Below are 45541 nucleotides of genomic sequence, written 5' to 3' on the forward strand. Positions count from 1 at the left end.
AGAGCTGCAGCAGTCGACCGGACGACTGGCCCCACGATCGCTGGCCGTTCGCAGCCCCGTCGCCCGAGCACGGTCAGACCACCGTCTAACCCCAGCCCCCGGGGCGCGTCTGCCAGGCGCGCCCCACCCCAGCCCAGGAAGGAGCCCGACGTGACCGACACCCAGCTGCCGCTCTGGCCCGACGGGTGGGAGGACGAAGCCGACCGGAAGGCCCGCCGTGGCCGCTACGCCCCACGGACTCGGCCGCCCTTCGCTCCCGAGCGGATGACCGTCGCGGGACGGCGGCGGACCGTCGTCGACGTCGTCAGGAGCCTGTGATGAACGGACTCTCCTCGCACCAGCTCGCAATCCTCCGCCTGATAGCCGATGGCTACACCTGCGCCGAGATCGCCACCCGGCTGGTCATCACCCCCAAAGGCGCCACCTCTGCCATAAGGCGATTGCGCGCCAAGCTCGGTGCCCGCTCTGCCGCACATGCCGTGCTGATCGCCTGCCAGGCCGGGATCCTCGACGGCCGGCCGCGACGGCACGGCGACCACGCCGGCTACGAAGCCCACCGGCGCCGCGGCGAGGCCATCTGCGACCTCTGCCGCGAGGGCGAGCGAGCCCACCGGAGAGCCGTAGCGGCATCCGTCCAGCGGAACCAGGAGGCAGCGTGAACCCCAACACGGCCCCGCCAGAGGCTCTGAGCGCCCGCGAGAGCGCCCCGGAAGCAGCGAAGACATGTGGAGTGGTCGGCGGCGAGACGGAGCCTCAGGCGGGCACACAGGGCGTCGGTGAGGTCGAGATCCACTACTGGGACGCCGAGAAGACCGCCGAAGTCGCCCGCCTCCTCGCCCAGCACCCGCCCCAACCCGCCCAGTTCAGCACCAGCACCGTCGGCCAGCCCACCGCCTGACAGTCCCGCCCGCACCGCCGCAAGGAGACCGCCGTGACCGACACCCCCGCCTGCGTCATCTGCAACAGCGACCTCTGGAACGACGAACAGGAACGCACGATCTGCCGACCCTGCGAACAGCGCATCGACAGCAACCTGCGCGCCATTCCCGGCCCCCGCGGTCTCTACGCCCGCCTCTGCCTCCGCACCACCCCCGGCAAAGGCAACAGCGGCCCCAACGTCTCCGGCACCCGCAGCTCCAGCATGCCGCCCAACGAGCACGTCCTGAACCTCACCGTAAACGGCGGGATCGTCTCCGACCTCGAGGAATGGGTAGCCGACTGGGCCAGTCACGGCCTCGCCCAGACCAGCACCGGCGGCCGACTCCAGTACCGCGTTGACCAAGCCGTCAAAACGCTCCGGCTCAACCTCCCCCAGGCCGCGCTTCGACACCCGGCCCTCGAGGACTTCAACCGCGAGATCCACAAGGTCATCCGAACCTGCAAGCGCATCATCGACAACGAGAAGCCGCTCATACAGCTCCACGCCCAATGCCCCTGCGGCGCCATCATCCCCTTCACCCTCGCCACCCCCGGCGAGACCTGCCGCGGATGCGAGACCGCCTACAGCCATGGCGACATCCTCCGCCTGGACCTCGCCAACAGGCAGACTGCGGCATGACCATCCCCATCATCGGAATGATCGTCGCCGTCGTGGCCCTCGGCTACGTCCTCTGGAGCGGCCGCCGCGCCCGCGCCATGCTGCGAGAAGCCCAGGCCCTCCGAGCGCAGGCCCAAGACCTCTACAGCCAGGGCCAGCAGTACCAGCGACGCCCCAGGCCTACCCGCCGCTAGGCAGCCGCCGGGCCAGGTCCGCCGCGAGATGGCCGGCCGCAGCGCCCCTGGACGACAAATCCAACCGCTCCAACAGTTTCAGGAAGCCCACCGTCTGCCGGGCCTCCAAAGCCGTGATTAACGGCAGACACGGCTCATCGGGGCAGTCATCGGTTACAGGCTTGAAAGAATCCATGACAAGAAAACCCCGGCGGAAGCCGACAGGACACGGTGAAGCCCGTAGCCCTTTCGGGTGACGGGCGGTCTGCCGCACCGGCTCGACCAGTCCCGCGGCACGTAGTCCGGGATCTCCTCCGGCCAGATCCACGCGCCCCGAATGGACGACCCTTCGCGGCGCCTCCCGCCGTAGTCGCCCCACCGGCGCTACCCCAGACCCATGACCGACCTCACCCAAGCCCTCGAAGCCCGTTTCGGCCCCACCACCAACTGGCCCATCAAGATCCAAGTCGCGCGCGCCCAGCTCGACACCATGCGACAGTTCATGGGCGACGACTACCCGCACTTCCTCAGCCTCGCCCGCAAAGCTATCGAAGAGCACCAAAAGGCGACGAATCGCATCGTCCATGTCACCTTCGACCGCCGCCGGCACCTCGGCCTCCTCCTCTACCCGGCAGGCTCCCTCAGTCAAACCGACACCCTCAAAATCGGCTGGGCCCTCAACTACTCACTCGAGATCCTACTCAACGACACGGAATACGAAGCCCTCATCAAAGCCGCCACCGAAGCCGCCAAACCCGATGCCAGCACCCAGTGAGACGACGAAGCCCGCCACCCCTGTCGGAGTGGCGGGCTCGCTCGTCGTTTACTCGGTCCGCTTGGGGTGCTTGGTCGCGGCGTGCAAGAGCCACACAGTCTTGCGCTCCTCCTCGACCACGTACCAGATGCGACCACCGCTCGTGACCTCGATCTGCCACCGATCGCGGTCCTTGCCGTTGAAGAACGCCGTCGCCAAATCGAACTTCAGCTGGTGATGACGCGCGGTCTGCACCGCAGGTGCCGGATCGGTCCGCATCATGAACCAGGCCTCGGCGGTGTTGCCGGGGGCTTCGGCGCAGAGGGCCTGCCACCCCACTCCGGCATCCCTGGCCCCAAAGCGGATCTTGTACTCGCCCGGCTTGGGCGGCGGGACGACGAAGTCCCCCCTCTTATTGCTCAATCTGTAGGTACCTCCGGAGGCTCGACTTCCCCGAAGTCGCCCGCCTCTGGACTGGTCAGCTTGTTGTAAAGCCCCTGGTCCGCGTACACCTCGGCGGTCGACTTCCATGCCGCGATAAGCGGCACGATCGGCCCAACGCTACCGAGATCCGAAGCGGCCCGTGCCGTCTCCATGAACTCCACGAGGAACTGCTGCACAGCCTTCTGCGGGAGGAAGCGGACCCACGGGAACGCCTCAGGGAACACGGCAGTCAGCATGGTCACCGCCTCCGGGCTGCTCTTCATGAGTGCCACGAAGAGTCGGGTGGTCGAGTCGACGACCTCTGTGACCTGCTCGGCGCGCGCGGCGGTCGTCAGGTAGAGGTCTTCGCCGTCGCGACGGTGCAGCGTCAGTCCCTTGCGGGTGGTGCCCTGCAGTCGCGCGACGGTGTCCTTGGGCTTCTGGATGAGCTCGGAGAAGTTCGCTTCTGCTGGCATCGCGGTCATGACTTCAAAAGTAGTTCAAAAGTCGATGCGTGTCCACACGTCTCAGTGAGTATCAACGAGTTTCACCAGGTCACAAAGGGTGACATTGATGCTGGCGTGGACACTGTGTCCACAGAAGCACAAAGGATCAAGCCGCTGTAGCCCCATCGGCAGGCACGCCGAAGCCCGCCACCCTGAAGGTGGCGGGCTTGTTCGCGAGCCCGGCTAGACCGAGGCCTCCTCGACCACCAGCCCGGCCGGCAGCGGCGCCGGCGGCACCCCCAGCACCCGGCCCAGCAGAAGGCGAGCGACTGCGTCACGCTCAGCGGCGGGCCGGCCCTGCGGCAGATGCAGACTCACCCCTGCCGACGACACGTGCACCGCACCGAAGAAATCCTCGTCGGCAATCGAAGACTCCACCAGCTGGACTCTTGCCGCGGCGAGCAGGCCGTCCAGCGGCAGAGAGAACAAGTCCTCAGAACTGATCACACAAGGCTCGGCTACGCTCAACACGGAGCCTCCATTCTGGCGAGTAGGGGTTACCGGGGCAGCGAGCAGCAACTCGCAGTCGAGACGACCGGGCGGCAGCAACCGCCCGGTCGTTCGCGTTTCACGACCATAGAGGTGGGTTGGAACCGGCCATCGAAAACCGGCGCCCGGCCGGGCGACACTGGATTTACCCACCCCCACGGCGTGGGTAAATTAGTGAATAGCTTCCAGGTCAGTGACCTGCGCGACCTCCCATCGGCAGCCGTAGCCGTCGGTGGGATGGAGGGAAAAGGTCCAGGCCAGAGGCGACCGAAAAGAAGCGCCCTTCGCGCCGCTCCTTGACCGCAGGATGACCCTAGGGCGATCGGTGAACCAGCCGCGCCAACGCCGTCGAGATCCGGCACCGCCCCTCCCCGTCGTCTTCCGAACGAAGAAACGGCGCCCTCGAACCAGCCGCAGATCGCTGGCCAGCACGCCCTCACCGACCAGCCCGGGGGAGAGGGCGAGACGGCCCCGGTCGGGGACGACCGGAAAACGGTGGTCACACATGGGGTCTCCCTCCTCAGAGCAGTGCACGAGTAGCCGGCCCGAGCTCTTTGGTCGACGACGACCAGCCTCCCGCCGTGCTGCGGCGAACACCAGGACCAGCTTTTTCCTGTAGAGCGGCTTCCGGTATATCGAGCGGGTATCCGGCGGCGATGAGCCAACTCTGCACCCACCACCGCACCCCGCCCTCCGAATCCAGAACAAGCCTCAACAGGCCCTCCACCAGCGCAGATCGCTAAATTGACCGACCCGGTAGGATCTGTCGCGCGAAGACGTAGGGGAGCGCAACCGACCCCAGGCCAAAGGTCAGGACGGCCAGAAGACGCCCCTAGGCCGACATGAACAGCCTGCCCCGTTAGGTCGTCACTTTTCTACGCCCAGTTTTTAGTAATAAAACGAGTGTCAATAAAAGCCGCCGACGACGATGGACCCCACGGCGAACGAGCCCGCCACCCGATCGGGTGGCGGGCTCGTTCGCCGTTCACCACAGCCCCGGCCCCATGCCAGGATCGCCGCACATCCACCAGCAAGGGGGGCGCCATGCGCTTGACCGCGGCAGTACGCCAGCAGCTGCTCGACCAGAACGAAGGCTTCAAGAAGACCATCCCCACCAGGCAGAAGAACTTCACGCAGGACACGACGTACCGGATCGCCGGAGGGCAACTGTTCATCAGCTCCAGCGGCAAGACCTCATGGGCGGACAGTCGCTTCTCCAACCCTGAGGCCCTCGCCACCGACGAGCAGACGCACCGGTTCCTGTACGCGTACAAGCACCTGCTCAACACCGACGGACTGTAGGCACCCACAGGCCGACACACGACGAAGCCCGCCACCAGGAGGCGGCGGGCTCGGGGGTGGGTGGATTTAGGCGGCGCGGCGGCTGTGGTTGACCCGCTCCAGCCGGTCCTGGAGCTCCCGGAGTGCAGCGCACTGGGCTTCCAGCTGGTCGACGAAGGCGGCCAGCCCTTCAGCGTCCAGCTCGACGACCTCGTTCGGCGCCAGTTCGACGTTCACGTGGGGCTGTCTGGCCGCTGGGTCAAGCGAGTACGGGTGCATCTGCAGGTGTGCTCCCAGCACGGTCCTGGGCCATCGCCTGTTCCTCCTTCGGCGCTCGACGACCTCCACCGGGATGCCCTCGACAGTGATTGCCTGCAGCTCGGTAGCCACGTCGCGCTCAGTGGGCCGCTCCGCACTCGGCGCAAGCTGGCGGGGCGGCGCTTCGCCGGGCCGCGAGCGGTAGTACCTGCCGCCTTTGCCTCTCTGATGCACCAAGCCGCGATCGGCAAGAATCTGCAGCACCGCACCACACGTTGCGACCGACAAGCCGAACCGGCGGTGAAGGTCCTTCGTGGTGGGCATGGGGTTGCCAGGCTGGACAGCCCCTGCTTCAAGTTCGGCGCTCAGGATTCGAGCCGCCTGTTGGGAGTACGGCTCGACAAGGATCCTGGACCAGTCGAGCTCAGGCGAGATCGCCGTTCGCTTCGAGCCCCAACTGCCTGGTGCCTTGTCTTTGTTGTGCAAGGGCGCTTCGCTCAGGATGGCTGCCGTCTCAGCCTTGTCTGCAGCTTCGCGGGTGGGGTACCACTCGATAGCCTTGCGTGCCACCTCGGGCCACCAGGTAGACGACGTTGCCGAATACCTGTGGCCCGTCCAGCGCTGCTCTAGGTTCTTGGTGATCCCGATGTAGAGCAGGCGGTCATGAGCGTCGAAGAGCCGGTAGAGCGCGGTCGGTTCGGTCATGCGATCTACTCCTCGTTGGCCAGCATCTCGTCGAGGTACTCCTGCACCGGGCCGAACAGCCCCCACGGCACGTAGTCGGGGATCTCATCCAGCCGGATCCACGCGACCTCGGCCAGCTCCTCCTCGTCCGCGACCCGGGCCTCGCCACCGACGACCTCGCACGCGACGTAGGACATGTGCCGGCCGGTCTGCGGGTGGACGCGCTCGCCGAGGGAACGGACCGCCTTCACCTCCAGATCGACCTCCTCCGCCGTCTCCCGGACCGCGGCCTGCTCGGGCGACTCGCCGGCCTCGATGCCGCCGCCCGGGAACGCCCACAGGAGCTTCCCTTCCCGCTCCCGCCGCCTGATCATCAAGACACGGTCCCCGCTCGTGATGATCGCGGTGGAAATGCCCTGCTCAGTCGTTGTCTCGGTCACGCCAGTGCCTCCAAGATCGGCGGGTAGATCTGCTGTTCAGGGATGAAGCGGGTCAGGTCGCGGCGAGGAATCCAGGCGACCTCGATGTTCTCCTCGACGTCCAAGTTCTCGGCGTCGCCCATCAGATAGTCGGCCAAGTGGTACTCGATCAGCACCCCGGTTTTGGGGTGCACACGCTCGCCGAGGCGCTGGCGCACGGCGCACCGGACGCCGGTCTCGGCGCGCGTCTCCTCGACCGCCACCACAGCGCCGGTGCGACCCGGCTTCACGGTGCCGGCCGGGAACTGCCACGACAGACTGTCGTCGCCCCGCCTGCAGACGAGCAGGACATCGGAATCGCGGGTGACTACCGCGACCGCCACACGGAACGCCTGCGCCCGGTGAACATCGGCCCCGCCGCGAGCCAGCAGATGGAACCGCTGGCGAGCGTCGGGGCTTGCCTTCTTGTACGCGGCGTCCAACAACTTCTGAACGTCCGTCCGCGGGCGGCCATCCCGGCTGCTGTGCCACTTGCCTACTGTGCGAACTGAGACCTCCACGAACTCGGCGAAGTCCTCCTGGGTCATGCGGAGCGCCTCTTGCAAGAGGCATGCTCGCCGCCCGTCCCATGCATCGATCACGTCCACTGTCCGGCCTCGGGTAGGTCGTTGGCGGGGATGTGCTGACAACGTGCAGACCCATTGCCGACTACGTGCCGACCTGGGCGTATGTGCGCTAGAGACTGCGGGTGCTGTTCATGGTTCGGTAAGCCGCTGGCGGCTGTACTCGAAGGCATGAACGCCTACCCCTTGGGATCCTCGCCGCCGGCAGCCCGTTCTGCTGCCACCCGATCCGCGATCTTGCGGGCCCATTCCCGGCTGTACGGGCTGTGCTCTGCGATCGAGGTCAGAGGGACGCCCGCCGCCCGAGCATCAGTCACCAGATCATCCAGCGTCTTGCGAGCCCGCTCGTATGCGGCCGTCGCTCGGTCCAGTTGGCGCAACCAGGGCTGCCGATCCTTCTCGTCGAGTCTCACGGGCGTAGCAGTCATGTCCGGAATCGTCTCACGACGGACTGCCAACTGAATAGCCGCGCCACGGAAATCAGATCCGCCAAGTTTGTTGCACTCGGGGCTCGCGCCGTGCATCATGGAGGTGCCAAGAAAGTTGGCAGCCCCGCCCGGTGCGACAACACCAAACGGGGCCTAGGCCGGACCCCCTTCACTACAAGGGAGTACAACCGTGAGCACCACTGTACCCACTCGCACCTGCGAGAACAGCCCCCCCACCCCCCTCACCGTCGACCGCCTGCTCTCGGCCCCGCTGCCGGAGCTGCTGGCGGAGTCCGGTGCCGAGATCATCGACTCGTCGATCCGTGACGCTGGCTTCTTCGGCGCGGCGGTCCAGAACCGCGACGGTCGGATCAGCCTCCACCTGCCGGCCGGTCGTAGCGACCGCGAGCGGGACACGATGGCCCGCGCCCTCGTCGGCCGGCTCTTCGGCACCGACCTGAAGCCGCTTCCCGCCTCGCTCGAGGTCCGCACCTACGGCGGCGAGAAGTGAGCGCCCCCGTAGTCGAGGCCGCCACGGTCGTCCCGCAGCGTCGCCTGATCGCTGCCGGTAAGAAGTTCGGCGCCGGCCGTATCGCCTGGTCGTACCCGATGTCGCAGGCCGACATCGACGCCCACGCCGCGGCTTCCTTCGTCAGCCCGTCCGCGCTGACGGACGAGGAGCGTAAGGAGCTCTCGGACAAGGTCCGCGAGGTCAACAAGCGCTCCGGCCGCAAGTAGCCGTCGAGCGTCACCCCTCTACTGCCGGGGCCGGCAGTCCAACCCCCTGCTGTCGGCCCCGGCGCCCAGCCTCCCCTTTCCCGCACCTCTGCCACGAGGAGATTCGCCATGTCCAAGCTCGCCCTGATCCCGTCCGATGGCCCGTCCGAGCAGCAGCTCGCCGAGATCGAGGCCGGTGTCCGCGCCGGTGTCGTCACCGACTTCCTGACCGCCCAGAGCAAGGGCGACAGCCTCGGTCAGCTGGCCGCCGAGTACCTGGCCGAGCAGATCGACGCGTCCACCCCGGACGGGCCGCGGCTCGCCGACGAGCTCGACGCCCTCCGCTACTCCGCCGCCGCCTGATGGTCACCCGCGACCAAGCCCTCGCCGCCGCCCAGCGGATCCTCGCCGCGACCGTCGCCGACAAGGCGGACGCCGACCGGCAGGGCGGGGACCCGGTCCGCGACGACGCCTACGACGCGGCCGTCGACCTGGAACGCCTCGTCCGCGACACCCCCGACCACCGCTAGGAGCTCGCTGTGCGTCTCGTCCGCCTCGCCATCTCCGTCTTCACCGTCCTCGGCCTGTCCCTGATCGGTCTGCACTTGGCCCCGGTACTCGCTCAGGCCGCCGACATCACCGACCTCCAGGCCGGGCTCATCGCCGGCGTCGTCATCACCTGGGCCACGTTCCGGGTCGTCGCGATGCTCCCCGACACCCAGCTCGCCCCCACCCAGCAGGACTGACCATCCCGAAAGGAGCCCCAACCATGGGCTGGAGCATCTCGCACGGTGGCACCCGCCACGGCTACTCGTACAACGACGTGGCCGAACTGCTCGACCTCATCAAGAAGCAGGCGAACTGGCGTCAGCGCCTCAAGCTCAGGCTCATCATCGACCGCCGGTCGGGTGACCCGTTCAGCGTCCCTCCGGTCGAGGCCAAGGCCGTCGGCGACATCTTCCTCAAGGCCGCCGAACACCTTCCTGCCGAGCGGCGCGACATGGCCCTCCAGATCGGCCACTCCGCCCTTCGCGCCGCCAGCAGCGGCAACGAGCCCTGGGTGTGGTCCTGATGGGCAGCGTGTGGCGTGACGCCCGCAGCATCGCCGACCTTGGCCGGAGCATGGCTGGCTGGTTGCAGGGTCAGGTCCCGTCCTGGCCCGGGTACCTGGCCGACGAGTTCGGCGTGGAGGAGACGGATGGCGCCCGGCACCTGGTGCCGACCCTGACCGCCCTGAACAAGGCCGGGTTCGTCACCGCCTGCTCCCAGCCCGGATCCGACGAGGTCGTCGATGGCGTCCGCTGGAACCAGCGCGCCTGGGTCGAGGGTGTCGTCCACGACCGCAGCCCGCTCCTCGGCCAGCTCCTCAAGCTGCAGGACCAGGGGTTCACGGTGGTCCGCGGCTGGCCGAAGCGGCAGATCGTCCTCACCGAGGTCGACGGCAGCCTGTTCACGGCGATCGGCGGCTGGAAGATGCGCCGCGACGACATCCACTCCACCTGGCGGGGCGTCGGTCGGCAGGCCCTCCGCGAAGTACGGCAGCACGGCGCCGTCCTCCACATCATCGACCCCGCCTGGGGACGCGACGACCGTCTCTGGCCCGCGCTGGACGGCATCACCGCCTCCACCGCCCGGTAACCCGAACCCGCATCCGGTCCCGCCGAACCCTGGACCGTCCCGAAGGAGAACTCTCATGCTGCGCCGCCCCGCCGTCCTCTGGGCCTCCCTCCTCGTCGTCTTCCTCATCGCCGTTGGCATGTGGCCCGCCGCCCTCGCGCCCGTCACCCTCGCCGCCTCCGGCCTCGCCGCGGTCCTCAGCGTCATTCCCGGCCCCGTCTACCTCCTCGCCGGCGTCATCGCCTGGCTCAAGTACCGGCCCCAGCCCAAGCCCGTCACCGCCTGACCCTCTGACACCTGGAAGGAGCTGAACACCATGAGCAGCTGGTCCGAAGAGCGCCGCCAGAACAACGCGGCCGACCGTGCTGAAGCCCGTAAGGACGCAGACGCGGCCCTCGACCGGCGACTGAAGGCCGAAGAGGCCGCCCGGAAGCAGCGCCGCGAAGCCAGCGCAGCCGCCGAGGCTGACAAGCGGCGCAAGAAGCGGGAACGCAAGGCTGCGTGGCAGCAGCGAGCCGAATGGATCGCGGCCAACACCGACCTGGCTGCCGCGCTCGCCGTCATGGTCGCGGGCATGATTCCCGCCTTCTACTTCCAGCTCGACGCCCTCACGGGCGCCGGAGTCTTCGCCGGCCTCGCCGCTCTGCTGGCGTTCATGCTGGAGGCCGGCGCCTGGGCCGCCACATCTGGTGAAGTCAAGGCACTCAAGACCGGCCGAGCCGTCTGGCCCTACCGCACCGCGGTCTGGACGTTCACGGCAGCCGCAGCATCGATCAACTTCGCCCACGGTCTGGAGACGGCCTGGTGGCTCGGCCTCATCCTGGCCGCCTCGTCGATTGTGCCTGTCACCCTCTTCCACATGGTCATGGCCGGCCGCCACAAGGCCAAGCCGAAGGACCCGAAGGCGAAGGCCCGTGCCCGCCACGAGAAGCAGCGGGCCAAGGAGTTCAAGGACGTGTCGAAGCGGCAGAAGCGGATCCTCCTCGCAGCCCCGTTCGACAGCCTCAAGCCCGAACAAGCGTGGGTGCAGGCGTGGTGGGACACCAAGGGCGCGCCCGTCGGTGTCACCGCTGACGTGATCGCCGACCGGCTCGACGCCGAGGCGGATGTGGCCTTCGTCCTCGACCAGGCCGAGCAGACCCCAGAGCGTCTGGCCGTCGAGCATCTGCTCGCCGACATCTTCGGCTACGGCGGCGACGGCGGGCTGGGAGGAGCCTCTGCCAGCACCCCCGAAGGCGGCCCGCGCGGGGGCGCCCCCAAGGCCCGTACAACCCTTGGGGGTAAAGGGAAGGGGCCTGTTTCAGGAACGGCCGCTGGGGCCCCCGTTAAGCCTCTCAACGAGGACGACCTGAAGGCCGTCCGGAAGCTTGCTGAAGCCCTTGGCGGAACGGGCCGGCTTTCGGCCCGGAACGTTCGCGAGGCCATCGGTTGCCGCAACGAGTACGCCGTCCGACTCCGCGACGCGGTCCGCTCCGAGGGAGGCACCAAGTGACGATCGAGACCCTGCCCGGCAGCACTCCCGACCCCGACTGGGACCGGCTGATCGCCAACTACGCGGCCACCTACAAGGAGCCCGCCCCGGCCGACCCGATGGCGGACCTCCCGCTCGTCCCCGACTGGACGCGCAGCAGCAGCGGCTGGAAGCACCGCGGCAGCGCCGCCCGCCTGAACTCCACCCGCGCGTTCCGCCGCTGGATCCGCCGGCAGACCACCGAACACGGTCACGCCTCCCAGATCAACCGGGGCCTGCGCCGCACATTTACCTGGATCCAGGGCGTCGAGGGAACCCAGGTCGCGGTCGCCAAGCACGAAGCCAACCGCGTCCACCAGGCCTACAAGGCCGCCAAGTGGGCCCACGGTAAGCGCCTCATCCCCGGCAAGGAGAAGGACAAGCGCCAGGCCGACATGGACAAGACCTCGACCGCAGCCGTCTCGGCGATGGCCGGCTACAAGAAGGCCCGCAAGGAGGCCCGCACCAAGAGGGCCCTCCGCGGAGCTGTCGCCCTCGCCCCGATCGCGGCAGCCGAAACTGCCGGGCTGTACCTGATGGGCTCGCCCGGCGGGATCCTCGCCACCGGCTCCGCCCTCGTCGCCTTCGCCCTCATGGGCCGTCGTACCGACGATGGGCAGGTCTACAACGACCGCACCGCCAAGATCGGCGACGGCGACCGCATGACCGACGACATGATCGACCGGGCCTTCCGCGACGCCGGGATCATCAAGGCCGACCAGGCCGTCATTTTCCGCAGCCCCGTCATCCAGGACGGCAAGGCCTGGCTCGTCCACATCGAAGTCACTGGCAGCGTCACCGTCGACGACGTCCGCAAGAAGACCAAGCAGCTCGCCTCCGCGCTCGGCATCCCCCGCCACCAGATGGACATCCGCGACGAAGGCCGCGAGGACCACCTCAGCCTGTGGGTCAGCATGAGCGACCCCTTCGGCCGGGCCGTCCCTAACCCGCTCATCGGCACCAGCGACAAGGTCAACGCCTGGCGCGACGGCCTGCCGCTCGGCTTCGACAAGCGCGGCTCGATCATCCTCGCCACCATCTCCGACTACAGCCTGCTCGTCGCCGGCACCACCCGCTCCGGCAAGGGCATGGCCATCGCCAACATCCTCGTCGGCGCCATGCTCGACCCCCGCATCCGCGTCCGCCTCTTCGACGGCAAGGGCACCGGCGAGTACGTCGGCATCGCCCAGTCCCTCGACACATTCGTCCGCCGCAACCCCGAACGGCTCCTGCAGTTCCTCAAGGTCCTCGCCGCCGAACTGGAGCGCCGCACCGAGATCCTCGTCGACCTCGGCGTCTCCAAGGCCACCGAGGAGCTCCTGGAGGAGCTTGGCGGGATCGAGCTCGTCATCGTCGACGAACTCGCCACCTACACCGTCAAGGGCGGCCTCAACGGCCAGTACGCCGAAGAGATCGTCGAACTCCTCGCGCAGATCGCCGCCGTTGGTGCCGCGGTCGGTATCGTCCTCGTCCTCGCCACCCAGACGCCGAAGGTCGACGTCGTACCGTCCCGGCTCCGCGGCAACTGCGCCGGCCGCTGGGCCATGCGCGTCGAGTCCGCCGCCGCCTCCAACACCATCCTCGGCGACGGTGCGGCAGGCGACGGGTACGACTCCAGCGAGATCCAGAACAGCAAGTCCACCCGAGGACGCGGCTGGCTCACCACTCCCGACACCGGCTACATCGAAGCCCGCAGCCTGTTCGTCGACGTCGAGAACGGCGACCTCCGCAAGGCCGCCAAGGCCGGCCTCGAACTGAGGCAGGCCGTCAGCAGGACCCCCGGCCACTGCGCCGACCCGATCGAGGACCAGCTGGCCAAGGAGACCGGCATCTCCATGGCCGCCGGCGGACCCACCGGCAAGGGCACCGCTGTCCAGGCCGAGAGCGAGCCCGACCTGCTCGACCACCTGATCAAGGCCGCGACCGCCACCGGCGAAGGCGACCTGTCCCGCGCCGAAGCGTTCGCCTACCTCGCAGGCGTGGACCCCGAGTTCGTCAGGGGTGACGAGGAGGGGGACACCGCTTACGCCACCCGGGCCGGAACGCTCGTCAAGACCCGCCTCGATGCGCTCGGTGTGGAGGTGCCCGTGGCGAACGTGCAGCGCGGCACCAAGCGGGGCCGTGGATGGCGCCTCAGCGACCTGAACACCGCTCGCGCCGACGCCCAGTAGATCCCGGTATGACGGGTGCGCAGAGGGTGCGCACGCCTGTGTATCCGCAGGTCACAGGCTGCGCACCGGGTGCGCGTCACCTTCGGAGGCTGCGCAGCCCCGCGCAGCCTCCACGCCCAGTACGCACCCGGCGAGCACCTATCAATCCAGGACAAAGCACCCCAAGGAGCAGGCCACGGACACCCTCCAGACCGCCTATCAAGCCACCCCCCGCGACCTCGCCACCCTCACCCAAAGCATCCAGACCGGCGACACCCTCTACACCCAGACCGGCCCCGACACCCGCCGCTGGACCGTCACCGAACACCTCAGCGCCACCAGTAAGGCCCCCATGGTCACCCCCGCTGACACCGACGGCCAGGCGCCCCTCATCGCCCTCCACCAGCTCCTCGCCCACTGCGGCGCCATCTTCACCCAGCCACCCACCGAAAGGACCCCGACATGAAGACCGTCTACCGCGCCACCCGAGGCGACAAGAAGGCCCTCCTCCGCGACATCGAGCCCGGCATGAGCCTCTTCGTCATCAACGAGCACGCCCCCATCACCGACGACGAGCACCACCCCGGCATCGACGCCGGCCCCGGACGCACCTACAGCGAGTGGATCGTCACCACCAAGCGCAGCCCCATCGTCGGCAACATCCTCGCCCAGTCCCCGACCCACAACGGCTACCAGAGCGTCGACCAGCTCCTCGCGCAGGAACGGGAGATCCTCACCCGGCGCCCCGACCTCCCGCTCCGCGGTGCCCGCGACGACCACTCCGCCTACACCGAGAAGGCCCAGCGCGCCGAACGCGCCGTCGCCGAGCGCCACGCCAAGGAGGCCGCCGCGGCCATGTCCAGCAAGTGGTCCCTCGCCGGCCGCCACTAACCCCCCGGAAGGAGCCCGTCATGGCCAGCACCGCAACCCTCACCGCCCTCCAGCCCCAGCCCGGTCTGGCCATCGACGCGGCCACCCTCATCGCCGACATCGAGGCCTACCTCGCCCAGCAGGCCCCCCGCACCGCCCACCCGCTCGTCACCAAGACCACCGCCGAACTCGTCGCCGAAGCCCTCCAGGTGCCGGCCGTCGAGCCCGAGCAGCCGACGCCGGAACTCTCAGCCCCCGCGCGCTGGTGGCGCATCCTCCCCGACTGGGCCCTCGCCATCACCCCCGCCCGCCGCCTCCACGGCGCCGGCCGCGACATCACCGTCACCCAGCACCTCGAACTCACCGCCCTCGTCCTCCAGCAGTACGGACACCACCGCGGTGGACTCCGGTCCCGCTCCGGCCGCAGGTGCATCCTCGGCGCCCAGGCCGTCCTCTACCGCCTCGGCTACGGCGACGAGGAGACCGCGAAGGCCGCCGGTGCTTGCCTCCAGAACGTCCTCACCGCCCGCGGCATCGACGAGCCCTACCACCGCTGGAACGACCGCACCGAACGCACCGTCGACGACGCGCTCCACCTCATCCGCAACGCCATCACCCACGCCAAGGAGAACCAGTGAGCACCGAAACCCACGGCGACGACCCAGACGCCGCACTCTGGGACGGCAGAGGAATCATCAACACCCCCGACGGGCCCGTCACGGGAACCGACGACGATTGGTAGGCGAACGCTATGCAATGGCGGTCATCAATAGCTTGACCTGATCGCGGACCGAACATATGCTGTGCTCAATCGGAGCTTTGCGCCCACTGAGGCCGCCCACGCTGGGCGGCCTTTCGCATTCCCCGGAGGTGAACATGGCCTCCCTCGCCCTCGTCGACGAAGAAGCCGCCGCCCACTACACCGGCCGACCCCGCGTCACCATCCGCCGCTGGGCCCACGAAGGCCGCATACAGCGATACGGCAAAGGCCGCGGCCAGGTCCGCTTCAACGTCTTCGAACTCAACCCAGCCCGGCGCAACCCCGATACCGGGGAACTACTGGAGGCTGGCGGACCGCCGCCGCTACCGGTACACGCCCAAGCCGCGTAGGTCACAGCCCGGCCACACCGACCCCCCAGCGCCGCCCAGTCCGGCACGCTGACCCGATGCGCAGACTCGCCACCGCCGCTCTCGCGGCCAGCCTCCTCATCGCCGCCCTTGCCGCATGCGACAGCTCGTCTGACAAACCCAAGGCAGTGCCGAGCCCTGCCGAGTCGACCATGTCGGAGGCCGAGGCCGACGCCCTGCTGGAAGACCTGCAGGAGGCGAACAAAGACGCCGACGAGCTTCTCGACTCCCTCAACGACACGCCGACCGCTACCGAACCAGAAGCTGACCCCGTGCGAACGTCAACCGGACCAGTCGCCTCGTTCACTGCCGGCACGTACCTGGTCGGCGAAGACATCAAAGCCGGCGCGTACAAGACCCCTGGCGCTACTGACGGCGCCTGCTACTGGGCACGCAGCAAGGACGACAGCGGAGAGCTGGACTCAATCATCGCCAACCATCTCGGCGAAGGCCCCGCACGCGTAACGGTACGCAAGGGTGAGGTCTTCGAGACAAGCGGCTGCGAAGAGTGGCACCTGGTCGATTAGGAGGTGGCGCCCGTGGCCGGCAACCCCCGCAACGGGCGCCCCTACCGCCGGCTCACCGCCTACCAGCGCAGCCTCGGTCTGCCGTGCTGGCTCTGCGGATACGAGATCGACTACCGCATCACTGGCGAGGAGGCCAAGCGCTCCAGCTGGGCGTTCACCCTCGACCACGTACAGCCCCTCTCGCAAGGCGGCGACCTCCTTGATCCCGCCAACGCCCGCTCGGCACACCGCGCCTGCAATTCATCTAAAGGGGCGCGCGTAGCCCCCCGCGTCGCCCAGCGTTCCTCGCGACGCTGGTAGCCATCAGCATCCGCCACTGATCACGGCGGACAGAACGGCCCGACACCGCTCCCGTGGTGCCGGGCCGTTCGCATTCCACGGGAGGCCTCATGCAGAGCAAGTACGACCTCGCCCGGATTCGCATCGCCAGAGGAGCCTGGTCCGTTGACCTCAACCGCGGACACGTCATTGGCGAGCGCGGGGAACCCATCGGCTACGTCATGTCGACGGGCTACCTTCACATCGCCATAGCGGACGGTAAGCGCGTGCGACGCGCGTATGCGCACAGAGTCATCTGGGAGCACGCCAACGGACCCATCCCGGAAGGGATGCAGGTCAACCACATCAACGGCGTGAAGAGCGACAACCGCATCACCAACCTGGAGCTGGTCACCCCGGCTGGCAACTCCCAGCATGCGGTTGCCACAGGCCTCAGCAAGCCGATGTGCGGTACGCGCAACGGCAACGCCAAGCTCACCACGGATCAGGTAGTAAGGCTCCGTCAGCGCCACCAGGCAGGCGAACAGCAGAAGGCCCTCGCTGCCGTATACGGGATCAGCAGGTCACAGGTAAACCGCATCATCAGCGGCAAGCGTTGGGCAGCAGCGTGACGCCATGCTCTTCGTAGTCACGGGTCCTCCCGCGGCCGGTAAGTCCAGCTGGATCCGTGCCAACGCCACAGCGCGTGACATCGTCATCGACCTGGACCTGATCGCCACCGCGCTGGCCGGCCCCGGCGCGCCCCAGTGGAGCCACGACCCCACCCTCCTCAAGGTTGCCCATCGCGCCCGCTTCGCCGCCATCGACGAGGCTCTGAGGCACCGCGAGACCGTCGACATCTACCTCATCCATACGATGCCAAGCGCTCGCGCGCTCGCGAAGTACCGTCGCCACCAAGCCCAGATCGTCACGGTCGACCCCGGTCGCGACATCGTCATGCAGCGCATCTCCGACATGCGAGACCCAGCGATGACGGCCGTGGCAACCCGCTGGTACCGCGAGGCAGCCAAGCGGAGCAGTCACCGAACCACTCGGCAGGCCTCTCGCTCTTGGTGACCGACCCCTGAGGGAGGGGGGTGCTTGGGCATCGTGAAAAACCGCAGGTGAGCGACCCAAAAGCCCTTGTCGCCCAGTTTTTTGCGCGGCCATTTTTGAACGCTAATCACCCGGAATCTCAAACCGGGTAAATAGCGACTCTCCGTAACATTACAGAAAGTGACGGGGGTCGATCATGATCGCCGATGCGGTGAGTGCTGAGCTTGATCAACTCGGGGTCAGAGTCGAGGCGCCTGGCCTGGCGGCTCTCGCCCTCAAACTCGCCGCTGCGCTTGACGAGATCCAACCCAGCGATGCCCCGACAGCCCAGGCCGTTCTCGCTGACAAGCTGCACGCCCTCATGGTCCGTCTCCGCGCTCTTGCGCCCGTCCAGGAGCAGGGGGACGCCGTCGATGAGTTCACTCGCGAACGAGAAGCGCGCCGTGCGGAAGTCCGGAAGCTCCACGGCTGAGCGTCCCCTGTACGGCGCCCAGAGGCCTCGCATTGAGACCGCGCCGGAGGGGGCCGCCTCCACTGCGGGCGACGAGGCCATCAAGCTTGCCGCCCGGGCGGGACTCCGCCTCGACCCGTGGCAGCAGCACCTCCTCAAGGTCGCAATGGGTGAGACCGCGGAAGGTGACTGGGTCGCTCCCGAGGTCGCGATCAATCTGCCCCGGCAGAACGGCAAGGGCGCACTGATCGAGGCCCGGGTCCTGTGGGGTCTGTTCATCGGCCGTGAGAAGCAGATCCTTCTCTCTGCTCACGAATTCAAGACCGTCCTGAACGCGCGAGACCGCATCGAAGGACTCATCAAGGGGTGCCCTGACCTGCACAAACGCGTCAAAGCGTATGTCCGCACCGTCGGTCGTGAAGGCGTCATCCTGCACGACGGCCGCGAGTTGCGGTACATCGCCCGCTCCAGCGGCTCGGGACGTGGGTTCACCGCCAACTGCGTCATCTTCGACGAGTGCATGGTCTTGGACGACGCTGCCATGGCGGCCCTGGCGCCCACCACAGACGCGGTCGCCAACAGCCAGCTCTGGTACCTAGGTTCAGCCGGCATCGGCGCTCCCTCGGTTCAGCTTGGCCGGCTGAGGAAGCGGTCCCTGAAAGCGCTGGAGACGGGTTCGCCGGACCCGACCCTTGCATATTTCGAATGGTCCATCGATCCCCACGTCAAGGAGTGCTCGCAGGGCTGCGACCAGCATGACGAGGTCGACAGCGTCGACTCCCTGCTGAAGGCCAATCCGGCTGTCGGCTACCGGCTTGAGGTTGAGAAGTCCCTGAACCGACGCCTGACGTTGGGCGATGCTCTGTACGCCCGAGAGCGGCTCGGTGTCGGCGAGTACCCGTCCGAGGACGGTGACGCCTGGTCGGTCATCGGTAAGGACGTCTGGGACGCGCTCACCGACGGTGACAGTCAGGCCGAGGATCCGCTCACCTTCTCGATCGACACCACCCCGGAACGGTCGCATACCTCGATCTGCATGGCCGGCCGTAACGGCGCCGTCGTGCACGTCGAGGTCATCGAGAACCGGCCCGGCACCCAGTGGGTCATCGACCGGGCTCGTGAGCTGCACGAACGCTGGTCGCCACGCTGCTGGGTCATCGACCCGTCCAGTCCGGCCGGCTCCTTCATCAAGGAGCTGGAGGAGACGCTCGATATCGAGGTCGTCACGCCGAAGGCGCGGGACGTGGCCCAGGCGACCGGCCAGTTCTACGACGCGGTGGTCTCACAGCAGCTGGTGCACATCGGTCAGGCGCCCTTGTCCGTCGCGCTCGCGGGTGCCAGGAAGCGCGACCTGGGCGAGGCCTGGGCGTGGGCCCGGCGCGGTGTCGGGGTCGACATCAGCCCTCTGGTGGGCGTCACGCTCGCCCGCTGGGGCCTGAGCGCGGAGATCGAAGAGAAGCCGGAGGAGGTGGAGCCGTGGATCGCATTCGACTGACTCGTCGGGCGCGGGCGCGTGGCGGCGTCCTGGCCGGCGGTGGCATGGTCGCGCTCGGCGCGGGGCTCGCGCTCGGCCTGGCGGCCGCCCTGGTTGTCGGCGGGGTCCTTCTCTCGGCCTACTGCATGCTCGTGGCGGACGTGGGCGGTGAGGGCTCATGACGAGCCTGTGGAGGTCTCTTCGCCCCGGCGCCGACAGCCGGTCCATCTCGACGATCGACGACTACGCCCAGCTTCTTCAGGAGTCCCTCGGCTACGGTGGCTGGTCCGAACTTGGGATCACGCAGACACAGCCCGGACAGGCTGCGGAGAAGGCGCCGGGGGACCTTCCGGGGTACGCGACGCTGTTTGCGACGAACCCGATCGTCTGGGCGTGCATGGTGGCCCGGCAGTCCGTGTTCTCGTCGTCTCGGTTCACGTGGCAGCGCCTGAACCATGGTCGTCCCAGCGAGATGTTCGGCAACACCGAGCTGTCGATCCTGGAGACGCCGTGGATAGGCGGAACCACCCAGGACTTGCTGGCGAGAGTCGTCCAGGACGCTGACTTGGCGGGCAACAGCTACTGGACGCGTGACGGCCCTGAGATGGTTCGGATGCGCCCGGACTGGGTTCAGATCGTCCTGGAGCGCCGGAACGTCCATGGCGGCCAGCTGGGCTGGCGCCGGTACGGCTACCTGTACCAGGAGCCCGGCTTTGACCCGGTGTTCTTGTGGCCGGACGAGGTCGCGCACTTCGCGCCGGTCCCGGACCCGCTGGCGACGTACCGCGGCATGTCGTGGCTGACCCCGGTTCTCCGGGAGACGCAGAACGACAACCTGATGTCGGCGCACAAGCGGAAGTTCATGGAGAACGCCGCGACGCCGAACCTGGTGGTCAAGCTCGACCGCGAGGTCACCCCGGACGCCTTCGCCGCCTTCAAGGCCAAGATGGACAGCGGGCACCGCGGCATCGAGAACGCTTACAAGACCCTGTACTTGGGCGGTGGCGCCGACGTCAGCGTCGTGGGCAAGGACTTCCAGCAGCTCGACTTCGCCAAGGTCCAGGGCGCCGGTGAGACCCGCATCGCCTCCGCCGCCGGCGTCCCGCCGGTCATCCTCGGCTTCTCTGAGGGCCTGGCGGCCGCCACGTACTCCAACTATGGGCAGGCCCGCCGCCGGTTCGCCGACGGCACCATCCATCCCTTGTGGGGCAACGCCGCCGGGAGCTTCGCGCCGCTGCTCGCCTCCCCGGGGCCGGCGACGCGCCTCTGGTACGACGTCCGCGACGTCCCCTTCCTCCGCGAGGACCGCAAGGACGCCGCCGAGATCCAGGGCATCCAGTCCCGCACGATCCGCGCTCTCGTGGACGCCGGCTACACCCCGGAGTCCGTGCAGCGCGCCGTGCAGGGCGAGGACTGGTCCCTGCTCGAGCACACCGGGCTCTTCTCCGTCCAGCTCCAGGCCCCCGGTACAGCCGGGCCGTCCACCGCGCCCACACCACCCGAGGAGGGGACCTGATGGGCACCCTGCTGCATCCCACGGCGCGCGACCTCACCAGGTCCGCGCCTTTCTCATTCCAGCGCGCCGACGACGAGCCGGACGGTGACGGCCGGACCCTGCGCGGGTACGCCGCCGTGTTCGGCCAGGGCACGGAGATCGACTCGTGGGAGGGCGCTTTCACGGAGACGATCCGCAAGGGCGCGTTCCGCAAGACGATCCGCGAGTCCACCCCGGTCTTGCAGTTCGACCATGGCCGGCACCCGCTGATCGGGTCGATCCCGATCGGCTCGATCGTCGACCTCCGCGAGGACGACGAGGGCCTGTTCGTCGAGGCCCGGATCACGGACAACTGGCTGATGGGCCCCATCCGGGACGCGATCGCCGAAGGGTCCGTGAACGGCATGTCGTTCCGGTTCGAGGTCGTCCGCGAGCAGTGGCGCGACGCCGCCGGCAAGGTGCTCCGCGACGACGAGATCGGGCCCCTGCTGTGGCAGCCGGGCGACCGCGGACCGCTCCAGCGCGAGCTGATCGAGCTGAAGTGCCGCGAGCTCGGCCCGGTCGTCTTCCCCGCCTACGCCGGAACCTCGGTGTCCGTCCGGGCCCGGGACATGGCCGATGGGCTGGCCGCAGATGACCAGCTGACCCGCCAGATCCGTGCCTCACTCGCGCGGGACGCCGCAGCCCCCCAGATTCCCGACGACCCGGAGCTGCGCCGCGAGGTTGCGACCGCGCTCCTCTACCGCACCACCGGCTCGCTCCCCGAGCAGCCAATTCCCGATGCCACACCCTCCGGCGCGCCGCTCGAACGGGAGCACCCGCCGACCCCCAGCCCCGCTGACGCGCCGCCCGCCGATGGGCACCCGTCGCCTTCCCCGCGCACCGCCGAGCTCAGGGCCCAGATCCGCGAGATCACCGGGCTCATGGACGAACGGCTGGCGCTCATCGACAACTCGAAGGAGAAGAGCTGATGGAGCTCTCCCACTCGCAGGCCGTCATCCGGCTCAACGACATCAAGGCTGAGCTCGAGCGGCTCGGCGAGAAGGACGACCTCACCACTGAGGATGAGACGTCGTTCGACGAGCTCACCCGCGAGTTCGCCGAGGTCGACGGCCACCGCCGTCAGCTCGAGCGCAAGTCGGCCCTCGAGCGGGTGCGGTCGGCCACCAAGACCACCGAACGCCGGCCCGCGGCCACGCAGGTCCGCGCGATCGGCGGCAGCTCTGTGGGCGACTACGACACCGACCCGATCCTCAACCCCGACAGCGTCGAGGACTGCCGCTTCCGCAACCCGTGGGACCTGTCCGAGGTCCGCACCTTCGGCCAGAGCAAGGCGCAGGTCGCCCGCGAGCTGTCGGCCCGCGCCAAGTCCGCAGTGGAGAAGATGGGCGGCGCCAACGACGCTGTCCGCGCCACCGCCACGCACATCCTCGAGCAGTGGGACGACGGCGACTCGCGCATCGCGCGGCTCTGCCTGGCCACGTCCAGCCCCGAGTACCTGCGCGCCTGGTCCAAGGTCGCGGCCGGCCGAGGCCACATGATCTCCCCGGACGAGCAGAAGGCCCTCGAGCGCGCCATGTCCCTCACGGACAGCGCGGGCGGCTACCTGGTGCCCTTCCAGCTCGACCCGACGGTCATCATCACCGCCAACGGATCCCGCAACCAGATCCGCCAGGTCGCCCGACAGGTCGTCGCCACCGGCGACGTGTGGAACGGCGTGTCCTCCGGCGCCGTCGCCTGGTCGTGGGACGCGGAGGCCACCGAGGTCTCCGACGACGCCACCACGTTCGCCCAGCCCACCATCCCGGTGTACAAGGCGGCCGGCTTCGTGCCCATCTCCATCGAGGCACTGGAGGACGAGGCCAACGTCACCCAGGAAGTCGCCCGCCTGCTGGCCTTCGGCCGGGACGTGCTGGAGTCGGCCGCGTTCGTCACGGGTACCGGTTCGGGCCAGCCGACCGGCATCGTCACCGCCCTGGCCGGCACCTCCTCGGAGGTCACCACCACCACGGCTGAGACCTTCGCGGCCGCCGACATCTACAAGCTGGACGGTGCGCTGCCCGCCCGGTACCGCTCCAACGCCTCCTGGCTGGCGAACCGCGGCATCTACAACCTGGTCCGCCAGTTCGACACCAACGGCGGCGCCCAGATGTGGGAGCGGATCAGCGCCGACGTGCCGCCCATGCTTCTGGGCCGTCCCGCCCTGGAGTCCGAGGACATGGACGCCAGCTGGAACACCGCCGCGGCGGGCGACAACTACATCGCCGTCTACGGCGACTTCTCCAACTACGTCATCGCCGACCGTGTCGGTATGACGGTGGAGTTCATCCCGCATCTCGTGGGCGCGAACCGCCGTCCGACCGGCCAGCGCGGCTGGTACGCCTACTACCGCGTGGGCGCCGACAGCGTCAACGACGGCGCGTTCCGGATGCTCAACCTCGAGACCACCGTCTGATCCAGCCGTGCGAGGGCCCCGCCCAGCCTTTGGGCGGGGCCCCTGCTGCCAAGGAGGCAAGTCATGCCCGAGAAGGACGAGACCAAGACCCCCGCGAAGACGGCTCCGGAGGCCTCGACCGGGCCCTCCGTCCGCGCCAAGGAGGCGGACGGGCAGCTGAATACCGGTGCTCTCGCCGTCGATGCCGACAATCCGAAGATCGACCCCCGGCTGGACAACCGGACCGGGGACCAGCGGCCGAAGCTGGAGGACTTCCCGGCAAAGCCGCAGCAGATCGACGGCCCCGAGGTCGGCGAGGAGCAGGAGCGGCCCGCCAAGCGTGGACGCGCTTCTGCCGATCACGGCACGCGCAAGGGCGCGAAGAGCCCGGGACCGCACGGTCTGGGCGACACCGCCGACAAGGTCTGAGAGGAGCAGGCATGGCCATCAAGAGGGCCAAGTCGTCATTCGTCGCCTACATCGACGGGGCGCCCCGTCTGGTGAACGCCGGCGACCTGATCGACGACTCCGACCCGGTAGTGACCGGGCGGGAAGCGCTGTTCGGCAGCATCGAGGACCACGTCGCAGGAATGGGCCGGAGTGTCGAGCAGGCCACGGCGGGGCCGGGCGAGAGGCGCTCGGTCGGCCGGCCTCCCGTCAAGAAGGCGGCCGCGAAGAGTCCGGAGACGGGCCAGGACGGACCTGGCCAGTAGCGATCGGAGGTGAGCGGTGCCGTTCGACCTTGGCGCGACTGCGCGCCTGACCGCCGAGTGCCGGGACCCTAGCGGCACCCTCACCACCGCCACGGGGGTCACGGTGACCGTGACCCTGCCGGACGGCACGAGCGCCAACCCGATCGCCTCCGAGTCGGGGACAGGCCAGTACCGGGTCGACTACCCGACGGTGCAAGCCGGACGGCACGTGATCCGCTGGGTATTCACCGGCCCGGCCGATGCGTACACCGACAGCTTCGACGTGCGAGAGGCGGCTCCGCCAGGGATTCTGTCGCTCGCCGACGCCAAGACTCACCTCAGCAAGTCGTCGTCATCCGACGATGACGAGCTGCGGTCCTGGATCGAATCGATCACCGCAGGAATCGAGGGATTGTGCGGCCCGGTCGTCGTCAGGACCGTCACCGAGCGAGTCGATCTCCGTCGCGCGCCCTCGGTTGCCCTCCGCGCGATCCCGGCCATCGAGCTCGTCTCGGTGACCGCGCTGTACACCGGCGGGACTGGGTACGCCACGGCCGATCTCGACCTTGACCCGGGTACCGGGATCGTCCGGCGCCTTGATGGCGGGATGCTCACGGGCCCGATGGTCGTGACGTACACGGCTGGCCGCCGGATCGTTCCAGCCGCGCTCACGTCGGCGGCCCGGATCATCCTCAGGCACCTGTGGCAGACGAAGCAGGGTCCCCAGCGGCCACAGCTCGGCACGGGCGACTTTGACGTCAACGAACCCGTGCAGGGCTTCGGATATGCGGTCCCGAACAGGGCGCTGCAGTTGATGGAGCCGCACCGACTGCCGCCGGGGGTGGGCTGATGGCGACCTCCGCCGTACCTGCGGCGATCGACGCGCTCCTGGAGATTCTGCGGGCCGCACCCGCGCTGTCCGGGGTGCAGATTGTCGACGGGCCGCCGGTCGACGATCAGTCCGATGCCGACCAGCTGTGCATCGGCTACCAGCCGGGTGAGGGTGAGAGCGCTTCGATGCTCCAGGACTTCGCGTACATCGGTGCGCGGCGGCGCGACGAGAACGGAGTCATCCCCTGCTGGATCGACTGCTGGTCCGGAGACTCGGACATCCGGCCGCGGCGGCAGCGGGCCTTTGAGCTTCTGGCCGTCGTCGAGGACGCCCTTCGCGCCAGCGACGCCTTCCCTGAGGCCCCGACCTTGAACGGTGTCGTCCAGTGGTCGCAGGTTGCAGGCGCTTCCCTCCGCCAGAACAACACCGACCAGGGCACCCGCGCAGGCGTCGGTTTCACCGTTACGTACTTCGCCCGCATCTGATCACTCACCCCACCGAAGGAGATAGCGATGGCGCGTGTGCGCTTCATCGGCCCGGAGCCGGTCACCGTGCCGGAGCTCGGCGGCCGTGAGATCCAGCCCGACCAGATTGTCGAGGTTCCTGACGAGCGATTCGAAGGCTACGTCTGCCAGACCACTGCGTGGGAGCCGGTCGAGGAACCGGGTGCCGCGAAGAAGACCGCGGCCAAGTCCGCAGCGAAGGAGGGCTGACCGATGGCTATCGGATCCGGTCTCGGTGCACAGATCGGCATCGCGGCTGAGGTGACTTACGGAACGTTCGTGGCGCCTACCGTTTTCCCGGAGTTCACGAAGCAGTCCATCGTGCTCAAGAAGACCACTGCTCAGAGCGCGGGCATCGCGGCGGGCCGGCTGATGGCACTGTCGTCGCGGCGCGTCGTTACGCAGCGGGAGGTGTCCGGCTCGATCGAGCTGGAGGTCGCCAACAAGGGCATGGGCCTGCTACTCCAAGCGCTCATGGGCACCACGGTGACCCCGGTCCAGCAGGGTGCGACGTCGGCCTATCTGCAGACCCACACCCTGGCGGACACGTGGGGCAAGAGCCTGGCGATCCAGGCCGGCATCCCGCTGACCACAGGCACGGTCACGGACAAGTCGTTCGTGGGCTGCAAGGTCGTCTCGGCAGAGTTCTCCTGTGAGGTCGGCGGCATGCTGACCTCAACGTTCGAGATCGATGGTCGGGACTGCTCTGAGACTCAGACCCTGGCTGTCGCCTCGTACACGCCGGCGGCCCCGTTCCACTTCGGGCAGATGGGCCTGAAGACGGGGTCCTTCGGTGCCGAGACCGCACTCGACGGTGTCCGGAAGGTCAGTGTGAAGATTGAGCGGCCGCAGGCGGTCGACCGCTTCTACGCCAACCAGTCCGCCCTCAAGGCTCAGCCGATCTCGAACGACCTGGTCAAGGTCACCGGCTCGCTGGAGATGGACTACGTCGCGACCACGGTCGACGACCTGCACACCAGCGACGGGGCGACGTCCCTGGTCTGGGAGTTCATCGGCCCGAACATCGCCAGCACCTACGACGAGACGTTCCGGATCAAGCTGCCCGCGATCAAGGTGGACGACGCGCCGCCGACCGTCGACGGCCCTGCGGTCGTGCGCCCCACGTTCAACTTCACTGCGCTCTTCGACGGCACCAATCCGGTCGCCATCGAGTACATCTCGACGGACGTCACGATCTAGGCCTGGCCGTGACCGACAGCGTTCGCATCCTCGGCACGGACCAGCTGCTGGCCTTGCACAGCCGCCTGCGCCGTGCCGACGAGACCCGGATCGCGGCCCTGATGACCCGCCGGATTCGGCGGGCGGCTGAGCCGCTACGGGACGACCTCAAGAACACGATCCGAACCCTCCCTATCCGGTCTGAAGCTCGTAAGCCTGGCAAGCGCGGAGGGCCGACTTCTACTACCCGGCCGCTGCGCGCGACCGTCGCCGAGGCTGTCCGGATCTCCGTCCGCACTACCCGGCCTGTAGGTGCCCGGGTCTGGGTGGACCGCTGGTCGCTGCCGTCTGATCTGCAGAAGATGCCGGCCGTCATGAACAGCGCGAACGGCCGTATCCGGCACCCAGTCTTCGGCAACAAGAAGCGCTGGGCAAATCAGTGGACCACCCCCTTGTGGTGGGACAAGACCGTCCAGCGCCACACCCCCCGCATGCAGGCCGAGGTGGCCCGCGTCCTCGACGACGTCCGCCGCACCATCACCTAGGAGCTCCCTTGATCGTCGTATATGCCCCGGCTGGCGGGGAGGAGCAGCACTTCGACGCTCGCTCGCTGCGGGTGTCGGAGGTGTCGATCGTGGCTCGAACGATCGACCAGAAGTGGCCGCAGATCCTTCAGGGCCTCGGCGATGAGGATCTGGACGCGATGCGCGGGGTGGCCTGGGTCATCGCCAAGCGCGCCAACCCGTCTCTTCGCTTCGGGGACTTCGACCCGGCTGTCACTGAGCTCAGCACGCGAATGGACAGGTCTGAGATCGAGTCCTATGTCGCGGCTGCGGTGCTGGCCGCCTGGGAGCAGAAGGAGGCCACCGAGGACAAGGTCCGCGCGCTCGTCGAGGGCTATGTCCTTCCGGCCGCGCTCGACCAGGAGCATGCCCAGCTCACGATCGACAAGGCTCTCGCCGAGCCCCCAAAAGACGAGCCGGAGGCGCTCAGGTCGTCGAGCAGCGACCCGACGTCGTCGAGCAGCGAGATCAGTACCTCGGCCTCTTCGCCCACCTCCTCCACATCCCGCCGCCGGCGGTCGACGACCTCCTGATCGAGGACTTCGAGCGGCTGGTGGCGTGGATCGATCGGCATCTCGCAGCCCAGACCGCAGGGAGTGACTGATGGCGTCGACCCGGCTCAACTTTGTCCTCGAGGGCCGTGACCAGCTGTCTCGGGTCTTCGACCGGGCCGGGGATTCTGCGACGCGGATGTCACGCCGGGTCCTGACCGCGTCCATCAACAGCGATGCGGCCGTGCGCCGGTTCGCGAACAACTCGGTCCGCTCCCTGTCGGAGCTGGACCGGTCGTCGCACGACAGCGCGAAGGCCATGGCCGCGCTGAAGGGCGCTGCAGTCAGTCTGGCGCCGGCGGCGATCCCTATGGCGGCGGCGTTCGCGCCGATCGCAGCTGGGGCTGGCGCTGCGGGGATTGCGCTCGCCGCGTTCGGCGCGGCACTGGGTGGGCAGCTCGGACCACTCGGCGACGCGGCGGAAGCGGAGAAGAAGTACGCCGAGGCGGTCGAAGAGTCTGGCGCCCGGTCGGAGGAGGCTGTCAAGGCTCAGACCGACTACCTGCGCCAGGTGTCGAAGCTGCCGCCGGCGACTCGGCAGGCGGCGGCTGCGCTGTCGGTGCTGAAGGACGAGTACAAGGGCTGGTCCGACTCGCTGGCCGAGCACACGATGGCGCCCGTCACGAAGGGGTTCGCCGTCCTGGGCGCCCTTCTGCCGCGGCTGACTCCGATAGTGCAGGGGGCGTCGTCGGAGCTGGACCGGCTGATGACGATCGCGGGCGGGGCGGTCTCCTCGCCGGGCTTCGACGCGTTTGCGACCCGTCTCGAGGGGTTCACGACGGGTGCGATCCGGCGCGCGAACGACGCGCTTGTCCATCTGATGCGGACGTCCAATGGCCAGGTGAGTGGCGGGTTTGCCGAGTTCATGGACTTCGCTCGCGCGCAGGGTCCGATCGTCGCCGACACTCTGAAGTCGCTGGCGACGGCGCTTCTCCACGTTCTGCAGGCCGGGTCTGATGTCGGCGTCGGGATGCTGACGGTCGTCAATGCTTTGGCTGGGCTGGTGGCCGCGGTCCCGCCGGGGGCGATCACCGCGCTTTTGCAGCTGGCCATCGCCATCAAAGCGGTCCGTCTCGCTGCCGTCGGCCTGGCGGCAGGCAAGGTGGCCCTGGCCGGGTTCGCTACCACGATCCTCGCGATGCGGACTGCGGCGGCCGGGTCTACTGGCCCGATGGCTGCGCTGACTGCGAGCTTCGGCGCGTTGTCCCGCGGGGCGAAGCTCGCACTGGCGGGCACCGGTATCGGGTTGTTCGTGATCGCGATGTCCGAGCTGACGCAGATAGGCCGGCAGGCGCCGCCGGACGTGGATCAGCTGACGACGTCGCTGAAGCAGCTGTCCGCGACGGGCTCGGCGACTGGCGAGGCGGCCCGCCTCTTCGGCTCTGACCTGGGCGGTCTGTATGACAAGGTCCGCTCGCTGACCGACCCGACGACGACCGACGAGGTCCAGCAGTTCATCGTGACTCTTGGTGGCCTGGGTAACTGGGACTCCACTCCGGTCAAGGAGTCCAAGGAGCACATCGACGCCATCGACCAGGCTCTCGCGGGCCTGGTGTCCGGTGGTCGGGCGGAGCAGGCTGCGGCGGCGCTGGAGCGGCTGTCGGCCGAGTACGGTCAGGGTGGTCGCGACACGGCCGCGTTCACCGGCGCCATGGACGCGTATCAGTCGGCGCTGGCTGACGCGAAGTTCGAGCAGGATCTCGCAGCTCAGAGCATGGGGCTGTTCGGGCAGCAGGCTCAGGCGACGAAGGCGAAGCTCGACGCACAGAAGGTCAGTGCGGACGGGTTGCGGCAGGCCATTCAAGCGCTCAATGACACCAATCGCGCAGGCATTTCGGCGCAGATCGCGTTCGAGCAGGCGGTGGACTCGACGTCGGAAGCGGCAAAGAAGAACGCCGGCGTCTGGGCGGCGAACGGTGGCAGGCTCGACTTGTCCACGGAGAAGGGCCGGACCGCAGCAACCGCGCTGAACGACCTGGCCGCGAAGACGGATGCTGCCGCGTCGGCGGCGCGGGAGTCCGGGGCGTCGTGGTCCACGGTCAACGGGATCTATGACCGTGGACGGCAGCGGCTCATCGCGAACGCCCAGCAGATGGGCTTGAACGAGGGGGCCGCACGGCGTCTGGCGGACCAGATCCTGAAGACGCCGGACAAGACGGCCCGCCTCAAGGGCAACTTGGAGGACTTGCAGGCAAAGCTGGCTGACGCGAAACGCCGCCTGGCATCGGTCCCGGACAGTAAGAAGGCCGCGATCCGGGCGGAGATTTCGCAGCTTCAGGCACAGGTCGCGCGGGCCAAAGGATCGATCGCCAGCGTCCAGGGCAAGACCGTGTCGATCATGGTGCAGTACCGGGCCTCGCACTCGTCGGCCAGCGACTTCACCAAGTCCATCGGCGGTTACGCCGGCGGCGGTACCCCGCGCGCGGGCGAGTGGGCGTGGGTTGGTGAAGAGGGCCCTGAACTGGTGCAGTTCAAGGGCTCCGGCGCCAGGGTCTACGACCACCGCACTTCGATGGGCATGGCTGGGCAGGTTGGCGCCGGTCAGGATGTGGGCGCCGGTCTGATGGCCGGCATGTCGCAGTCCCGAGCCGGGGTCGAGCAGGCCGCCCGCGGCATGGCGGCCGGCGTGGAGGCCGGTGTCCGGGCCGAGCTGCAGATCGCGTCACCGTCGAAGAAGATGCAGGCCCTGATGGCCGACGTGAAGGCGGGCATCGTCCGCGGCCTGACCGGGTCGAAGGCCGCGATCAGGGCGACGGCGATGGACCTGGTCAAGGACATCTGGAAGGCGTGGGAGGGCCAGAAGACCAACAAGGATTCCGGTCTGGTCACGATGGTCAACCGCGAGCACGCCAAGCTCCAGACGCTCGCGACGAAGCGGGACGCCCTCACGGCCCGCATCGTGAGCGCGCAGAACCTCCTGAAGTCGCGCATCGAGGAGCAGGCGAACTACCGGGCCGGCGTCAAGTCAACGGCCCAGGGAGCCGCGTCGCTGTCGAGCCTCGGCCTCGAACAGGCGCAGGTCACCCCAGGCTCGATCCGCGCGGGCCTCCAGCAGAAGCTGGCGAAGCTCCGGCAGTTCACTCGCTACATCACCGCCCTGACCAAGCGCGGGCTGAGCAAAAACTTGCTCCGCCAGCTCCTCGCCATGGGGCCGGAGGAAGGCTTCGCCTATGCGGCGGCGCTCGCCGGGATGACGAACGCCGACTTCAAGCAGGTCAACTCGATTCAGGCGCAGCTCGACACGGAGGCCGACAGCCTCGCCAGGCACGGCGCGAGCACCCTGTACGACGCCGGGGTCAACTCGGCCAAGGGGTTGGTCGACGGGCTCAAGTCCCAGCAGAAGGCCATCGAGCAGCAGATGATCGCGATCGCCCTGGGCATGCAGGCCGCGATCAAGAAGGCCCTCGGCATCAAGAGCCCGAGCCGAGTGGCGCACGCGATCGGCGTGAACTTCGGCCAGGGCCTCTCCGGCGGCACGATCGCCTCGCTGCCGAGCGTGGGCCGGGCAGTCGACACTGTCGCCGCCCGCATGGCGGGCATGCGGCCGATGCCCGGGCGGCCTTCTGCCGGGCTCGGCGTCGGCGCCTCAGGGGCGGCTACGGTCGTCAACCACTTCCACATCGAGGGCGCCATGGATCCGGTGCGCGTCGGCCAGGAGGTTCAGAAGGTGCTCATCAAGCTGAAGCGCACCAACGGCGGGGGAGGGCTGGGTCTCGGATGACGCGAGTGACAGTGCAGGCGGGGTTCGGGTACTCGGCGGTGGCGCCGGATCTGGCGTGGACGGACATCACCCAGTTCGTGAAGCTCTCGGCCACCGAGGGGATCTCCATCACCCGCGGGGCGTCCGATGAACGCGCGGACACCCAGACCGGCACGATGACCCTGGATCTGGACAACTCCGACGGCCGCTTCACCCCGGGGCGGGCCGGGCCGTACTACCCGAACGTGCGCCGCAACTGTCCCATCCGGGTTATCAGCACGGTCCTCGGCGGGAAGAACTACCTGGTCCAGCCCGGCTTCGAGGTCGACGACGGGAGCTGGTCGGCTCCTGACGGGCAGGAGCCGAGCGGCGCGGGTGTCGACACGGGGCACGTCAAGAGCGGCTCGTTCGCCCATAAGATCAGCTGGTCGACTTCGGGCACTGGCGGAGTCCTCCAGTGCCCGCTGTATGGGCTCACGATCGGCGTGCCGTACACGGCGTCCGTCTACGTGTGGGTGCCGGCCGGGGACCCCGCCGTCCGGCTCGACATCGACGGCACCACGATCGGAACCGCGTCCACCCTCACCGGAACATGGCAGCGGATCACGGTCACCTGGACGACGACCGCCGCCTCACACACCCTGCGGATCACCACGACCACCACATCCCCGACCACCGGGGATGCCGTCTGGCTGGACGAGGGGCAGGTCGAGGAAGGCTCGTCGGCGACCGCCTGGTCGTCGACGGCCGCGACCCACCACCACCGCTTCTACGGCATGGTCACCAGCTGGCCGATGGGCTGGGCGGGTCTGCACTCTACGGTGACGATCACCGCGAGCGACATGATGAAGTGGCTCAGCCGGCGCCCGGCCCTCGGCCCGATGCTGGTCGAGGAGGTCCAGGGCGACGAGGCCCGGCTGTACTACCCGCTGTCCGAGCCGGAAGGCAGCATGTCCGGCGGGGACCAGTCCGGCTACGCCCGGCCGTCGCTCACGATCCAGCAGACCAGCGTCGGCGGCACCCTGGAGTTCGGCACCGGCACCGGCCCGCCGTCGGACGACCTGCCCACGCCGACGTTCACCCCGTCGTCGGCCTCGGCCGGGAAGTACCTGCAGTGCACGGTCTCGCCGCTGCTCACCTCGGACGGCAGCACCGGCAGCCCGATCCCGGGGGACCAGGCGTTCGAGGCGTGGTTCTCCACGTCCACCTCCGGCCGCACGATCATGACCTGGTCGTCCGGCGCGGCAGCCGCCTTCGACTCCGGCATCCGCTTCCAGCTGGAGTCCGGGACCGGGAAGCTCCAGATCGTCGAGTACTTCAGCTTCGGGCCGACCACGCACACGGTCGCTACCCCGAACCTGGCGGACGGAGCCTCGCACCACCTGGTGTGGGACGAGGCCGGCCATGACGTGTGGGTCGACGGCGTGCAGTACGCCGTCGCGACCGGCACGTGGACGGACCGGATCACCCTGAAAGTCGGCGCCAACGAACTCGGCACCGGCCTGTGGTCGGGCACGATCAGCCACGTCGCCGCCTACGTGAGGACCGGCGGCTTCCCCGCGATCTCGGAGCTCGTCGAGCACTACACGGCGGGCATGACCGGGCATGCGGGCGAGTCGTCGTGGATCCGGATGTACCGGCTCGGCGGTTACGCCAAAATCCCCGCGGTCATCCCGCAGGGGTCGTTCAGCGCGGTGGCGTCGCAGGGGCAGCTCGGCTCGTCGCCGCTCACGCACATGCGGGACGTGGAACGGACCGAGAACGGCAGGCTCTTCGCCGACCGGGCGAGCGCGCAGATGGTTTTCCAGAGCCGCAGCGTCCGCTACAACCCGACGTCGGCGCTGACGATCCCCTACGCCGACCTGGAGACCCCCGACGTCGAGGTCAGCGACGACGACCAGAAGCAGGTCAACCTGGTCCGAGCCACGCGCCCGGGCGGGGCGACGCAGCGGGTGCAGGACGCGACGTCGATCGCTCTCGACGGGATCGTCGAGCAGCAGCTCGATGTCCTGAAGACGACCGACAACGAGGTCCTCGACGCGGCGACGTGGCTGGTCATCCGGTACGCCGACCCGCAGCCGGAGATCCGGCAGCTCCCCGTCCAGGCCGCGACCCTGTCGACAGCCACGTACCGGGCGCTCCTCGACGCCGACGTCTCCACCGTCTTCACCGTTACGGACCTGCCTGACGAGGCGATCTCCCCCAGCTCCACGGTGCTCGTGGAGGGCTACACCGAGGAGATCAGGGAAGCTCAGCACACGCTGAACTTCCACACCTCGCGCGCCGACATCGGCGCTGTCTGGGTTCTCGATGACCCTACGTACAGCGTCTTGGGCACCACCACCCGCCTCGCTTACTGATCGGAGTTCCATGGGAGTGATCACACGGGCGGAGGACTTCTACCTGCCGCCGCCCCACCTGCCCCCCGGCAAGTGGGACGCCGAACCGCCGGCGATGCGCGCGGTCCGTTGGTGGGAGGAGAAGCACCAGCGTCGCATCCCCATCGGCGACGGCATTGTCCTCGACCATCCTCTGTACGCCCGCGTAAATCATGGTCGGTGGGTCGCGGACTGCACCTGCATGTCGGCACAGATCGTCACCCCGGCCGACCCTCGCATGTGGTGCGTGGAATGCGGCACCGGCTGGTGGCAGCTCGCCTTCCCCTCGGACGTCGCCGCGGTCGAGCAGCAGCTCGCCGACCTGCCCGTCGCCGAACGGAACTGGTGGGCCGCCACCGACCCGACCGATCCGGCCCGTCCCACCCTGGAGGCCTGATGACCATCGCTACCCCCCGCACCTGGGTCGTCGGCGAGGTCGTCACCGCGGCCATGCTGAACGCGGAGATCCGCGACCAGTGGACCGACCTGATCTCCGGCTGGACCAGCTACACCCCAGACTGGACGAGCACCGGCACCGCGCCCGCCCTCGGCAACGGCACTCGCTTCGGCCGGTACAAGCTCGTCGGGAAGATCTGCACCGCGAACTTCGAGTTCGTGTTCGGCACGACCAGTACCTTCGGCACTGGCGCATGGGGCTTCAGCCTCCCGTTCACGGCCGCCAATCCGGCCACCTCGTCAGTGAATTTCAACTACCTGGGCGCCGCTCGCGGCCACAACGCGACCCAGTGGGTCACCGGAACCGTTGGCGTGCTGAAGAACTCTTCGATCTCCAGGCTCTACGCACACGAGCGCGGCACCGAGTGGAACGCGACCGTGCCCCACAGCTGGGTCGGAGCCTCGACCAACTACCTGCAGGGCCAGCTCGTGTACGAGATCGCCTGACCTGCCGCTTCCCCGCCTCGCCCCGAGCCGCCGGCCGGGGCTTTCGTCATATCTGGAGGCCTCATGGCCAGAACCGGGCCGCAGCGCATCCCAGGCGCCGTCTTCGATCTGTTCTTCGGTGACGGTCGCTACAGCGGCTCCGACATGGAGGTCAACTGCGGTGTCATCCACACCACGGAGGGCCCGACGCTCTACAACTACGGCGGGGGCGCCAGCGCTCCGACCGTGACATCGGTGCCGGACTTCAAGAACCGGCGGCTGGTCCACCACCAGCACTTCGACGTCGACGAGTCGGCCCGCGCCCTCGTCAACAAGGCCGGCGGCGTGCAGACGAACCAGGCCAACGCGTTCCAGTGGGAGCTCGTCGGCACGTGCGACCCGGCCACCCACCGCTCGTGGACCAGCAAGGGCATCGCCCACATCTACTGGCCGGAGCCGCCGGACTGGGCTGTGCGTGACGTGGCGGCGCTGATGCGGTGGCTGCACGACAACCACGGCATCCCGCTGACTGGGCGCTCTGTGTGGCTGGCCTACCCGGCGAGCTACGGCGACAGCCCCGTCCGCATGAGCTTCGCCGACTGGACCAGCTTCACGGGGTGGTGCGGTCACCAGCACGTTCCGGAGAACGACCACGGCGACCCCGGCGCCCTGCCGTTCGCCCGCATCCTCGCGGTCGCCAAGGGCGACACCGCACCCCCCGAGCAGGAGGACGACATGACCCCCGAAGAGCGCAAGCTCCTCGTCGACACCGCGGCCGCCGTGCGGCGGATCGAGGCCAAGCTCGCAGTCGCCCCGTGGACGTACAAGCAGCCCGGGATCGCAGACCAGCGCGACATGAACCAGCTCCTCCGCGACGTCGACAAGACCGTGAAGGGCCTGGGCGGAACCGGCCTCACCCCGACCCAGATCGACGCCCTCTCCAAGAAGCTGGCGGATCAGCTCGCCGCCCGACTCACCAACTGAACGGACCCCATCATGAAGCTCTTCGGACGCGAACCGGTCGTCATCCTCAACACCCTGGCGGCCGTCCTCGGCCTCGTCGTCTCCCTCGGCATCACCAGCCTCACCGCGACCCAGGCCGGCGCGATCGTCGGCGTCGCCACCGCGGTCCTCGGCGGGATCGCCGCGGCCCTGACTCGGCCGGTCGCCCCGCAGGCGTTCACCGCGATCGTCGGCGCTGGCGCGGTCCTCGTCGGGGCGTTCGGGTACGAGGTGTCGCAGGAGACGATCGGCGCGATCAACACCGTGGTCCTGACTGCGCTCACGCTGCTGACCCGAGTCCAGGTCAGCCCGACCACCTCGGGCCGCCCGCTGTCTGGGGTGTAGGTGCGGTCCGCGGTGCTGCGGCGGGCCCGTAAGCACCTGGGCCGCCGCGGCGCGTTCCTCCTGATCCTCGGCACCGGCAAGACGTGCTGGGGTGTGTCCTTCCTCGTGGATCCTCCGCAGCCGTTGGGCCTGGAGCTCCTCACCCAGGTCTGCTCTCTGCAGCATTGGGCTTGGCTGTGGATCGTCTGCGGTCTCGTGACGTGCTTCTCTGCTTTCCTCCGTATCGGCCGTGACAGGTACGGCTTCTATGCGGCGCTGATCCCCCCATCGGTCTGGGCCATCGCCTATCTGGCGGCGGTCCTGGCCGGCGACTACTCCCGCGCCGTTTGGGTCGCGGTCTGGTACCTGACCTCCCATGTGGGGGTCATCTTGTGGGCCAGCACGGTGCCCGAGACATCGGTCCCCCAGCTCCGTGCCGTGCTCGGAAAGCCGAGGTCGGATGAACGTGGGTGACTGGGCGGCCCTGGTGGGGGCTGCCGGCGGCATCCTTGGTGGGGGTGGCGTGTTCGTGGCGCGGGCCACGGTCAAGGCGGCGAAGGCGTCGGCTGCCCCGCAGCAGCAGGCCGCTGATCTGGCTGTCCTGCAGGCGACGGTGAAGCGGGTCGACGAGGAGAACGGCAGCCTCCGCAGCAGGCAGGCCCGGTGCGAGTCTCTGCTGCGGGCCTTCTCGTGGACGGTCAACCGGTGGGCCGACCAGATGCACAAGGCGGGGATCGAGCCGGAGCCGGTGCATCCGCTCGTCGACGAGTACAACCGGACCGGAGTGTGATGTGACCGACCCCCCGCCCGACCGGCCGATGCGGCCGGTCGTCGACCTGACCGCGGCGGACGCGGACACCCTCGTCGAGATGGGCGTCCTCGAACCGCAACCCGAGCCCGAGCCCCGACCTGAGAACTGACGACGCCCCCTCTCGCGCCCATGCGGCGCGGGAGGGGGCATTTTGCTGTGCCTGACAGCGGCCGCCTTGAGCCTGGCGGATGCGGTGCCCTGTCGGCGAGACTGCGGCATGGACAACAGCGACAACGTGATCCCGCTCTTCAAGGCAAACGCGAGCTCTGAGGAACTCCAGCCCATGATCGAGACGTGGCAGGCCATGTATCTCAGTCATGGTCAGTCGCTAACCGATCCGAAGACTGCCGCGTCGCTGCGCGTGGCGATAAAGGTCGTCTCGCTACTCCTCAAAGGAGCGTGCGCGCACGGCATCATCACCGACGAGCAGCAAGAGCTGCTGGAGAGCATCGTCGATGTCGGCGCTGACGCAGCTGATGAATGGCAGAAGTAGCCCTTCGCCGTTCAGACGTTTTCCCGCCACACCTCTACCCCGTGGCTGATTCCGGGTGCATGCTGTCGGCACGGCCTCCCCGCCACCCCCATCGGGGGATCCGCCACGGCCCCGCCTGCTGCTGCGATGCAGGCGGGGCCGCGCGCTGTCCCGGCGTTCCCCGCCCGACTGTCAGCGCCTGCTCGTACAGTTGGGGAATCCATCCGCGTCTTCTGGCAGACGCACTCGGACCCGCCCCGGCGTGATGCACCGGGGCGGGGCACTTCCTGGAGACCCCATGGACGACTTCGACGCGTTCCTCGACGCCCGCCTTGACGAGGACGAGCAGACCGCCCGCGAGGCCGGTGGACAGTGGATGGTGCTCCCGGTTTCAGGCTGGATCCACACCAAGGCCGTGCCGTCTCGCGAGTGGCAGCCGCCAGGCTCTGACCACCACGTGGCGTCCGCCCCGCTCGAGGGAGACCGCGCACACATCGTCCGCCACGATCCCGCGCGGGTACTGGCCGAGGTCGACGCCAAACGGCGCCTAGCCGAACTGCACCAAGCCGCCGACTACGAATACGCGGACGGGCCGGTCTGCCTTACCTGCGACCAGGGCGGGCCGCTGCCGTACCCGTGCCCGACCCTTCGCCTGCTAGCCCTGCCCTACGGGCCGCATCCCGACTACCGCGACAAGTGGCGGCCGTAGCCCTACTTCTTCGCCTTGGCGGCCTTCTCGGCTTCCTTGCGCTTCTTCTCCGCGTACCCCTCAGGGTTGAGCACGGCGAGCTTCACCTCGGCTTCGACTGCGGCCTGCTGCAGCCGGATGAGTTCGTCGGTGAGTTCGATTGGCACAGCGGAATCCTAAGCGGCGAGCTCCTGCTCGGCGCGCACCGCCGCCTCCCATGCGACCAGGAGCCGGGCGTACTCCTCGCGCCGCTCGACCGGCAGCGTGTCGCCGACCCACAGCGCGCGGATGCGGTCGTTGATCGCGGCGGCGTCGAGTCGGTCCGCCGGCTGCTGCTCAGGCGTCGAGGTCATGCGGCAAGGCTACGGCGTGGGTGTGACAGGCCTGACGCTCAGCCTCCGACCGTCCACTTATCGGCGGGGAGGATCAGGTCGGCCACTTCGGTGACCGCGCCGGCCGCGTCCAGCCGGGTCCGGTCGACCAGCAGCGTCGCCGCCCCCGTCAGCATGCCTAGCAGATGCGCTTCGTCCTGCGTGGCCTGGTGCAGGCCCACCGAGATCCTGACCGCAACGTGCGCTCTGCGTCGGCCGCGCCACCAGGTCGTGACAAGCATGGAGGGGCGGCCGTCAGGGTCGAGGAGCTCGACTCTCTCCCGGGACACCTGCGCTCCCGGCTCGCAGCGGAGGCGGATCGCCAGGTCGTTGTTGGCGCGGGGGCGGGAGCGCTCGGTCTCGCCGCGGCCGTAAGGCCACTCTGCATCGGGGTCGGAAAGGGTACGCACACCGGGAGCATCGCGGACGATGAGGCGTCCGCGCGGCTGTCCCTCGAGATGCCCCGCCGTGCGAAGCGTCTGCACGGCTCTGTAGGTGGCTCCCCGGCCGGCATCGAGTTCCTCGGCAAGGGACCGGTAGGAGGGAAAGACGCTACCGGGTGGGTAAGTGCCTTCTTGGATGCGTTGCAGCAGCAGGGCGGCGAGCCTCTGCTGCAGCGCTTCTGCCATGTGTGACCCCTGCGACGATCTTGGAGAGTCACCGTAAGCTGGGGTGGTTGATCTGCTACGTGGCAGATAACCTCGTGCTTCCTGGGAGCAGCCTTGCGGTCTCGCGTTGTCCGCGCCGCAGGGTTAGCAGTACGTTGCACATATCGAACAGGCGTTCACTCCTTCGAGTGAAGCTTGGCTTGAACCCGGATCCGCCGGTAAGGCGATCGGCGTCACCCATAGACGCGTCGAGGCTGTCCGACAGTGGCCCGCTCGTTGGCGGCCTCGACGCAAGGCGACCCCCCTCCGACTGATGGAGGGGGGTCGTTCTCATTCTGTCGCGCGCACAGGATGGCCGCACTGCCTCCCTGGGAGATTTCTGGGAGATGATCATGGCTACGGAAGCCGGAGCTACCCGGAGGAACGCCTACTCAACACGGGGGAGTGGGCTGTATTGGCAGGTCTTTCCCGGCCCTGCGGCATCCCTGTCAGCGGGCGGGCACCATGGAACGGCCATCTACACGATCTTCGAGGGCACCAGCGAGATCCAGCGCATGGTCATCAGCCGCGCGCTCGCGAAGTAGCCGACCGGACGGGAAACCGGCCCGCACCGGCTCGGTGCGGGCCGGTGGGGCCTGTCGGCGCTCGTGGCGGCCCGGGCCCAGGACTCAGGCGGCGAGTTCCTGCTCCGTCTGTACCGCCTCGGTCCAGGCGGCCACGAGCACCCGGTAGATCCGCTGCTCGTCCGCCGTCAGCGGGCGGCGCTCCTCTCCGGCGCGTACCCACAGGGTGCGGATCGCGTCGTTCAGAGCGGTGGGGCCGGGGGTGCCTCTGTTCGGGTCGGTATCGGACATGGTGTCCAGCCTAGGCGCTGGGTCGGACAGATCCGGCCTCCGACGGACGTGGGGTCCGCCACGCCGCTCCCGCTCCCGTCCCGGTCACACCACACAGAACTCGTTGCCCTCGGGGTCCTGGAGGACGACCGCGTAGTAGTCCATGCCGTTCGGCTCGTCCATCGCGTACAGGATCGTCGCGCCGATCGCCGTCAGCCGGGACACCTCGCCGTCCACCCGCTCGCGACGCAGGGTGAGAGGAACGTCACGGCCGCCGCCCACCTTGAGGTCGAGGTGGATCCGGTTCTTGACGGTCTTGGGCTCCGGGACCCGCTGGAACCAGACCCGGGGGCCGACGCCCCGGGGGTCCACGATGGACTCCGGCAGCTCCCCTGCGTCCTCGCCCAGCTCCTCCTCGGGCACGCCGATCGCCTCCCAGTACTCCCGCCAGCTGGCGTGCCCCTCGGGCGGCGGGTCGGGCACGTACCGCAGGGCCTCCAGCCAGAAGGGCACCAGACGCTGGGGGTCGGCGCAGTCGATCGTCAGTTGCAGGGTCAGTCCGGGTCGCTCCATGGGGACGAGCCTCCCAGACGCCACTGACAACGGCCGGATCCGGAAGACGGACGGACGTTTCCGGCCAACCGTCCAGATAGAGACGGCTGTTCGAGGCTTGCTACCTGTGGGTTACTTCGTGGAGGACAATCACCACGCCGGTGACGATCAAGGGGGAACCGACCATGGCCAGCACCACCCGGACCGAGGCGCCCGAACTCGCGGGACTTCCGCTGCTCGGCTCCATGTTCGACCTCAAGAACGACTCCCTGGGCACCTTCCTGAGGGCCCGGCGCGAGCACGGCGACGTCGTACGGATCACCGCGGGACCACCCGGGATCCGCGCCGTCGTCTACGGCGTCTTCTCCGCCGAAGGCGCACAGCAGGTCCTCGCCGGGGAGTCGGCCAACTTCCGCAAGGACAACCGCTTCTACCAGGAGGTCCGCGAGTCCTTCGGCAACGGCCTGCTCACCAGCCAGGACGAGGACTACCTCCGCCAGCGCCGGCTCGTCCAGCCCCTCTTCACCCGTCGTCGCGTCGACGGCTACGCCTCGGCCGTCGCCGCCGAGGTGGCCACCCTCACCGGCGAGTGGGAGAACGGCGGCGCCGAATCGGTCGACGTCCTCCAGGAGATGACCCGCCTCGCCATGCGTGCCGTCGCCCGCATCCTCTTCGGCACGGACGTGGACACCGCCGTCGAGATCGTCGAGCGCAGCTTCCCCGAACTGGGCGCCTACGTGCTGCGCCGCGGTTTCTCCCCGGTCAGCATCCCCCGCGACTGGCCCACCCCCGGCAACCGCAGGGCGGCCGCCGTCCACGAGGCGCTCTACCAGGTCTGCGACCGCATCATCGCCGAACGCCGGACCTCCGACCGGACCCCCGGCGAGGGCGACGACCTCCTCACCCTGCTCGCCGAGGCCGAGAGCGCCGAGGACGGCAGCTTCGACGCGACCGAACTGCGCGAGCAGGTCCTCGTCTTCCTGCTCGCCGGTCACGAGACGACCGCCACCTCCCTCGGCTTCGCCCTCCACCTCCTCGCCCTCCACCCGGAGGCGCAGAAGCGCGCCCACGAGGAGGTCGACCGGGTTCTCGCCGGCCGTACCCCCGGCGCCGCCGACCTCGACGCACTGCCGTACGTCACCCAGGTCCTCAAGGAAGCCATGCGGCTCTTCCCGGCCGCCGCGCTCATCGGACGCCGCGCCGTCGCCGCCACCGAGATCGGCGGCGTCACCATCCCCGCGGGCGCGGACGTCATCGTCGCCCCGTGGGTCACCCACCGCCACCCCGACTACTGGGAGGACGCGGAGCGCTTCGACCCCGACCGCTTCACGCCCGAGGCGGAGGCCGCCCGCCCCCGGTACGCGTGGTTCCCCTTCGGCGGCGGCCCGCGCGCCTGCATAGGCCAGCACTTCTCGATGCTGGAGTCGGTGATCGCCCTGTCGATGATCCTCCAGCGGTACGGCTTCGAGGCCGTCGACACCGAGGTGCCCGTCACCCCCGCGATCACCCTCCAGGCAGCGGGCCCGGCCCGCTGCCGCCTCACCCCCAGGACGACGGACTAGGGGCCGCCCGGCCCCTACCGCAGGGTCGCGACGACGACCGTCGCCCACCACTCGTCGGAGGTGATCACCTCGGGGGCCAGCCGGCCGCCCGAGACCTCCGTCACGGCCGACACGGCCCGCTCGGCCTGCCGCTCGCTCGTCTCCACCAGAAGGCGCCCGCCCGGCGCCAGCCACTCCGGCGCCTCGGCGGCCACCCGGCGCAGCACGTCCAGACCGTCCGGGCCGCCGTCGAGCGTGACGTGCGGCTCGTGGTCCCGGGCCTCCGGCGGCAGCAGCCCGATCTCCTCGGTCGGTACGTACGGCACGTTCGCGACCAGGATCTCGACCCGGCCCCGCAGCCCGGACGGCAGCGGCGCGAACAGGTCGCCCTCGTACACCCGGCCGCCGCGCGGCTCGACGTTCCGCCGGGCGCAGCGCACCGCCGCCGGCTCGATGTCCGAGGCGTGCACCTCCGCGCCCCCGACCCGGTCGAGCAGCACCGCGCCCGCCGCGCCGGACCCGCAGCACAGGTCGACGCAGACGGCCCCCGGCCGCGCGAGGCCCACCGCGTGCCCGACCAGGAACTCCGTACGCCGCCGGGGTACGAACACCCCGCCGTCCACCTCGATCCGCAGGCCGCCGAACTCGGCCCAGCCCACGATGTGTTCCAGCGGCAGGCCCGCGGCCCGCCGCTCGACCATCAGGTCGAGCTCGCCCGGTCCGGCCGCCGCCGCGAGCAGCATCTCGGCCTCCTCCTCGGCGAAGACACAGCCCGCGGCCCGCAACCGCTCGACGACACGCGCGTCAGACAAGCTGCGCCTCGATCGCGGTGACGACCTCGGGGGCGTCCGGCTCGGTGCGCGGACGGAAGCGGGTGACCCGGCCGTCGCGGCCGATCAGGAACTTCTCGAAGTTCCACTGCACGTCACCGGCCTCGCCCTCGGCGTCGGCGACCTTCACCAGCTCCGCGTAGAGCGGGTGGCGGCCCTCGCCGTTGACGTCCGTCTTCTCCAGGAGCGGGAACGAGACGCCGTACGTCGCCGAACAGAAGGTCTGGATCTCCTCGGCGCTGCCCGGCTCCTGGCCCGCGAACTGGTTGCAGGGGACACCGAGCACGGTGAAGCCACGCTCCCCGTACTCCTTCTGCAGCCGCTCGAGGCCCGCGTACTGCGGGGTGAGACCGCACTTGGAGGCCACGTTCACCACGAGGACCGCACGGTCCCCGTAGTCGGCGAGGGAGACCGGATCACCGGTCAGGGTCTTCAGCGGAATGTCGTACAGGCTCATGGACAGCTCCTCTTCGAAATGAGGTTTGATCTCAACATGGGAGACGAACCACTGGCAATCTCGATCGATTCCGCGCCGGACGGAGGACCGCGCCGGGTCCGCTGCCGCCTCTGCGGCCGGCCCCTCACCGGAGCCGACTCCCGCCGCACGGGCCTCGGCCCGACCTGCGACGCCAAACTCCACCCCCCGGCCCCCGACATCCGCACCCGCCGCCACGAGGTGGAGCAGGACACCCTGCCGGGTCTGGACCCGTCAGCCGGCTGAGGCGACCAGCTCCGCGTACGCCGGCCACCGCTCCTCCGGGCCGAGGGCGAGCAGGCCGATCTTCGCCACGAGCAGCGGATCGGCCTGTCCGGCGAGCCGGGGCACGGCCCGGGTGACGAGCCACTCCTGGAGCTCGGCGAGCGGCTCGGACCCCCAGGGCACGACGAGGGACACGTCGTCCTGGAGCAGATCGTCGAGCCAGTGCTCCGCGCGCCCGGCCAGATGCCGGTCCTCGGCCCCGCCCCCGGGCGCCGAATCCCAGGCGTCGAGCAGCGGGGTCACCGAGCCGTGGATGTCGGCGCACAGCTCCCAGACGGCCTGTACCCCGTACACCGGCTCGGGGTCGGCCAGGGTCTCCCGCCACCACGCGTCGAGGAACCCCTCGATCGCCGCTGCCTGCTCGGCGGGCCACTCCCGCCAGGCGGTACGGCCCAGCCCGGTGGGCAGGTAGGCCATCCCGGAGAACCGCCCGTGCGCGACGAAGGAGAAGAACTCCGGCAACAGGCGCCGTACCACCGCCGGATGATCAGTGAAGTGGGAGGGGACCTCGTGCATCAGTATCCGCACCAGGTCGTCGCCGAGCGGAGCGCGCGGCACCGCGAGCAGCGCAAGTTCCCCGGCGCCGTAGCAGTGGAGGCATCCCTCGGCGGGTGCCGTCATGCCGCCGAAGACGGCGTCGATCCGACGGAGCGCGGAGGCCGGCGGGGAAGGGGTCATGGGGTGTCCTGTCGGGACTCCGCCGACGCGGTGCGTCCGGACGAAGAGATCGACATTACCAGCCAAGAACGCGGTGGCCCAGGGGAATTGTGGCCCGGCAGGGTGGGGTGCGATGAGACCGAAACCCGAGCGACCGGAGTCCTGACCATGTCGACCCTGCGCGTCACCGCCGAAGTCCTGACCGTCCATCCCCACCCCAACGCCGACGCCCTGGAACTGGCCCAGGTCGGCCTCTACCGGGCCGTCGTCGCCAAGGGGGCCTACCGGACCGGCGACGCCGCCGTCTACATCCCGGAGCAGGCGGTGCTGCCCGCCGCCCTCGTCGACGAGCTCGGGCTGACCGGGCGGCTCGCCGGGAAGCAGTCGGACCGGGTCAAGGCGGTCCGGCTGCGCGGGGAGCTGTCCCAGGGCATCGTGTGCCGGCCCGGCGCGCTCGCGGACACCGACCTGACACGGGCGGCGGCCGACGGCACCGACTTCGCGGAGATCCTGGGCATCACCAAGTGGGCGCCGCCGGTTCCCACGACCATGGACGGCGACGTCGAGTCCGCGCCCGACCTGCTGCCCTGGGTCGACATCGAGAACCTCCAGCGCTATCCGGACGTCTTCGAGCCCGGTGAGCCCGTCGTCCTGACGGAGAAGCTCCACGGCACGGCCTGCCTGCTGACGCTGCACGCCGAGGAGGGGCGGGTGCAGGTCTCCTCCAAGGGGTACGGGGCCAAGGGCCTCGCCCTCAAGGAGGACCCGCGCAACCTGTACTGGCGGGCCGTCCACGGCCACGGCCTGCCCGCCGTCGCCGAGCGGCTCGCGAAGCGGCTCGGCGCCCGACGCGTCGGCCTCTTCGGCGAGGTGTACGGGGCCGGGGTGCAGGACCTGGCGTACGGCGCCGACGGCCGTGGCGGGACGGTCGGGTTCGCGCTGTTCGACGTGTCGGCCGAGATCGACGGGCAGATCCGCTGGCTGGACCCGGCGGAGGTCCTGGAGGCCGGCGAGGTCCCGCTCGTACCGCGGCTGTACTCCGGCCCGTACGACCTGGACACCGTCCTCGCGCACGCGAGCGGCCGGGAGACCGTCTCCGGACGGGAGACGCACCTGCGGGAGGGCGTCGTGATCCGGTCCGCGACCGAGCGGTACAGCCCGGTCGTCGGCGGCCGGGCCATCGCCAAGGCGGTCAGCCCGGCCTACCTGACCCGCAAGGGCGGCACCGAGTACGAGTGACCGGGCCCGTTCAGATCTTCCTGAACAGGCCCTCCTGGACCACCGACACCAGGAGCCGGCCCTCGCGGTCGTAGATCCTGCCCCGGGCCAGGCCCCGGCCGCCCGTCGCGATCGGGGACTCCTGGTCGTACAGGAACCACTCGTCCGCGCGGAACGGCCGGTGGAACCACATCGCGTGGTCGAGGGACGCCATGTCGAAGCCCCGCGGCCCCCAGAGCGGTTCGACGGGGACACTGTCCCCGGGTGCCGCCATGTGACCAATGAGCGCCCTGGGGTCAAGCCGACCCCGCATCTCGATCGGAGGCAGAAGC

67 protein-coding genes are annotated in these 45541 nt (G+C 69.0%); 51 read left to right on the plus strand and 16 right to left on the minus strand.

The window, feature by feature from the left end; translation table 11 throughout:
- Positions 1-150: 150 nt before the first annotated feature.
- The 6 genes from ACFWUY_RS32845 (at position 151) to ACFWUY_RS32870 (ending at position 2485) form a co-directional block, all read left to right on the plus strand.
- On the plus strand, positions 151-318 hold the full coding sequence (locus tag ACFWUY_RS32845) for a hypothetical protein (RefSeq protein ID WP_384118419.1): 168 nt from the start codon (positions 151-153) through the stop codon (positions 316-318).
- Positions 318-659, plus strand: coding sequence for a response regulator transcription factor (locus ACFWUY_RS32850; protein ID WP_384118421.1), 342 nt, complete (start codon positions 318-320; stop codon positions 657-659). The genes ACFWUY_RS32845 and ACFWUY_RS32850 overlap by 1 nt, the downstream gene beginning before the upstream one ends.
- Positions 656-898, plus strand: coding sequence for a hypothetical protein (locus tag ACFWUY_RS32855; RefSeq protein ID WP_384118423.1), 243 nt, complete (start codon positions 656-658; stop codon positions 896-898). Before ACFWUY_RS32850 ends, ACFWUY_RS32855 begins: the two co-directional genes overlap by 4 nt.
- A gap of 33 nt (positions 899-931) precedes the next feature.
- Positions 932-1558, plus strand: coding sequence for a hypothetical protein (locus tag ACFWUY_RS32860; RefSeq protein WP_384118425.1), 627 nt, complete (start codon positions 932-934; stop codon positions 1556-1558).
- The gene (locus tag ACFWUY_RS32865; protein WP_384118427.1) at positions 1555-1731 is read left to right on the plus strand and encodes a hypothetical protein; all 177 of its coding nucleotides are present in this window, start codon (positions 1555-1557) and stop codon (positions 1729-1731) included. The genes ACFWUY_RS32860 and ACFWUY_RS32865 overlap by 4 nt, the downstream gene beginning before the upstream one ends.
- A 376-nt stretch (positions 1732-2107) precedes the next feature.
- Complete coding sequence (locus ACFWUY_RS32870) at positions 2108-2485, plus strand: hypothetical protein (RefSeq protein WP_384118429.1); 378 nt, start codon at positions 2108-2110, stop codon at positions 2483-2485.
- 48 nt (positions 2486-2533) lie between these two features.
- On the opposite strand, the gene ACFWUY_RS32875 is transcribed toward ACFWUY_RS32870, so the two are convergent.
- The 3 genes from ACFWUY_RS32875 to ACFWUY_RS32885 all read right to left on the minus strand — a co-directional run bounded on the left by ACFWUY_RS32875 (position 2534) and on the right by ACFWUY_RS32885 (position 3864).
- Positions 2534-2887: a hypothetical protein gene (locus ACFWUY_RS32875; protein WP_384118431.1), complete on the minus strand. Its 354-nt coding sequence runs from the start codon at positions 2885-2887 to the stop codon at positions 2534-2536.
- Entirely contained in the window at positions 2884-3372 is a 489-nt protein-coding gene (locus ACFWUY_RS32880) for a hypothetical protein (RefSeq protein ID WP_384118432.1), read from the minus strand. Before ACFWUY_RS32880 ends, ACFWUY_RS32875 begins: the two co-directional genes overlap by 4 nt.
- Before the next feature lie 204 nt (positions 3373-3576).
- Positions 3577-3864, minus strand: a complete 288-nt coding sequence (locus ACFWUY_RS32885; RefSeq protein WP_384118434.1) for a hypothetical protein — start codon at positions 3862-3864, stop codon at positions 3577-3579.
- A gap of 1062 nt (positions 3865-4926) precedes the next feature.
- On the opposite strand from ACFWUY_RS32885, the gene ACFWUY_RS32890 reads away from it, so the two are divergent.
- Entirely contained in the window at positions 4927-5184 is a 258-nt protein-coding gene (locus ACFWUY_RS32890; protein WP_384118435.1) for a hypothetical protein, read from the plus strand.
- 66 nt (positions 5185-5250) lie between these two features.
- Here ACFWUY_RS32890 and ACFWUY_RS32895 read toward each other — a convergent pair whose 3' ends face one another.
- From ACFWUY_RS32895 to ACFWUY_RS32910, 4 genes are all read right to left on the minus strand, one after another.
- Positions 5251-6126: a DUF6907 domain-containing protein gene (locus ACFWUY_RS32895; RefSeq protein WP_384118437.1), complete on the minus strand. Its 876-nt coding sequence runs from the start codon at positions 6124-6126 to the stop codon at positions 5251-5253.
- A 5-nt stretch (positions 6127-6131) separates the two neighbouring features.
- Positions 6132-6545 (minus strand): NUDIX hydrolase, encoded by a 414-nt coding sequence (locus ACFWUY_RS32900; protein ID WP_384118439.1) that lies wholly within the window; start codon positions 6543-6545, stop codon positions 6132-6134.
- Complete coding sequence (locus tag ACFWUY_RS32905; protein WP_384118442.1) at positions 6542-7171, minus strand: NUDIX domain-containing protein; 630 nt, start codon at positions 7169-7171, stop codon at positions 6542-6544. The genes ACFWUY_RS32900 and ACFWUY_RS32905 overlap by 4 nt, the downstream gene beginning before the upstream one ends.
- A 155-nt stretch (positions 7172-7326) precedes the next feature.
- Positions 7327-7575, minus strand: coding sequence for a hypothetical protein (locus ACFWUY_RS32910; RefSeq protein WP_384118443.1), 249 nt, complete (start codon positions 7573-7575; stop codon positions 7327-7329).
- Between the two features lie 190 nt (positions 7576-7765).
- Between ACFWUY_RS32910 and ACFWUY_RS32915 the strand changes: the two genes are divergently transcribed.
- From ACFWUY_RS32915 to ACFWUY_RS33115, 41 genes are all read left to right on the plus strand, one after another.
- Positions 7766-8086 carry a hypothetical protein gene (locus ACFWUY_RS32915; RefSeq protein WP_384118445.1) on the plus strand — a complete coding sequence of 107 codons (321 nt, stop codon included), beginning with the start codon at positions 7766-7768 and terminating at the stop codon, positions 8084-8086.
- Positions 8083-8313 (plus strand): hypothetical protein, encoded by a 231-nt coding sequence (locus ACFWUY_RS32920; protein WP_384118448.1) that lies wholly within the window; start codon positions 8083-8085, stop codon positions 8311-8313. The genes ACFWUY_RS32915 and ACFWUY_RS32920 overlap by 4 nt, the downstream gene beginning before the upstream one ends.
- Before the next feature lie 108 nt (positions 8314-8421).
- Positions 8422-8655: a hypothetical protein gene (locus ACFWUY_RS32925; protein WP_384118450.1), complete on the plus strand. Its 234-nt coding sequence runs from the start codon at positions 8422-8424 to the stop codon at positions 8653-8655.
- A complete protein-coding gene (locus ACFWUY_RS32930) occupies positions 8655-8822 on the plus strand; it encodes a hypothetical protein (RefSeq protein ID WP_384118452.1) in 168 nt (55 codons plus the stop codon). The genes ACFWUY_RS32925 and ACFWUY_RS32930 overlap by 1 nt, the downstream gene beginning before the upstream one ends.
- 9 nt (positions 8823-8831) lie before the next feature.
- Positions 8832-9038, plus strand: coding sequence for a hypothetical protein (locus ACFWUY_RS32935; RefSeq protein WP_384118454.1), 207 nt, complete (start codon positions 8832-8834; stop codon positions 9036-9038).
- A gap of 23 nt (positions 9039-9061) precedes the next feature.
- Entirely contained in the window at positions 9062-9364 is a 303-nt protein-coding gene (locus ACFWUY_RS32940) for a hypothetical protein (RefSeq protein WP_384118456.1), read from the plus strand.
- On the plus strand, positions 9364-9930 hold the full coding sequence (locus ACFWUY_RS32945; RefSeq protein WP_384118458.1) for a DUF6919 domain-containing protein: 567 nt from the start codon (positions 9364-9366) through the stop codon (positions 9928-9930). Before ACFWUY_RS32940 ends, ACFWUY_RS32945 begins: the two co-directional genes overlap by 1 nt.
- A gap of 55 nt (positions 9931-9985) precedes the next feature.
- A complete protein-coding gene (locus ACFWUY_RS32950; protein ID WP_384118460.1) occupies positions 9986-10195 on the plus strand; it encodes a hypothetical protein in 210 nt (69 codons plus the stop codon).
- 30 nt (positions 10196-10225) lie between these two features.
- Positions 10226-11401 (plus strand): hypothetical protein, encoded by a 1176-nt coding sequence (locus ACFWUY_RS32955; RefSeq protein WP_384118462.1) that lies wholly within the window; start codon positions 10226-10228, stop codon positions 11399-11401.
- Positions 11398-13590 carry an FtsK/SpoIIIE domain-containing protein gene (locus ACFWUY_RS32960; RefSeq protein ID WP_384118464.1) on the plus strand — a complete coding sequence of 731 codons (2193 nt, stop codon included), beginning with the start codon at positions 11398-11400 and terminating at the stop codon, positions 13588-13590. The genes ACFWUY_RS32955 and ACFWUY_RS32960 overlap by 4 nt, the downstream gene beginning before the upstream one ends.
- 441 nt (positions 13591-14031) lie before the next feature.
- Positions 14032-14460 (plus strand): hypothetical protein, encoded by a 429-nt coding sequence (locus tag ACFWUY_RS32965; RefSeq protein ID WP_384118466.1) that lies wholly within the window; start codon positions 14032-14034, stop codon positions 14458-14460.
- Positions 14461-14480: 20 nt separating this feature from the next.
- Positions 14481-15077: a hypothetical protein gene (locus ACFWUY_RS32970; RefSeq protein WP_384118468.1), complete on the plus strand. Its 597-nt coding sequence runs from the start codon at positions 14481-14483 to the stop codon at positions 15075-15077.
- Positions 15078-15315: 238 nt separating this feature from the next.
- Positions 15316-15549, plus strand: a complete 234-nt coding sequence (locus tag ACFWUY_RS32975; RefSeq protein ID WP_384118470.1) for a helix-turn-helix domain-containing protein — start codon at positions 15316-15318, stop codon at positions 15547-15549.
- A 56-nt stretch (positions 15550-15605) separates the two neighbouring features.
- Positions 15606-16094, plus strand: a complete 489-nt coding sequence (locus ACFWUY_RS32980) for a hypothetical protein (protein ID WP_384118472.1) — start codon at positions 15606-15608, stop codon at positions 16092-16094.
- Between the two features lie 12 nt (positions 16095-16106).
- Entirely contained in the window at positions 16107-16394 is a 288-nt protein-coding gene (locus ACFWUY_RS32985) for an HNH endonuclease (protein ID WP_384118474.1), read from the plus strand.
- Between the two features lie 89 nt (positions 16395-16483).
- On the plus strand, positions 16484-16984 hold the full coding sequence (locus tag ACFWUY_RS32990; RefSeq protein ID WP_384118476.1) for an HNH endonuclease: 501 nt from the start codon (positions 16484-16486) through the stop codon (positions 16982-16984).
- A 4-nt stretch (positions 16985-16988) separates the two neighbouring features.
- A complete protein-coding gene (locus tag ACFWUY_RS32995; protein ID WP_384118478.1) occupies positions 16989-17429 on the plus strand; it encodes an AAA family ATPase in 441 nt (146 codons plus the stop codon).
- A 392-nt stretch (positions 17430-17821) separates the two neighbouring features.
- Entirely contained in the window at positions 17822-19354 is a 1533-nt protein-coding gene (locus tag ACFWUY_RS33000; protein WP_384118480.1) for a terminase, read from the plus strand.
- Positions 19336-19515 (plus strand): hypothetical protein, encoded by a 180-nt coding sequence (locus tag ACFWUY_RS33005; protein WP_384118482.1) that lies wholly within the window; start codon positions 19336-19338, stop codon positions 19513-19515. The genes ACFWUY_RS33000 and ACFWUY_RS33005 overlap by 19 nt, the downstream gene beginning before the upstream one ends.
- Positions 19512-20849, plus strand: a complete 1338-nt coding sequence (locus ACFWUY_RS33010; protein ID WP_384118484.1) for a phage portal protein — start codon at positions 19512-19514, stop codon at positions 20847-20849. Before ACFWUY_RS33005 ends, ACFWUY_RS33010 begins: the two co-directional genes overlap by 4 nt.
- Positions 20849-21799: an HK97 family phage prohead protease gene (locus tag ACFWUY_RS33015; RefSeq protein ID WP_384118486.1), complete on the plus strand. Its 951-nt coding sequence runs from the start codon at positions 20849-20851 to the stop codon at positions 21797-21799. Before ACFWUY_RS33010 ends, ACFWUY_RS33015 begins: the two co-directional genes overlap by 1 nt.
- Positions 21799-23283, plus strand: a complete 1485-nt coding sequence (locus ACFWUY_RS33020) for a phage major capsid protein (protein WP_384118488.1) — start codon at positions 21799-21801, stop codon at positions 23281-23283. The genes ACFWUY_RS33015 and ACFWUY_RS33020 overlap by 1 nt, the downstream gene beginning before the upstream one ends.
- Positions 23284-23346: 63 nt before the next feature.
- Positions 23347-23691: a hypothetical protein gene (locus tag ACFWUY_RS33025; RefSeq protein ID WP_384118490.1), complete on the plus strand. Its 345-nt coding sequence runs from the start codon at positions 23347-23349 to the stop codon at positions 23689-23691.
- Positions 23692-23702: 11 nt separating this feature from the next.
- Entirely contained in the window at positions 23703-23975 is a 273-nt protein-coding gene (locus tag ACFWUY_RS33030; protein WP_384118492.1) for a hypothetical protein, read from the plus strand.
- A gap of 16 nt (positions 23976-23991) precedes the next feature.
- On the plus strand, positions 23992-24804 hold the full coding sequence (locus ACFWUY_RS33035; protein WP_384118494.1) for a hypothetical protein: 813 nt from the start codon (positions 23992-23994) through the stop codon (positions 24802-24804).
- Positions 24804-25271 carry a hypothetical protein gene (locus ACFWUY_RS33040; RefSeq protein ID WP_384118496.1) on the plus strand — a complete coding sequence of 156 codons (468 nt, stop codon included), beginning with the start codon at positions 24804-24806 and terminating at the stop codon, positions 25269-25271. The genes ACFWUY_RS33035 and ACFWUY_RS33040 overlap by 1 nt, the downstream gene beginning before the upstream one ends.
- Before the next feature lie 27 nt (positions 25272-25298).
- A complete protein-coding gene (locus ACFWUY_RS33045) occupies positions 25299-25499 on the plus strand; it encodes a hypothetical protein (protein WP_384118498.1) in 201 nt (66 codons plus the stop codon).
- A 3-nt stretch (positions 25500-25502) separates the two neighbouring features.
- Positions 25503-26489, plus strand: a complete 987-nt coding sequence (locus ACFWUY_RS33050; protein ID WP_384118500.1) for a phage tail tube protein — start codon at positions 25503-25505, stop codon at positions 26487-26489.
- Positions 26490-26497: 8 nt separating this feature from the next.
- Positions 26498-27013: a hypothetical protein gene (locus ACFWUY_RS33055; RefSeq protein WP_384118502.1), complete on the plus strand. Its 516-nt coding sequence runs from the start codon at positions 26498-26500 to the stop codon at positions 27011-27013.
- Positions 27014-27021: 8 nt separating this feature from the next.
- Positions 27022-27564 (plus strand): hypothetical protein, encoded by a 543-nt coding sequence (locus ACFWUY_RS33060; RefSeq protein ID WP_384118504.1) that lies wholly within the window; start codon positions 27022-27024, stop codon positions 27562-27564.
- Between the two features lie 70 nt (positions 27565-27634).
- Positions 27635-31303 (plus strand): hypothetical protein, encoded by a 3669-nt coding sequence (locus tag ACFWUY_RS33065; protein ID WP_384118506.1) that lies wholly within the window; start codon positions 27635-27637, stop codon positions 31301-31303.
- Positions 31300-33642: a carbohydrate binding domain-containing protein gene (locus tag ACFWUY_RS33070; RefSeq protein WP_384118508.1), complete on the plus strand. Its 2343-nt coding sequence runs from the start codon at positions 31300-31302 to the stop codon at positions 33640-33642. The genes ACFWUY_RS33065 and ACFWUY_RS33070 overlap by 4 nt, the downstream gene beginning before the upstream one ends.
- A 10-nt stretch (positions 33643-33652) precedes the next feature.
- Complete coding sequence (locus ACFWUY_RS33075; RefSeq protein ID WP_384118510.1) at positions 33653-34057, plus strand: hypothetical protein; 405 nt, start codon at positions 33653-33655, stop codon at positions 34055-34057.
- On the plus strand, positions 34057-34563 hold the full coding sequence (locus ACFWUY_RS33080; protein ID WP_384118512.1) for a hypothetical protein: 507 nt from the start codon (positions 34057-34059) through the stop codon (positions 34561-34563). Before ACFWUY_RS33075 ends, ACFWUY_RS33080 begins: the two co-directional genes overlap by 1 nt.
- A 63-nt stretch (positions 34564-34626) precedes the next feature.
- Positions 34627-35526: a hypothetical protein gene (locus tag ACFWUY_RS33085; RefSeq protein WP_384118514.1), complete on the plus strand. Its 900-nt coding sequence runs from the start codon at positions 34627-34629 to the stop codon at positions 35524-35526.
- Between the two features lie 12 nt (positions 35527-35538).
- The gene (locus tag ACFWUY_RS33090; protein ID WP_384118516.1) at positions 35539-35889 is read left to right on the plus strand and encodes a hypothetical protein; all 351 of its coding nucleotides are present in this window, start codon (positions 35539-35541) and stop codon (positions 35887-35889) included.
- A 12-nt stretch (positions 35890-35901) separates the two neighbouring features.
- Positions 35902-36342, plus strand: a complete 441-nt coding sequence (locus ACFWUY_RS33095; protein ID WP_384118518.1) for a hypothetical protein — start codon at positions 35902-35904, stop codon at positions 36340-36342.
- Positions 36329-36658, plus strand: a complete 330-nt coding sequence (locus ACFWUY_RS33100; protein ID WP_221746493.1) for a hypothetical protein — start codon at positions 36329-36331, stop codon at positions 36656-36658. The genes ACFWUY_RS33095 and ACFWUY_RS33100 overlap by 14 nt, the downstream gene beginning before the upstream one ends.
- Position 36659: 1 nt before the next feature.
- A complete protein-coding gene (locus ACFWUY_RS33105) occupies positions 36660-36788 on the plus strand; it encodes a hypothetical protein (RefSeq protein ID WP_384118520.1) in 129 nt (42 codons plus the stop codon).
- A gap of 108 nt (positions 36789-36896) precedes the next feature.
- The gene (locus ACFWUY_RS33110; protein ID WP_384118522.1) at positions 36897-37172 is read left to right on the plus strand and encodes a hypothetical protein; all 276 of its coding nucleotides are present in this window, start codon (positions 36897-36899) and stop codon (positions 37170-37172) included.
- 277 nt (positions 37173-37449) lie between these two features.
- Entirely contained in the window at positions 37450-37860 is a 411-nt protein-coding gene (locus ACFWUY_RS33115) for a DUF6221 family protein (RefSeq protein WP_384118524.1), read from the plus strand.
- 2 nt (positions 37861-37862) lie between these two features.
- Here ACFWUY_RS33115 and ACFWUY_RS33120 read toward each other — a convergent pair whose 3' ends face one another.
- The 5 genes from ACFWUY_RS33120 to ACFWUY_RS33140 form a co-directional block, all read right to left on the minus strand.
- Complete coding sequence (locus ACFWUY_RS33120) at positions 37863-38006, minus strand: hypothetical protein (RefSeq protein WP_384118526.1); 144 nt, start codon at positions 38004-38006, stop codon at positions 37863-37865.
- A gap of 9 nt (positions 38007-38015) precedes the next feature.
- Positions 38016-38192 (minus strand): hypothetical protein, encoded by a 177-nt coding sequence (locus ACFWUY_RS33125; RefSeq protein ID WP_384118528.1) that lies wholly within the window; start codon positions 38190-38192, stop codon positions 38016-38018.
- Between the two features lie 38 nt (positions 38193-38230).
- The gene (locus ACFWUY_RS33130; protein ID WP_384118530.1) at positions 38231-38839 is read right to left on the minus strand and encodes a GntR family transcriptional regulator; all 609 of its coding nucleotides are present in this window, start codon (positions 38837-38839) and stop codon (positions 38231-38233) included.
- A 647-nt stretch (positions 38840-39486) separates the two neighbouring features.
- Complete coding sequence (locus ACFWUY_RS33135; RefSeq protein WP_384118532.1) at positions 39487-39672, minus strand: hypothetical protein; 186 nt, start codon at positions 39670-39672, stop codon at positions 39487-39489.
- Positions 39673-39756: 84 nt separating this feature from the next.
- Positions 39757-40224: a VOC family protein gene (locus ACFWUY_RS33140; RefSeq protein WP_384118534.1), complete on the minus strand. Its 468-nt coding sequence runs from the start codon at positions 40222-40224 to the stop codon at positions 39757-39759.
- A gap of 164 nt (positions 40225-40388) precedes the next feature.
- Here ACFWUY_RS33140 and ACFWUY_RS33145 point away from each other — a divergent pair, with 164 nt between their 5' ends.
- Entirely contained in the window at positions 40389-41765 is a 1377-nt protein-coding gene (locus tag ACFWUY_RS33145; RefSeq protein WP_384118537.1) for a cytochrome P450, read from the plus strand.
- A gap of 14 nt (positions 41766-41779) precedes the next feature.
- On the opposite strand, the gene ACFWUY_RS33150 is transcribed toward ACFWUY_RS33145, so the two are convergent.
- Positions 41780-42487 (minus strand): putative protein N(5)-glutamine methyltransferase, encoded by a 708-nt coding sequence (locus tag ACFWUY_RS33150; RefSeq protein WP_384118550.1) that lies wholly within the window; start codon positions 42485-42487, stop codon positions 41780-41782.
- Between the two features lie 61 nt (positions 42488-42548).
- Complete coding sequence (locus tag ACFWUY_RS33155; protein ID WP_384118540.1) at positions 42549-43031, minus strand: glutathione peroxidase; 483 nt, start codon at positions 43029-43031, stop codon at positions 42549-42551.
- A 36-nt stretch (positions 43032-43067) separates the two neighbouring features.
- Between ACFWUY_RS33155 and ACFWUY_RS33160 the strand changes: the two genes are divergently transcribed.
- Entirely contained in the window at positions 43068-43295 is a 228-nt protein-coding gene (locus ACFWUY_RS33160; RefSeq protein WP_384118542.1) for a DUF6011 domain-containing protein, read from the plus strand.
- Here the strand turns inward: ACFWUY_RS33160 and ACFWUY_RS33165 are convergent.
- The gene (locus ACFWUY_RS33165) at positions 43284-44012 is read right to left on the minus strand and encodes a hypothetical protein (RefSeq protein WP_384118544.1); all 729 of its coding nucleotides are present in this window, start codon (positions 44010-44012) and stop codon (positions 43284-43286) included. The genes ACFWUY_RS33160 and ACFWUY_RS33165 overlap by 12 nt on opposite strands.
- Positions 44013-44159: 147 nt before the next feature.
- On the opposite strand from ACFWUY_RS33165, the gene ACFWUY_RS33170 reads away from it, so the two are divergent.
- Complete coding sequence (locus ACFWUY_RS33170; RefSeq protein ID WP_384118546.1) at positions 44160-45230, plus strand: RNA ligase (ATP); 1071 nt, start codon at positions 44160-44162, stop codon at positions 45228-45230.
- A 10-nt stretch (positions 45231-45240) separates the two neighbouring features.
- On the opposite strand, the gene ACFWUY_RS33175 is transcribed toward ACFWUY_RS33170, so the two are convergent.
- A partial coding sequence (locus ACFWUY_RS33175) for an acyl-CoA thioesterase (RefSeq protein WP_384118548.1) occupies positions 45241-45541 on the minus strand: 301 nt, incomplete at its 5' end.

The organism is Streptomyces sp. NPDC058664 (assembly GCF_042716635.1).
Lineage (GTDB): Bacteria > Actinomycetota > Actinomycetes > Streptomycetales > Streptomycetaceae > Streptomyces.

What these genes read in the sequence shown, in the direction of transcription:
- ACFWUY_RS32850 (WP_384118421.1), top strand. Translation starts at nt 318, where the DNA reads ATGAACGGACTCTCCTCGCACCAGCTCGCAATCCTCCGCCTGATAGCC.
- ACFWUY_RS32865 (WP_384118427.1), top strand. Translation starts at nt 1,555, where the DNA reads ATGACCATCCCCATCATCGGAATGATCGTCGCCGTCGTGGCCCTCGGC.
- ACFWUY_RS32870 (WP_384118429.1), top strand. Translation starts at nt 2,108, where the DNA reads ATGACCGACCTCACCCAAGCCCTCGAAGCCCGTTTCGGCCCCACCACC.
- ACFWUY_RS32880 (WP_384118432.1), bottom strand. Translation starts at nt 3,372, where the DNA reads ATGACCGCGATGCCAGCAGAAGCGAACTTCTCCGAGCTCATCCAGAAG.
- ACFWUY_RS32890 (WP_384118435.1), top strand. Translation starts at nt 4,927, where the DNA reads ATGCGCTTGACCGCGGCAGTACGCCAGCAGCTGCTCGACCAGAACGAA.
- ACFWUY_RS32895 (WP_384118437.1), bottom strand. Translation starts at nt 6,126, where the DNA reads ATGACCGAACCGACCGCGCTCTACCGGCTCTTCGACGCTCATGACCGC.
- ACFWUY_RS32910 (WP_384118443.1), bottom strand. Translation starts at nt 7,575, where the DNA reads ATGACTGCTACGCCCGTGAGACTCGACGAGAAGGATCGGCAGCCCTGG.
- ACFWUY_RS32925 (WP_384118450.1), top strand. Translation starts at nt 8,422, where the DNA reads ATGTCCAAGCTCGCCCTGATCCCGTCCGATGGCCCGTCCGAGCAGCAG.
- ACFWUY_RS32930 (WP_384118452.1), top strand. Translation starts at nt 8,655, where the DNA reads ATGGTCACCCGCGACCAAGCCCTCGCCGCCGCCCAGCGGATCCTCGCC.
- ACFWUY_RS32940 (WP_384118456.1), top strand. Translation starts at nt 9,062, where the DNA reads ATGGGCTGGAGCATCTCGCACGGTGGCACCCGCCACGGCTACTCGTAC.
- ACFWUY_RS32945 (WP_384118458.1), top strand. Translation starts at nt 9,364, where the DNA reads ATGGGCAGCGTGTGGCGTGACGCCCGCAGCATCGCCGACCTTGGCCGG.
- ACFWUY_RS32950 (WP_384118460.1), top strand. Translation starts at nt 9,986, where the DNA reads ATGCTGCGCCGCCCCGCCGTCCTCTGGGCCTCCCTCCTCGTCGTCTTC.
- ACFWUY_RS32955 (WP_384118462.1), top strand. Translation starts at nt 10,226, where the DNA reads ATGAGCAGCTGGTCCGAAGAGCGCCGCCAGAACAACGCGGCCGACCGT.
- ACFWUY_RS32965 (WP_384118466.1), top strand. Translation starts at nt 14,032, where the DNA reads ATGAAGACCGTCTACCGCGCCACCCGAGGCGACAAGAAGGCCCTCCTC.
- ACFWUY_RS32970 (WP_384118468.1), top strand. Translation starts at nt 14,481, where the DNA reads ATGGCCAGCACCGCAACCCTCACCGCCCTCCAGCCCCAGCCCGGTCTG.
- ACFWUY_RS32975 (WP_384118470.1), top strand. Translation starts at nt 15,316, where the DNA reads ATGGCCTCCCTCGCCCTCGTCGACGAAGAAGCCGCCGCCCACTACACC.
- ACFWUY_RS32980 (WP_384118472.1), top strand. Translation starts at nt 15,606, where the DNA reads ATGCGCAGACTCGCCACCGCCGCTCTCGCGGCCAGCCTCCTCATCGCC.
- ACFWUY_RS32990 (WP_384118476.1), top strand. Translation starts at nt 16,484, where the DNA reads ATGCAGAGCAAGTACGACCTCGCCCGGATTCGCATCGCCAGAGGAGCC.
- ACFWUY_RS32995 (WP_384118478.1), top strand. Translation starts at nt 16,989, where the DNA reads ATGCTCTTCGTAGTCACGGGTCCTCCCGCGGCCGGTAAGTCCAGCTGG.
- ACFWUY_RS33000 (WP_384118480.1), top strand. Translation starts at nt 17,822, where the DNA reads ATGAGTTCACTCGCGAACGAGAAGCGCGCCGTGCGGAAGTCCGGAAGC.
- ACFWUY_RS33010 (WP_384118484.1), top strand. Translation starts at nt 19,512, where the DNA reads ATGACGAGCCTGTGGAGGTCTCTTCGCCCCGGCGCCGACAGCCGGTCC.
- ACFWUY_RS33015 (WP_384118486.1), top strand. Translation starts at nt 20,849, where the DNA reads ATGGGCACCCTGCTGCATCCCACGGCGCGCGACCTCACCAGGTCCGCG.
- ACFWUY_RS33020 (WP_384118488.1), top strand. Translation starts at nt 21,799, where the DNA reads ATGGAGCTCTCCCACTCGCAGGCCGTCATCCGGCTCAACGACATCAAG.
- ACFWUY_RS33025 (WP_384118490.1), top strand. Translation starts at nt 23,347, where the DNA reads ATGCCCGAGAAGGACGAGACCAAGACCCCCGCGAAGACGGCTCCGGAG.
- ACFWUY_RS33030 (WP_384118492.1), top strand. Translation starts at nt 23,703, where the DNA reads ATGGCCATCAAGAGGGCCAAGTCGTCATTCGTCGCCTACATCGACGGG.
- ACFWUY_RS33040 (WP_384118496.1), top strand. Translation starts at nt 24,804, where the DNA reads ATGGCGACCTCCGCCGTACCTGCGGCGATCGACGCGCTCCTGGAGATT.
- ACFWUY_RS33045 (WP_384118498.1), top strand. Translation starts at nt 25,299, where the DNA reads ATGGCGCGTGTGCGCTTCATCGGCCCGGAGCCGGTCACCGTGCCGGAG.
- ACFWUY_RS33050 (WP_384118500.1), top strand. Translation starts at nt 25,503, where the DNA reads ATGGCTATCGGATCCGGTCTCGGTGCACAGATCGGCATCGCGGCTGAG.
- ACFWUY_RS33065 (WP_384118506.1), top strand. Translation starts at nt 27,635, where the DNA reads ATGGCGTCGACCCGGCTCAACTTTGTCCTCGAGGGCCGTGACCAGCTG.
- ACFWUY_RS33070 (WP_384118508.1), top strand. Translation starts at nt 31,300, where the DNA reads ATGACGCGAGTGACAGTGCAGGCGGGGTTCGGGTACTCGGCGGTGGCG.
- ACFWUY_RS33075 (WP_384118510.1), top strand. Translation starts at nt 33,653, where the DNA reads ATGGGAGTGATCACACGGGCGGAGGACTTCTACCTGCCGCCGCCCCAC.
- ACFWUY_RS33080 (WP_384118512.1), top strand. Translation starts at nt 34,057, where the DNA reads ATGACCATCGCTACCCCCCGCACCTGGGTCGTCGGCGAGGTCGTCACC.
- ACFWUY_RS33085 (WP_384118514.1), top strand. Translation starts at nt 34,627, where the DNA reads ATGGCCAGAACCGGGCCGCAGCGCATCCCAGGCGCCGTCTTCGATCTG.
- ACFWUY_RS33090 (WP_384118516.1), top strand. Translation starts at nt 35,539, where the DNA reads ATGAAGCTCTTCGGACGCGAACCGGTCGTCATCCTCAACACCCTGGCG.
- ACFWUY_RS33100 (WP_221746493.1), top strand. Translation starts at nt 36,329, where the DNA reads ATGAACGTGGGTGACTGGGCGGCCCTGGTGGGGGCTGCCGGCGGCATC.
- ACFWUY_RS33110 (WP_384118522.1), top strand. Translation starts at nt 36,897, where the DNA reads ATGGACAACAGCGACAACGTGATCCCGCTCTTCAAGGCAAACGCGAGC.
- ACFWUY_RS33115 (WP_384118524.1), top strand. Translation starts at nt 37,450, where the DNA reads ATGGACGACTTCGACGCGTTCCTCGACGCCCGCCTTGACGAGGACGAG.
- ACFWUY_RS33125 (WP_384118528.1), bottom strand. Translation starts at nt 38,192, where the DNA reads ATGACCTCGACGCCTGAGCAGCAGCCGGCGGACCGACTCGACGCCGCC.
- ACFWUY_RS33130 (WP_384118530.1), bottom strand. Translation starts at nt 38,839, where the DNA reads ATGGCAGAAGCGCTGCAGCAGAGGCTCGCCGCCCTGCTGCTGCAACGC.
- ACFWUY_RS33135 (WP_384118532.1), bottom strand. Translation starts at nt 39,672, where the DNA reads ATGTCCGATACCGACCCGAACAGAGGCACCCCCGGCCCCACCGCTCTG.
- ACFWUY_RS33140 (WP_384118534.1), bottom strand. Translation starts at nt 40,224, where the DNA reads ATGGAGCGACCCGGACTGACCCTGCAACTGACGATCGACTGCGCCGAC.
- ACFWUY_RS33145 (WP_384118537.1), top strand. Translation starts at nt 40,389, where the DNA reads ATGGCCAGCACCACCCGGACCGAGGCGCCCGAACTCGCGGGACTTCCG.
- ACFWUY_RS33150 (WP_384118550.1), bottom strand. Translation starts at nt 42,487, where the DNA reads ATGCTGCTCGCGGCGGCGGCCGGACCGGGCGAGCTCGACCTGATGGTC.
- ACFWUY_RS33155 (WP_384118540.1), bottom strand. Translation starts at nt 43,031, where the DNA reads ATGAGCCTGTACGACATTCCGCTGAAGACCCTGACCGGTGATCCGGTC.
- ACFWUY_RS33160 (WP_384118542.1), top strand. Translation starts at nt 43,068, where the DNA reads ATGGGAGACGAACCACTGGCAATCTCGATCGATTCCGCGCCGGACGGA.
- ACFWUY_RS33165 (WP_384118544.1), bottom strand. Translation starts at nt 44,012, where the DNA reads ATGACCCCTTCCCCGCCGGCCTCCGCGCTCCGTCGGATCGACGCCGTC.
- ACFWUY_RS33170 (WP_384118546.1), top strand. Translation starts at nt 44,160, where the DNA reads ATGTCGACCCTGCGCGTCACCGCCGAAGTCCTGACCGTCCATCCCCAC.